The sequence below is a fragment of the Paenibacillus sp. FSL R5-0636 genome (genome assembly GCF_037974255.1).
GTDB lineage: Bacteria > Bacillota > Bacilli > Paenibacillales > Paenibacillaceae > Paenibacillus_AQ > Paenibacillus_AQ odorifer.
In genome coordinates this window covers 5,940,157-5,997,827 of the sequence record NZ_CP150232.1, presented here as the reverse complement: position 1 = coordinate 5,997,827, position 57,671 = coordinate 5,940,157, and the positions used below count along the sequence as shown (strand labels likewise).

The following is a 57,671-nucleotide window of genomic DNA, read 5'->3' as shown; positions in this document are numbered from 1 at the left end:
CTATGCTGCACATTGGAAATAGTCAGCTCGTATTTTAAAGGCGCAATTACACTTTCTATTCCACCGATGATGTTGTAGAAAAACTGGTTTAGAAATTCACTTTCCTTGGACATATCGACCAGGAGACCAATATTACAGCTGCTTTGTCTGGCTAATCCAGTAGCGATACTGCTTGGTGTATAGTTCATCTGCTTCATAATTTCGCGAACTTTGTGTTTCGTTTTCTGTGATATTTTTGGGGAATCGTTTAATACTTTGGATACGGTAGATTTAGCCACATTGGCTGCTTTGGCAATATCAGAAATGGTTACTTTCATTGTCTTCCCCTCATAATCCGGAACGGTATTTGTAACCATAATAACACAAATTTAGCAGTCTCTCTAATCACAAAGAGTCTCATAGATTTAAAGATAAAAGCATAAAAAAGGAGTTTAGAAGTTATGCCTCATACATGGTTTTTATATCATACAAGTGAAGATCCGTTTGCCTATCCTGTGGGTACGGGCATCTTGAAGCTCAGACTGTTCACGCAAGCTGGACAGCAATTATCCTGTACCGTCATCTACTCAGACCGTTATGATTCTCCGGGGCATGAAGTTCCTTTGCAGATGGAGCGGATTGGGTCGGCAGGTGTTTATGAGATACATGAAGCGGTCATTGAGAACCCTACGAAAAAATGCAGATATCTATTCCATGTAACTAATCCTGCGGGTGAATATGTCTGGTATGGAGAGAGAGGGGCGTCGGAGAACCGGGAACGTGCGGGTTCTTTTCAATATGCATATCTCCATCATTCTGAGGCGTTGAAGTTACCTTCATGGAGCATGGATGCAGTAACCTATCAAATCTATCCTAGCAGTTATAACGAAGGGACCTTACAAGGCATTTCTGACAAAATGCCCTACTTGCAACAGTTAGGAGTAAACGTTGTTTATATGACGCCTGTATTTGAGTCTCCTTCAGAGCATAAATATAATACCTCCGATTACTATAAGGTTGATCCAGTATTTGGGGATATGGAAGGATTGAAGGCGCTGGTCAGCCAGGCACACAGGCATGGAATCAAAGTGATTTTAGACGCTGTGTTTAATCATTCGGGAGACCGCTTTTTCGCGTTTAAAGATGTGTTGGCAAAAGGAGAGCTATCTCCGTATAAAGATTGGTTCTTCATTCATTCCTTTCCGGTTACGCAGATGCCTGTACCCAATTATGAAACGTTTGCCAAAGCTGAAGCGCATATGCCAAAGCTGAACATGGACAATCCGGATACGGCGAATTACATGATTGAGGTTGCGAAGTATTGGGTGCGCGAGACAGGGATTGACGGCTGGCGTCTGGATGTGGCCAATGAAGTTAATCCGCGTTTTTGGTCCCGGTTTCGGCAAGAGCTCAAATCTGAATATCCTGAAATCCTGCTGATCGGTGAGATTATGCATGCTTCTGGGCCATGGCTTAGAGGGGATCAGTTCGATGGAGGAATGAATTATGTGCTTCGTGATGCAGTGTTGGAATTTTTTGCGGAACAATCTACGGGGCCAGTTCGCTTTATGGAGCAATTGCTCCATCAGGAGGCATTGTATAATGACCAGGCGAATTCGGCAATGTTTCAGTTGCTTGGCAGCCATGATACCCTGCGGTTTCTTACGGCATGTAAAGAAGGTGGGCGTGGTTGGGACCACGTGAGTACCGCTGTTGAACGTATGATGCTGGCTGTTTTTTTCCAGATGACCTATATCGGTATTCCAATGATCTATTACGGGGATGAGGTTGGGATGGAAGGGGCGACAGACCCCCACTGTAGAAAAGCTATGATATGGCAAGAACAAGCTCAGAATGCAGTGCTGCATAAGTGGTATCAACAATTGATTTCTCTGAGAAAAAGCCATGAAGTTCTGCGCAAAGGTTCATTTCGTCCTTGGTTTACTGATGAAGTTCGTAATGTGCTTGGCTACATACGAGGTGTGGAGCACGAGAAGATAGGGCTGATTATCAATAATTCTCCAAACCCGTACCAACTAGAGCTTAGCCCATATCGGGCTGATAAGAACGAATTAACTGATTTATTGTCTGGAGCAACTTTTAAAAATAATAATAAGCTTACGGTCAGCATTGAACCTTTTGGCTGTTTGATGTTGTATTAAAAAAGAAAAGGCCCCTCTCTAAGGAAAGGGACCTTATTCTAATTTACAGCACTTTTTTTGCTTCTTTTGTTCTTTAAGTCTCTATATTCCTGTTTCTCCCATTGTTTCAGCAACGGAAACGGATCAAAAGCCCATTCGGTAATTCCGCGATCGCGGTAAATGCCAAAATGTAGATGTGGAGGAAATTTTCCTTGTGTTCCGGGATTGCCGTAACCCGAGCTGCCTACCCAGCCAATAATCTCACCGGGGGTGACTATATCTCCGCGAGAAATGGTTTTGTTATATCCAGATAGATGAGCGTAATAATGGTAACGGTTCTCGATATCGCGAATGCCAATTCTCCAGCCGCCGTACCGGTTCCAGCCTTTTGTCTCTACTAAGCCAAAGCAGGTGCTTCGTACTGGCACTCCTTGAGGTGCAAATAGATCTGTTCCTTCATGGATACGTGCTCCGCCCCAGCTTCTTCCAGTACCCCAAGTGCTACGATAAGAATAAAGGTTACTTAGGGGAAGCGGGAAGGCATTGCCGGATAGGTCCAGCCGTCCAAAATGTTCATATAACTTCGCGAACTGGGTAATGCGCTGCGAGGCGCGGCCATTGTGATAGTACTCCCAGACCCCGATACTGAAATCACTAGCGGATTGTCCATACTTCAATAAGTGTCTAGCCATACTATACAGAACGTCCGCATCATTCTCTGGATCAGCAATGCCGTCTCCTGAGCCATCACTGCCAAAACCATTAAAGAAGCTAATGGATTTAGGGGAAGTATCCCCCTGATCCGGATTAAGTGGACCAGCCCATACCGGTGCCGGGATTTTTATGGCTGTAAGGCGCGTGGAGACAGGCTGCCCTGAGGCTCCCTTTTTGGCGAGCGTGCGTTCATATTGATCAATGGCTGCGAACCTAAACCAAGGGATACCAGTAGCTGCGCTCATTTGCTCATAAATCTGTCTACGGCCAGACCATTGCGCTTCTTTGCTAGCACTAGCGGGATCCCCGCTGCTCATCACCGGTTGGATAGTAGGCCGCGCTACAGCTGCTGCAACGGGAAGGTTTAAACCACCCCAAAGGATAGCGGCCGCGGACAGGCATAACAGGGTTCTCCGGTTTTTAATATTTTTAAATAGGGCCAGCAAGATAACAGCCTCCTTTTGTCCGGGCATTAAATTGAATGTAGTCACTTCGGATGAAGCTTTTTTATAGATTGGTGCAAAATACTACTTTTTATCCGTTCTTGTCTAAAGGTACCAGAAAAATCTCGCTGGAAACTCCAGATGATACACCCTGCATATTTCACAAAAACAGGCAATTGTAAATCGCACATGTTATAATATGAGGCAGCAACTTTCATCTGCAGCATCACATTCAGGAGGAAGCGGGGTTTATCATTTTGTCTAATAAAACAGCAAAGCAACCTAAACCGGATTGGATTAAGATTAAGCTAACTACCGGTGACAACTATCAGGAAATCAAAAGCATGATGCGTTCCAAAACTTTACATACCGTATGTGAAGAAGCTAGGTGTCCGAATATTTATGAATGCTGGGCAAACCGTACGGCTACCTTCATGATTTTAGGTGATATTTGTACACGCGCATGCCGTTTTTGTGCAGTAAATACAGGGATGCCTACAGAACTGGACCTGCAGGAGCCTGAACGTGTAGCTGAAGCTGCAGAGAAAATGAATCTTCGTCACTGTGTGGTGACTAGTGTGGCCCGCGATGATCTTGCGGATGGTGGCGCTCAGATTTTTGCTGAGACGGTCGCGGCGATTCGTAAACGCCTTCCGTTATGTAGTGTTGAAGTGCTTATTCCAGACTTTTTAGGAGACCGGAATAGTCTTGAGATTGTCATGAACAGTAATCCAGACATTCTTAATCATAATATTGAGACCGTGGAACGGATGTCAGATCGTGTACGGGCTAAAGCGAAGTACCCTCGTTCCTTGGAATTGCTGCGCAGAGCCAAGGAAATGAAACCGAATATTCCAACCAAATCGAGCATCATGCTTGGTGTCGGTGAAGAGTGGAATGAGATTTTACAAGCAATGGATGATTTGCGAGCCGTAAATTGTGATATATTGACTTTAGGACAATATTTGCAACCCACTCCAAAACATTTAAATGTCGACAAATATTATCCACCGGAGGAATTTGCACTGTTGAAGGAAGAGGGAATGAAGCGTGGCTTCAGCCATGTGGAATCAGGCCCGCTAGTTCGCAGCTCTTATCATGCGCATGAGCAGGTGAAGTCTGCAGCTCAAGCTCGCGAGGAGCGTGCGGTTTCTTCTAGCTAATTATTGCTTTTCTGTGGTTTAATTCACGGAGAATGTTAGTAAGAGGAGGAAGAGCGACAGCGTTCTGAAATCTCTGCTCTTAGGTTACCCATAAAAATCGTTGATTTGCGTCATTGGAGGGGAATATTGGAGCTGTAGGAGCGGTTCGAGAACAGCGACCGAAAGCCCAATATTCCACATAGATGGTGGTATAATCAACGTCATGATTCCCAAAGAAAGGCAGGCGGCAAAAGGTTTGATCGTAATAGGCGGAAAAGGCTATGAACTTATGTTGGATCATAAGGATGGTTGGAATCCGGAGGCATTTCGCGGGAGATATAGCGAGGTGCTGGAAAGATACGACTATATTATCGGTGACTGGGGTTACAGTCAGTTGCGTTTGAAAGGTTTTTACCGGGACAACCATCCTAAGGTGAATCGGGATACAGCGATTTCGGGTATGGTTGATTATATTAATGAATACTGCAATTTTGGGTGCGCTTATTTTGTGCTGCATAAATTGAAAGAGGTACCACAAGAAGGCATGTTCAAGGATATTTTGATCAAAGAATTACCAGAGCCGAGTGATGAAGAGGCCTTGGAGCAAGAATCGGAAGCTAGTGATGAAGCGGCTGCAGATAAAGAGTTTTCTGCTAAAGAAACATCCTCTAAGCAAGGCTCGAATCACTCATTGGCATTTAAAGAGATGACTTCTTCTAAGGACAATATGGCGAAGGATAGACCTGTGAGAGAACATCAGAGCCGAAATCACCGGGGCAAGGATTCACAGGGCAAGAAATCCAAAAAGGATTTCCAAGGCAGACCGCCACAAGGTCAGTCTCAGAAGCCCCAAAACACACCAAAACCTCAAAGCGCTCAAAACAACCAGAACAATCAAAACAACCAGAACAATCAAAACAACCAGAACAATCAAAATAATCAAAACAACCAGAATAATCAAAACAATCAAAACAATCAAAACAATCAAAACAATCAAAACAATCAAAACAATCAAAACATAGAAAATTCGCAACCTTAATGATGAAAGCTGAACCATAAGTAGAGTCCTTCTACGAATGAGCCAGCTTTTTTTCTTATGAAAAATAGCAGAGCAGCGTTTCTCCCGGTACTTGGAGATCGCTGCTCAGTGTTGTGGTGTGTTGCTCAGTGTTGTGGTGTTGCTGTGTGTTGTTCAGTGTTGCTCTATGCTATTAGTCGTTGGCTGCTTGACTCAGCAGTTTCATCATCCCCCGAGGCTTAAGGACCCAGATGCCGTTATTTGCGAATTTTCAGCCTTTTGAGCAGGGTTTCGGACTCCAATGATGCTATTCGTTAGAAAGAGGAGTAATTATGGTGTTTTTTATACCAATAGCGACTATGGGGTCCGATAGCATAACAAATGTGGATTAATATTGCGATTAGGGTCATCCATGTCCGATAGGTGCTACAGATGTTTCGTAGGTGCAAATATTATCAAACTAAACAAAAAACAGGAGTTGTCCCAACGGCCATTTCATGGCTTATGTGACAACTCCTGTTTTTACTCATGGTTGCTTGATTCAGCAGCTTAATGATTAGCTAGATTAAGGATCTATTTTACAGATAATTTCAATTGTTTCTGTGTTGCATTGTAACTCCATACAAGCGCAGGGAACTTCTTCTTAAAGGCATTTAATTCAATGAAGGTCTCGCCGTTCTGAGAAAGCGCCTCTTTGGAGGACAACGTAAAGCCGGTCGCTTTACCTGTCCCGTTCGTTACGATGACTTTTTTGTTCTTGGCATCCCATGTGATGTCGCCTTCGATCAGTGCACCTAGTACGAGCGAAGAAGCATAAGTCTTATCTCCTTGCTTTATTAGACCCACATTACCAGCAAAGGCAACCCCGTTGACATTCAAGATATGATGATCACCGGAAACCTCAATGCTTTTCATTCCTGCAATCTGTAGAGCGGTAATCAGCTGCGCAGTTTTGCCTTTAACCTCAATATCCGGTGCAAGCCCGATGTGATTAAAGTCTTCTTTATTTGGAGTTAGATATTTCTGCGTAGTCAGCTTCAGCATGTCTCCATTGGACATTGGAAGCAGGCTCTGAATACGTGCTTTGCCGAAAGAACGAGTGCCTACGACGGTAGCGAGCTTATTGTCGCGTAATGCGCCAGTAAGCGCCTCAGAAGCGCTGGCAGTGTACTCATTCGTTAGAATAACGACGGGTACGCCTATTTTGCTGCCACTGGTAATCGTTACTGGAGTAAGTGCTCCGGTTTGATCGGAGGTATACATCATGATGCCTTTATCCATGAAATTGGAGACAATGTTGTATGCCGAATCCATATAGCCGCCTAAGTTGTCACGCAAATCAAGCACCATCGATTTCATACCTGCTGCACGCATCTTTTTCAGCATAGCGGCAAATTCTTCATCGGAATTCTGTGTGAAACCACTCAGTGTGATGTAGGCTATCTTCTGTCCAACAATAGTTCCGGTAACAGAAGTCGAGCTGATTTCATTTCGGGTTACACGAAATGATTTAGTCACTCCATTCCGGAGCACCTGCAGAGTGACCTTGGTGCCTGCGGCTCCGCTTAACTCGTCTCCTTCGGTCTCTTCAACGGGGATTCCGTTAATTTTGACTATCGTATCACCGCGTTTCAGACCTGCTTGTTCTGCAGGCGAACCGGGTGTTATGTCTTCGATGTATAGTTCTGTTGCGGTATATTGCAATCTAACACCAATACCAACGTATTCCAGATCAACATCATGTTCAAATTGTGCCGCTTCCTCGGTATTGAAGTATTGGCTATAAGGATCATCCAGGGTGTTCACCATGCCGTCAATGGCTCCACGAATCAAAGTATCCTTATCTACACCGGAGAGGTTATAGTTCTCCAGAATATTCATGACTTCATTGATAAGATCACGGTTATCTGTAGATGCCTGAGCGGGATCGGCAGCAGAAACTACTGGAGCAAAAGTTAGGGATAAAGCCAGACAGCTGCTTAGAAGTGCACTTATTACTTTATTGGATTTCATGGAATCATACGCCCTTTTTATATAATTTATAAGATAAGAAAGTATACACTGCACGAATTAACTTTCTGTGACGTATGGTTTTAGGATTTCACAAGTTTATAGTAAACGCTATAGGTGTTATCAGTAGTCCATACCCCGCTATCCGACTTGGATAAAATGAAGATAGTGCCTTGCTCAAAAGTTTCCTCTTCACTGGCATCTTTCTCTTTGTTTTCCACATAAATAGCTGCTTCTTTGGCGCTAAAATAGTAGATATTTGAAACGCTTGGAGTATAAGTGACGTCGTATGAAGTAAAGAAATCTTCCAGATCTTCCTTAAGGGAGGTATCATATTCTTCTCCGTATGAAGTCATGGTGGAAAGAACAGCCGCCGGATTTTGTTCATTCATAGCTTGATAATATTTGGTGATATTACCTTTGATGGCATCCGCATCATTTTGAGGAATGTTAGCTGCTGTTTTTAGAGCTTGTTCACGAGTCAGCAGTATCACGGAGCTTTGGGATTCCACAGATGATATTTTCCAGCTTCCATTCTTGCGGACAAGTGTATACATGTATTCGTCCTCTGTATCTGGCGTATAGGCCCCACCTGTCCGGCGAGAGCTTTCCAATGTATACACAGTAGCGTCATCGCCTGTAATATCAATGATTTCCAAACTTTCAATAGTATTTTTTATATCAAAAATCTCAAAGGATGCATTGAGATCCGCCACTGACTCCGCATTAGAGGATTCTGAATCCATAAGGGAATAGAAGCTAATTGCTTTTTCTTCATTAAAATACTTATTAGACAAACGGATTAATGCTGTAATCGCTGCTTCGTCCTTATCTTTGGATACTGGGGTGGTAATTTGCACGCTTCTGCTGGTTGAATTCCAGACGGCTGTGCCTCCGGTTGCCTCTGCGATAAAACGTAAAGGAATGTATGTAGTGCCAGCTGAGGAGACTGGTGCGGTGGTCAGTTTTTTCACGGTTCCGTTAACGGTTGCACGGTTGCTGCCAATTTTCAGGCTGATCGCCAGATTTGAACTTTTACCTGTTACTGTTCCAGTCTTGGCATCCCAAAGCACCTGCAGTCCAAGCTTTTCGAAGATGACCCGGAAAGGGACAAGTACAGAATTGTTCGCTAAGTAAGGGGTTCCTGCGGTAAAGGAAACCTTACTGCCGTTGATATAAACATCAATCGGTTTTGAAGCAGCAAAAGCCGGGACCGCCAGTATCAGGGCCAGAAGACTTATGCTCAAGAGGGATAATAATTTTTTCAACAGTACTCTCTCCTTTTATGTAACTCTTTGTAAAATAGCCTCATTATACCATTTGATTTCTCTCTATGTCTATCAATTGGTGTTAGTTTTGTCACACCAAAAAGAGCCGGAGATATTGAAATCTCCAGCTTTTTGATCCCCTGATCTCAGACTAAGAAAGCTTCACGGACACGGTTCCAGAACGGAAACGGACGATATCTTGCGAAGCTGACTTTTTTGTCTGAAACTTGACAGCGTACTGAAATCAGGTCATCAACAGGAATGTTGTTATGATCTACGGTGAGCAGCAAACGCTGGTCTTTACATGAAAAAATGTCACAATGATGATGCTTTGGCAGTAGTAGCGGCGAGCCCATTGTCCGGAATACACGGTTGTTAATAGACGCGATTTCGGCAATCTGCAGCGCTTCTATTGAAGGGTGAACCATAGCGCCCCCTAGGCTTTTGTTATAAGCTGTACTGCCAGAGGGAGTTGAAATACAAAGTCCATCGCCCCGGAACATTTCGAAGGTGACATCGTTGATGTCGATTTGGATCATTATAGTTCCATCCACCCCTTTAAGGGTAAATTCGTTGAGGGCAATGTGAGACGAAGATCCCGATTTTTTGTGAATCTCCAGCTCTATTAATGGATATTTCACAATACGCGGTTTCTGCGGCTCAGATTCACCGGTTCCGCACATATAATCGATTAAGGTGGGCAGCTCTTCTGCTTGCCAGTCCGCATAGAAGCCGAGGTGTCCTGTGTGCACACCTACAAAGGCTAAGTTGGGAATCTGGTCGATAAAGGTATGAAAAGCGTGCAGCATTGTGCCGTCTCCACCTATCGAGATGACGATTTCCGGAGACTCGGCATCCAGTTGCAAATCCCGCTCCGCCGCCAGCTTGTGAAATTGCTCGGCAAGTTTGATTGACAGCTCATCACCGCGGTCCAGAACATAATATCTCAAGATGTACAAGCTCCTTTATATAATTCCGTCATACACCGATCATAATCAATCTTGCCCCGGAACACAATATGTAATCAACTTCGGCGCATCAATCGGAGCATTGCCATAAAGGCAGGGATAAGCAGTGACACTAGAAGAGCAGCGGCTAGTATAAGACTCAGTAGAGCTAGACTGGCAGTGACACCTGAGGCTGATGGTGTAAAGGCAGTGGAGGCAGGCAGAGAGACCCATGCAGAAGACAATCCTGATCCCATCACAGGCTTCCATAGCAGCACCACGAGACCTGCTGCGAGTATGGCATGTATTAGTCGTGCAGTTAAGAACGGCAGATAACGCAGCCCGGTACCGTTCAAAATACTGGCGACTTGGGCATGTACAGATAATCCGCCCCAAGAGAGAATAAAGGCAGCTGCTGCGACCTTGAATTGAAGCGGGATGGAAGAAGCGGCTTCACCAGCAGAACGAGCACCTATGGTGACCTCGAACAATCCGCTGATCAAGGCCTGAGCTAATTCGGGAGGCCCTCCAACAAGGGAGACGAGAGATCCGGCCAGGCTAAATAGTGAGGGCAGGATTCCGGCACGGGCAAGCAGCTCCATTAGCACGTTGAAGAATACAACCAGACCCCCTACGACAATAATAAGCTGTAGCGAGGATTGGATCGCTCCTTTTAACAGTTCCCCGAAGCTCCGTCCATCCTTGCGCCGGGCTTCGGACATCGCAAGGAGTGCGGCATGTATTCTGCCGAATCCTTGTTTTGCTGGAGCAGAGGGGGCGTCAGAACTACTTTTTGTTGGGTCTTGGGTGGGAGTCTTTTGTTCCTTACGTCCATGAAATGACATTAGGAGACCAACCATTAAGCCACTTCCGTAGTGGGCTAGTGCCAATATTAGCCCCAAAGAAGCATCGCGAAAGAACCCAACGGATACCGCCCCTAGTAGAAAAATAGGATCGGAGGAGGTTGTAAATGCTACAAGGCGTTCACCTTCGATTCTGCTGATCAGCTTCTGCTCCCGCAGCTTAGCGGTTAATTTGGCTCCAACGGGATATCCTGATACATATCCCATGGCCGCGACAAAACCACCGCTGCCAGGTATACCGAAGAGGGGGCGCATCAGTGGATCAAGTAAAGCGCCGAAGAGATGGACAATGCCTAAGCCTAGCATGATTTCAGAAATGACGAAGAATGGAAACAGTGAAGGGAAGAGCACGTCCCACCAGATGGCCAGGCCACGTAAGGCTGCGGCAAGAGATGCTTCAGGATGAAGTAACATCAGCAGCATACAACCAGCCAATATGAATCCCAGCAGCGGGCCGCCAATCTTTTTAAAAGTCATAATTAACGCCTCCTGGTCTATGGTTAGATGTATGCAAAAAGAGGGACAAACAGCACAAAAAAATGGAGAAAGCGGTTACAATTATCTGTGCTTTTTCGCAGGAATTATGATATTATGTAATAAATAAATGCACCCTCTGTTACACGATTAAATGGGATGGAGTGATGGCGATGAGCGTTATAGCCGGAGTTCTCGTTTGTGCTTTTGTATATGTAATCCGGGTCTCTCTCGTCCCTCCTGGTGATGAGGAATTTAGGACCTACTAACCTTACTCTTCAGGCGCTGAACTATAGTTTAGCGTCTTTTTTCTGTACTTTAGAGAGCACTTTCGACGGATATCCGTGTTATGCTTATCTTTGGTATAATAAAATACGTAACGTTTCATTAATATGGAAGAAGGCTGGTAACCTCAATGAATCCAAATGAGAGTATATATGAAAATCTAGGGGGGGCTGAAGCACTACATCGGTTGGTGGAAGTGTTCTATGCCAAGGTACAGCTTCATCCGCAGCTGGGACCCTTGTTCCCTGAAGATATTACTCCAGTTCTGGAGAAGCAATATCAATTCCTGACACAGTTTTTTGGCGGGGGTCCACTTTATTCGGAATTACATGGACATCCCATGATGAGAGCAAGGCATATGCATATTCCTATTACTTCAGAACGTGCTGATGAGTGGCTACAATGTATGAAAGAGGCACTGGTGGAGACTGGAGTCGAAGAACCACTGCGTTCATTCGTGCTTAGCCGCCTTGCAGGTCCTGCACATCATTTTGTTAACATGCCCCAGGAATAACAAGGGACAGGTTGATCCTGAAAGGAATGAGAGTACTTGACAGAGTTAATACCCCTATATTCTATAAAGGTCAAGTGTTGCAACTGTGAAAATGAATTTTCAACCTCGCGGGTACGTCCTAGCCTAAAAAAGGCTGTTCGGCGTGATGCTGATTTCTGCGCATATTATAAAAATGAGAATCCGGATTATTATGTTGTACGGGTCTGCCCCAATTGCGGGTTTGCCTCCACAGAAAATTCGGCTGACAAGCTGACGGAACGTCAGCGTAAGGCATTTAATGAGCAGGTAGGGAAACGCTGGAAGAGCCGAGACTTTGGGGAGAAAAGAGACTGGGAAACTGCGCTCGAGACCTATAAGCTGGCGCTTTTATGTGCTCAGAGTATTAACGATAAAGATCGGATTATTGCAAGTCTGCTGCATCACATTGCTTGGCTCTATCGCTACCAAGGGGAGACTGAGCAGGAGAAGCGTTTTTTACGTTATTCTTTGGACGAGTATGTTAAGGTCTATGAAAAAGATGGCATTGCCGGCAATGATGCCCGGCTCATGTACCTGATCGGCGAACTTAATCGGCGCATCGGAGAATACTCAGTGGCTGTGATGTGGTTCTCCCGTCTGATTAATGATCAGAAGATTATGGATGCGGCGATGATTCGAGCGGCACGTGAGCAGTGGGTTATTTTACGGGAGCAAATGCGTGCTGAGGCTGTAGAGGTTGAGGTTGATGTCGAAGGCTTGTCTTCAAGTTCATAACGATTTGCGAACAACAAAAAGCGCAGAAGAGAATTTAATTCTCCTCTGCGCTTTGTAGAAAGAAAATGTTAGGATTTGCTTATCTGACAGCTCGATCGAACAAAAGGTAATCGCCGTCATTATCTATAACTGTAGGACTGGCGCTGCAGCAGGGGAAGACAAGCAGTTTTTTCTTGCCGTCACGAACGATTTGTAATTCTTTTGGCTTCATAGGCAGAAGCACATTCTCTGAGTTGCAGAATGGACAGTATTGCACATACATATCGCCTAGAATGATGTCATAAGGCCAGGTATGACTAAAAGGAATCATTGTGAGTCCTTCCCAGAAGGAGTCTCTTCATTTTCGCCCTCAGTTTGTGGGGGATTTTGTTTTTTGGATAGCTCCGCTATTTTTTGTAGTAAAATATGTTGGGGCATATGCATCAAGTGTTCCAAAGGAACGCCTAGTTGCTTGGATAACGTAATGGCTGTTTCCGGTGAAATTTGTAGTGGCTTCATATGAATGCCCTCCTAAAGTTTATCGGCTATAAATGTTCAGATATCGTTATTCACTTTACCATGGTGTTAAGACAATTACAAAGAAAGTCAAATGAAAGCAAAGGAATGGTGAGTACAAATGAAACAACCGTTATCACTGACTTGGGAACTGGATACTATTTTTCCGGGGGGGTCTTCGTCTGCAGAGCTAGAAGGTTTCTTGAGCAAGCTTGAAAAAGATATTTTATCCTTACAGGGCTTTGTGAAGGATGCTGTGGCACCAACGGATGTTGCGTCTACAAAAGCATTGGATGAGGTTATAGCATTGCTTCAGAGCTGTTCAGGAAGACTTGTGGAGGTCACTTCCTTCGCAGACTGTCTAGGCGCTCAGAATCAGATGGACAAGGGTGCGGTAAGACTGGCAGCCAAAGTGACAAGCATGCGCGCCGGATTCGAAGGGATCAGCTCGCAATTTAGCAATGTACTGCGTCAGACTACGGACAAGGTATGGGCTGAGTGGATGGCTCGTCCAGAGATTGCTCCTTTAACGTTCGTACTGAGCGAGAGCCGTGATTTGGCCCGTGAGAAGATGAGCCCTGAGCTGGAAAGCTTAGCGTTGGAATTAGCTGTTGACGGATATCATGGATGGAGCGGACACTATGATACGATTGTAAGCTCAATCAAGATCCCATTTGAGGATGAAGAAGGAGCAAAGCTGCTTTCTGCAGGTCAAGCTTTTAATAAGCTGGATGATCCAGATCCAAAAGTGCGTCAAGCGATGTTCCATAAATGGGAAGAGGCTTGGACTGAAGCGGCAGATAATTGCGCAGATACTTTAAATCACTTAGCAGGCTTCCGCCTGAAGCTCTATAAGGGCAGAGGCTGGGACGATGTTCTAAAAGATCCGCTCAGCATCAATCGTATGACACAGGACACCTTAAATACGATGTGGGACGTAATTACGAAGAGCAAACCTGTACTCGTGTCCTACCTTCAGCGCAAAGCCAAGCTGCTGGGGTTGGATTCCCTCTCATGGGTCGATGTCGAAGCTCCTGTAGGCAAATCCTCCGGCAAAATCCCTTATGATCAAGCTGCGAAGGATATCGTCACACAGTTCCGTAAATTTAGTCCTAAGATGGCTGAGTTTGCAGAGCGTGCCTTTGATAATAACTGGATCGAGGTTGAGGATCGTAATGGCAAACGTCCTGGTGGATTCTGTACTTCCTTCCCTGAGAGCAAAGAATCACGGATATTCATGACTTACAGCGGCACACCTTCCAATGTTTCAACATTGGCCCATGAGCTGGGACATGCCTATCATTCCTACTTGCTTGATGATCAACCTGTATTTAATCAGAATTATGCAATGAACGTTGCAGAGACCGCTTCAACCTTTGCAGAAGTGATTGTATCTGATGCTCAGGTTAAAGCTGCGGGCAATGCAGAGGAGAAGCTGGCACTGCTTGAAACGAAGATACAGAACAGTGTGGCATTCTTTATGAACATTCACGCTCGATTCTTGTTCGAGACTCGCTTTTATGAAAAACGTAAGGAAGGCCTTGTAAATGCTGAGGAACTGTCTGCTCTGATGGTGGAAGCACAGAAAGAAGCTTTCTGTGGTGTACTTTCTGAATACCATCCTCACTTCTGGGCGTCGAAGCTGCATTTCTATATCACAGATGTACCTTTCTATAATTTCCCGTACACTGTTGGTTATATGTTCAGTACAGGCTTATATCGTCTGGCATTACAAGAGGGAGCTTCCTTTGCAGACAAATATGATAGCTTGTTGCAGGATACCGGCGTGATGACATTGGAGGATTTGGTGCTCAAACATTTGGGTGTGGATCTGACTAAGCCAGATTTCTGGCAAGGGGCTACAGATTTGATCGTGGCTGATATCAACGAGTTCTTGGAGATGACTGAGCATTTAGCATGAAATGTCTAAAATAAGACAAATTTCAGTGCGCTAAAAATAACGGAATTTCAGTGTGAACACGCAAAGACCCCGGTTAAGGGGTCTTTTTTTAATGGTTAAATGTCGAAAACTCCCGTTTTATAAAAATTAATATACGAATGATCTATGAATTTTGCGCATTACTAGGGATAATAACCCAATTTTGTAGAATAATGTTGTTTGACGTATTTAAGGGGTCTATAATGAGCCTTGAGCCTTATATAAGGCTTGCAAGGAAGACTAATGAGCTTAGCTCAAAAAGCTTAAGTAAGCGCTTACTAAGCTGATTTGTACGAAGTAAACTCGAAGTAGCTAAGCTCACAAACAATATAAATCGAACCAGAAACTTGGGAAAAGGGGAAGGAGTGGCGGAGGGGAATTTTGGAACTGTAAGAGCGGGAGCGACCGCCTTTGTCTCCGAATTTCACCCGCTGTACGCGTAAGAATTCAAGAAATTTGGAGACAACAGCGGCTGGAAGTCCAAACATTCCCCGCAGTAGCGACGGATCCTTAGCCTAAATATTTAGGGTTCGATTTATAAAAGACGAAGTGAACTCGAAGAAGCTAAGCTCACAAAACTTTTAGGAGGAAAGATATGCTTAAGACAGAACAGCTATCATTAGCAAGACAGATGGATTTGGTGTTTAGGGAACTGCAAGAGGAATTATCGGGACTATCTTCCGGTACGGTATTTGTGCAAATACGAAATAATACCATTGGCAAATTCGGCATACGTCATCACCCTCTAGCCGGTCGGGGTGGTGGATTCACAGAAGTAAAGGAAGGAATAACGGAGAGTCAGCAGTCTTCTTTTCGTCTAATGGCACTGGAGAGTCTGAAATACAAACGGCGCTGGACTCATGGTGAGATCAGCTATGAATTCGCTATAAGACAGGGAAAGCTAATCGTAGATGCTACGCTGGAGTCCAATTATAATATGGCGAATCTGATGATTCGATCTCCCCGTAATGCTTACGCCGAGAGTGCTGATCAATTTTTAAGTTAAACGTTTTACATAAAGATTGCATGCAGCTCGGATTATAGGGTATAAATTAGAAAAACCTCCCACAGCTTCTGGAAGAAGTGTGAGAGGTTTGAAAGCTAGTCGGCAATGGGCTTTTTAAGACCTCAGCCGGATAAAACACTTAAGATAACGATGTTACTGACGACCGGACAGTTGTTGTTCTGCCAGTTGTACTAGACGTTTAGTGATGTAACCTCCCAAAGAACCAGTTTCGCGGGAAGTGTAGTTCCCGTAATAACCGTCAGCTGGGATCGTTACTCCAAGCTCTTGTGCTGCTTCATATTTCAATTGTTGCAACGCTGCATTTGCTTGAGGAACTACAAGGTTATTGGAACGGCTGCTACGACCTTGACCTGCTTGACCCATGTGTGTCACCTCCTTCGCCCGTTGTGAAGATAGTATGAGCGCTAAGAGGCTAATTCATGCATGCTATCGAAAGGTTTTAAGGATGGTAATTATTAGTCGATTAAAAGTAAGGGTAGGAAAGCCTAAATAACTAAGCTCGCACAAAAAATCGGCCTTCTCTTACGTAAACGCAAGGGAAGACCGATATAATGTATATCTGCTTTAATTCTCGGGATAGATCATTTCCAGCATAGTGGACAGCTCAAGGCTTTGACCTGGTTCTACCTTCAGCAAGCCAGTGAAGGAAGGATCGTCGGAAACGTTAGGAGCATCCGGGAGCCAGGTATAAGGTTCGATGCACAGAAATTGATCGGCTGGTCCTTTGGTATACAGGACCCAGTGGCGAAAAAGATTCTCGTCGGCCGTATAACGAAGACCATAACCATCATCGCGTAATAACAATGCTTCTACGGGCTGCTTGTCACCAATACGCAGAGCGGTATCAAAATTAGTTCCCTGTAGGTTAATTCCAGAATTTAGAGACTCTAGATCACCGAGTGGAATTAGATTGCCGCTAGGGAGCAATTCATCGTTTAGTTCATAAATGCTGTTTACGGGCAATTTGAGATTCCAGCGTTCAGGTTCTCCATCGATCATAAACCAGGTGTGATAACCGATCCCAAAGGGAATACGATGATCGCCGAGATTTGTAACCTTTAAAGTCTGGCTGAGCCGGGCATCCTGAAGCCTGAATGTCATTTCGAATTTGAGTGGAATGGGAAATTGCTCCATCCAGTGTGGATCATCTTCAGTAAGGAATTCAGTAGTGACTGCACAACCGTCCTCGTCTTCTTCAATATCGCTGACACACCAGGATTGAGTCCGGTGTAGACCATGGATATGATTGTCACCAGCGGTATTCTGGTCAAATTGATAACTTGTACCCTCGAATTGAAATTTTCCTTTACGAATTCTTCCGGGTGGAATTAAGAGCGGGATGCCAAAATGGTAAGGTTTTTGCATAAAGAAAGCTTGATCGCTTTCATCAGGCCGCCGCAGAATTTCCCGTTGTTCCTTTACATCAAACAATGAAATCACGTTGTTTCCTAGTCGCGGCAAAAGCGTGACTTCCAGTTCGCGGCTGTGCAAAATATAAGTATCATAACCGCCCCACTGCCCTTTGGTCACCTGTTTCATGAGATATGCTCCTTTATCGTAACTGTAATCGAATAGAACATGGATAACCTTATCATAACAGATTTATACGGAAGTGGTTAAGTGATTTGACAACTTCTCTTTATGGTTCTATGATGAAGGCATTAAATTATGATGAGAATGTGATGACGGGGACAAGTAGGCAGGAAGTGTACCTTCAGAAAGCCGGTGGTTGATGCGAACCGGTAGGACACTCTTGATGAATGGACCCCTGAGCGCCGCGCTTGAACGGGAGCAAGATACCCTAGTAGACCGGCCGGATCTTCCCCGTTAACGGAAGACTAAGGCTGTTTCCTTTTGACTATACAAAGGTTTAGCAGCGAATAAGGGTGGCACCACGGTCTCACGTCCCTTGCGGATGAGGCTTTTTTTGCGTTCTCGGAAATTGGAAATCACATCTAACGGAGGTCTATATTATGTTGAAAAAAGTAATGTCAGGCATACAACCGAGCGGTTCTCTAACTTTGGGTAACTATATCGGAGCGCTGAAAAATTTTGTGAAGCTGCAAGACGATCATCAATGTTTCTTTATGGTTGTCGATATGCATGCGATCACCGTTGCTCAAGATCCTGCGGCACTGCGTGAGCAGTCTGAAGCTGTAGCTGCACTCTTTATCGCGGCAGGAATTGATCCTGTGCGTTCGAATGTATATATGCAGTCCCATGTGCCTCAGCATGCGGAATTGGGTTGGATCATGACTACGCTAACGGCAATGGGCGAGCTTGAGCGTATGACACAGTTCAAAGATAAATCATCAGGTAAGGATTCGGTTGGCGCGGGCCTATTCGTATATCCTTCTTTAATGGCAGCAGATATTCTTGTTTATAATGCGGATCTTGTGCCAGTAGGTGAAGATCAGAAGCAGCACTTGGAGTTGACCCGTGATTTAGCTGGCCGATTTAATAACCGTTTTGGCGAATTCTTTACGATTCCTGAACCGTATATCCCTGAAGTGGGCGCACGCATTATGTCTCTGGATGATGGCACTAAAAAAATGAGCAAGAGCAGCCCAAATGCAGGCAGCTATATTGCCCTGTTGGATTCGCCGGATGTGATCCGTAAAAAAATCAGCCGTGCAACGACTGATTCTGGACGTGAAGTTATCTTTGATCCGGCTAATAAGCCAGAGATTAGTAACTTGATGAGTATTTACTCGGAATGTTCTGGAATGTCCCTCCAGCAAATTGCCGATCGTTATGAGGGACAAATGTATGGTGGCTTTAAGAAGGATCTTGGGGAAGTGGTTGTGTCCACACTTGAGCCTTTGCAACAAAGATATCATGAAATTCGCAGTTCAGGTGCGATCACTGATATTCTTGCCGAAGGTGCTGAACGCGCACGTATTGTTGCAGCTGAGACATTGAATGGCGTAAAAGAGCGGATGGGCTTTCTGCCAGCTCGTTAATCTAATCAGAGCTTAAACTTTCCTGTTTGCGTCTAATTCTGGCTTTGAGGATAAATCCCCAGCCAATATTCAATACGCAGAGAAAACCAAGCAGAAGTGCCAGCCAGAAGCTATAACTGATCGCGATTGAAGCGGCAGTGAGAATAAGAATAGAAGAACAAGCGAACCAAAGTGAGAGTCCTTTACCCATTAAGAGCCTTCCTTTCCGTGTCTGCTAAAATGAATCCCGGAGTATTATAAATACTCCGGGATTTTTTGTGATTATAGAATAGTTCTCTCAGTAAGTCTACAGTTTCATCGTAAAGAACCAGGGTCGATGGAAAATCGTTTGTCGAGCTTATCGCTGCTAAGCCAGCCTACATAAGTATTTAAAGGTTTATATTGGTTATCCATAACTAATACAGCCACAAAAGGGTATTGTTTGCGGTGTAAATAACGAACGTCTCCCCAGCGCACCATATATCCTGAAGGAAGCTCCTCCACTTCGGCCACCGCATAAGAGGTGAAATATAAAAAGGACTGAATATCTGGATGCGACTTGGATATTTCCACAGCGGGATGATTCGAGCAGACCGCATGTTTGAACCATTCCAGACGGTTGTTCAGTAGCTGCCCAACGTCATAACTGCCGTCTTTTTTCACTTTAACTACGTTCCAGCGTTTAAGTGAAATTGTAGGGATTACAATATAACGTTCGCCAGCAGTATGGTGTATATCTTTAAGCTTGATGTTTCGTGTAAGGCGGGCATGAACAATCGTTCTCCAAATATAATAAAGAATGGTACAGGCATAAAGCGTAATAAATAAAGGTCTAGGCGGAACAATCCCAGTGATCCAGAGCAGAATAGCTGCGATATGGCTGCCAAAAATAAATGGATCGAAAATGTGGATGATATTCCAGGCGATCCATTTCTCAGTGAATGGACGGGCCGCCTGAGTTCCATAGGTGTTAAACAGATCAGAGAAGACGTGCACGCCTACACCTATGAAACCCCAGAGTGCAACATGGCTTAAAGCTGCCAAATCAGTAAACCCAAACAGAGGCCCTAAGACTAGGGCAATCAGAGCGGGCCACAAAATTAGAAAAGGCAAGGAGTGTGTGATTCCACGGTGATTACGAATATATATTGCATTGTCCTTTAGTCGTAATGCGGTATCGGCATCAGGAGCCTGTGAGCCTAAAATCGTTGCCAGCATAACGGCCCCGGCCAGTTTAGGGTCAGAAGCAACGACGGGATCGACGAAAGAAAGTCCGGCTAACCCTATGCCCATAACTAAATGTGTAGCGGTGTCCATTGGTCAGTTCTCCTTTGTTGTTCGGAAGTACATTATTAATAATTACCCAAATACGGCTTAGGTTATTAAGGGGCTGAAAATAAATATTGTCACGTAATTGTCAAATTCATGAACATACTGTGCCATGACTGTCAAAGTCTCCTCGGGTTTGATATGATAAAGTTAACAGCGAAGTCTATTTAGTGCTTCGGCTAGAACGTTAGAAGTTTGTTTAGAAGGAGGATCATTTGGTGTGGATAATCATATAACATTTCAAGCTTCTTCCGATTCTGCAGCTATGTCTGCAAAATCTCCACCGGAAGGTGCAAGTTGGCGTGATTTCATTACCGTAACAAAACCCGGTATTATCCGATCTAACCTCATCGCTGCCTTTGCAGGATATTGGCTGGCTTCAGGTTGGGATGTTCAATACGGCAGATTAGTTCTGACTCTGCTCGGTACAATGCTGGTTATGGCTTCGGCCTGTGTTTTTAATAACTATTTCGACCGTGATCTGGATATGAAGATGGAAAGAACGCGCGATCGTGGGCTTCCTACAGGACGATTGAAACCCAAAACCGTATTGCTGTATGCTATTGGGCTTGGGATTGCGGGTTTGATTGTGCTGTTTGCTTTTTCCGGAGTTTTAGCCGGTCTGTTCGGGATTGTAGGGATGTTCGTTTACGTTGTAGTATACACCCTTTGGTTGAAACGGACATCAACATGGAGCACTTCAGTAGGTGCGATCTCTGGAGCTATGCCACCGGTAATTGGCTACGTTGCAGTTACGGGAACAGTTGATCTAGGGGCTTGGCTGATGTTTGCGATGTTGTTTCTGTGGCAACCTCCCCATTTCTGGGCGCTCGGGATTAGACGTAAAGAAGAATATAGAGCCGCAGGTTTCCCACTGCTGCCTGTAGTCAAAGGAACACGTCGTACGAAGTTTCAAATGATTCCTTATGTAGCACTGTTACTGCCTATTCCAGTGTTAATGTACGCCTACGATTATGCAGGCATTTTTTATCTGGTGATTTCAACAGCGCTGTCCCTGGCTTGGTTAATCATAACCTTGATGGGCTTTGCAGCAAAAGATGACGAAGTCTGGGCGAAGAAGAACTTCCTCTTCTCCATTAACTACCTAACGGTAAGTTTGATCGTACTTGTATTAAATACGATTCACGGTTAAGAAGAGGGAGGGTATTATTGTCCGTGCAGACCTTTAAGCGTTATAAATGGACCTGGATTCTACTATTGCTTGCTTTGGTAATGGCTGGTTATCTGGCAGTTAATTCTTTGAATTTAGGAAAAGAAAAACTGCCGGTAATCGGAGAAGTGCAGGACTTTTCACTTGAAAATGTGGATGGAGACCAGATTACTCTGGCTGATACACAAGGTAAGGCACGGCTGGTATACTTTTTTTTTACGCAATGTCCGGATGTATGTCCTATAACTACGTTCCTGTTATCCCAGACACAGAAGATTCTGGTCGACGAGGGCAGCTTTGGAAAAGATACGGCGTTCGTCTCCATTTCTTTTGATCCAGGGAATGATACACGTGAAGCCATTAAGACCTTTGCGGACCGTTTCCAGGCAGATTATAAGGGTTGGTACTTCTTACGGGGGGATCAGGAAGTGATTCGTAAACTGGCAACTGATTCTTTTAAAGTACTAATTGCAGGGAATAGTAAAGAAAATTTCGTACATGCGAATCGCATAGCATTGGTTGATCGGGACAATCGTCTCCGTGCATTGTATGACGCAGGAGATACGGATAACGTAACGCCTGAATTTCTTGCCGATAGGCTGAATGAATTGGCTCGTGAATAGAACATAACCGCATAACAGAAACGCCTTTTTCGAATCCCGTTTATTGAAGGGATAACGAAAAAGGCGTTTTTAATTTCTTAGGCAATATATCGCGAATCAAAAAGGGATGGGTTCAGGGTAAATGATGAACTCTTCCAGACCCGCTTTTTCAAGCTGATTAATATTGTATTCATCTGGAGTGCCCTCCACTCCGGCATAACCTCGGCGCGTATAGATGTGACCAGCATCGGGAAAGGCATCGCGGAGAATCCCGCGTATTTTTTTGCCTGAACTGTCGTTATCCATATAAAGATATACTTCTCCATCTCCTACTTTTTGTCGCAGGGACTCGAGTTTGAGCGTATTTAATGTACCAAAGGTACAGAGGATTTCGACTTCCGGTACCAGCACGCGTCGTAATCTGCTGCGATCGTTTTTGCCTTCGACAATAATCGTAATGGACATTTGCTGACAATCACCTCCGGAAATGAAGCCTGAACTTTCAGACTCATTATAGTTTACCGAAGGAGGAGCAGTTTTAACAACTGTTTCTACAGGAAAATCTTCATTCCCCGGGAAATGTCGTAAAAACAATAAATCATGCGGCCCGCCCATTCCATTTGGAAGAGTAGGTGGACAGCTTGGCTGAATTTTTTGGCGGAAGCAGTAATAGTGCAACCATCAGCAATAGAAAGGCAATGAAATAAGGCGAAACAACGTCTCTTAGTTGTCCTGCGGCCACAGGCCCTGCGAATGCACCTAGTGACATGGCTATCGACTGCATGGAGAAGGTGCGTCCCATACGTCCTGGTCCACCTAGACTAATAAAGAGCGAAGCCATTGCAGGAAATAATATTCCTTTGGCTGCACCCAGCATAAAGAGAATAACGGAAGCGGGAATGCTGTGAAGTGAGGCGAGCGCAAAAAAACAAAGGGCCATTCCTAGCAAGGCCACGGCTATTCTTCCTCCTGGGGAAAAGCGGTTCAGGAAGAACAAACTGAGTGTTACCAAAGCCCCTAAGCTAAGGAGCGATAAAAGAATACCTGTGGAAACAATGCTATTACTTCCGGTCTGAGATAGAGGAAGCTCAAAGAACAGAACCCCTTGTGAACAAGAAACGAAAAAAGGCAGCAGATAATAACGTTTGGAAACTGGATTGGGATCGGATATAGGGACCGAAGGAAGATCCTGATTTTTTAAAGGAGGTGCTGCTGAGTTTACAGGGCGTACTAAACGCCGGGCAGGCGCCGGTACACTGAAAAAAGCCATGATTCCTGTAGCGATAAGCAGCCATCCCAATGTGGTGAAGGTGCCGGAATAGCCAGCTTTAGCTACGATAAAGGCACCCGCTGCTGGGGATACCACTGAAGCTAAGGTATGAACGATACCATGTCCGGACATATATTTCCCCTGCTCAGTGGCATCAGATGATAATGAAGCCAGCAAGGTCATGCACGCCGGAGAGAGGAAGGCGAGCGCGAACCCGCTTGCTGCTCGTAGCATCAGCAAATGCCACGGAAGCTGAGCGTGAGCCTGCAGCAATAGAATGGCTCCCGCAGTAACAAGGCTAAAGACGATGTAGCGGCGGCTGCCATTACGATCGACGAGTACGCCTGCGAGCAAATTGCCAGGAAGATGGGTCAACGAATACATGCCCATCATCCAGCCAATAAAGGCGGGTCCCGCACCAAGAGAGATGGCAAAGGGCGTTAGAATAGGATACTGTGCATGTAAATCAAAAAACGCCAGAAAAAGAAACAGGTACAGCCATAGCGCAGTTTTCACAGGGAAACACCTCCGAGAGCCACCTACAATAAAGGTTAATGCAGGAAGGCGTATTTTAAGAAGATCAAATTTAAGCAACTACTTGTACTTTACGTGGGACAGAGAGGGCTTATACCGCTTTTTTAATTCCTGTAAGCAGGTATACCTTTCTCTGGCTGTGGAACCATGAATTATGATGGGCATTCATGTATAATAATTAATATTGGCGTCATGTCTATGGAGGAGATAATCCTTAGGACGAAACTAGGCGATAGGGGTGTTGTGAGGTTGATGGATCCAGAGGTGTGGTCACAGTTTATTAGAGAGAATTGGTTAGTTATTGTTATTGCGCTTGTTCTGTTGTTCGCGGTTGTTAATTTGGTCAAAACGATGTTGAAATGGGCGATTGTCATTATTATCGTTGTAGGTCTATTCATCTATAGTGGTGTGACAATGGACCAAATTGGTAACGCTGTGAATAAGGTGGCAGATGGAACGGTAAGCACGCTGAAGAAGGAAGCACAAGAGGTCATGCTTAAAGAGGCGCAGGATGCGAAGTACACTTCAAATGGTGACGGAACATTTACGATCACAACTCCGAATATTGAAGTGAAAGGTACTACTGGTGAAGATAAGGTAGAGGTTACTTTCCGCGGAGTTAGTCTTGGGAAGTGGAGTATTACTGATACCACACAAACATTTATCGAGGAAGCTCGGAAACATCAATAAACGGCCTCAGTTTAAATCATTATCAAAAACAAGCAAGCGGGCGGCTGAAAGGGGAGATTGGATATGATAAACGGTTGGTTGACTAGTCTGAGTGATGCAAATATCATCTCCATCGCCCTCCTGCTGGTAGTAGTCTTTTCACTATTGCAAGGCTGGAGCAGAGGGTTCTCAAGTGCTACCGGAAGATTATTCGGTCTGCTGGGAACAGGACTGTTTACAATAGCTTCTTTGGTGCTGGCCATTCCTGCTGCGGCGTATCTCAATCCTCATGTTCAGACTTGGGCAGCAGGAATAAGTCTGCCTGATAAACAGCTGACCCAGTGGCAGCAAATTTATTATACGGCTGTGTCTGTGCTGGCGGAATCGCCGCTGGTGCGGTTTCTATTGTTGTTACTGCTCTCTTATATCTTAATTCGCATGCTTCTGGGATTGTTGTCTATGCTGCTCCCGTTCCACCAGCTACGGCGCACCAAGGCATTTAAGGATAGAAAGATTACGCAAGTAAGCCGTATGGGTGGAGCTATCATAGGGTTAATTATAGGCTTGACTCGTGGTTTAATTATTGTGCTCGCTCTTTTCATTTGTGTTGGCCTAAATCCAGAAAGTCAATTTAGCCGTTATGTGGAATCTTCTCCGATCTACAGTCAAAGCGCTGCCGCTGTATTTGAACCCTTTGTTGGGGATACCGTGCAGAAAAAGCTGCCTATTCTGACGAAGACCGTTGCAGCTGAGATGAATGATATCCTGCGCAGAAAATATGAAGTTATCGATCATGACATTCCACAAGATATTGTGGGTGCGGCTGAAGATATTATTGGACAAGCGCAAGGAGACGAGAAGAAAGCCAGACTACTGTATGATTGGGTAGGAACACGAGTAACTTATGATTACGCCAAAGCGGAAAATTATGAAAAAAATAGAATTTGGCATGAACAGACCCCGCAGGATACCTTCGACACACGTATAGGGGTATGTATTGATTATGCCCGTCTTTACGCTGTAATGGCCCGCTCCCAAGGATTGCAGGTGCGCGTTGTAACGGGTCAAGGCTATGATGGTCGAGGCGGGTATGGCGCACATGCCTGGAATGAAGTTTATATAAGTGACCGGCAAGCTTGGATTCCATTGGATCCCACTTGGGCGAGCAGTGGAGATTGGTTTAATCCGAAGGATTTTGACGATACGCATATTAGGGAGAACGCACTCTGAGTGAGGGCGCCGCACTCCTTCCGTGTGGTACAATAAACTCATACCAACCGCTCTAACACAAATGCGAGTGCAATGCTCACAATCAGCTTCTTAGAAATCACCTTCATTATAGGAGCAATGTCGCTGGCTAAGGCAATTCAGACATTATTTTTATATAGAAGGGAAGAAAGCTGGTGAGCTTTGGGAAGCAGCTCCCGCCTGCGGACGGGAAATCTTCGAAACATTCTGTAGGTCTGCGATTGAATCTGTTTTTCTTTGGCACTTTTTTTATTTTTTGTATCATTATTGTGCGTCTTGCAGGTTTGCAGTTTACTGAGGGAGCTTTGCTGACAGAAGAAGAGATCAAACGGGATACGAAGTTTGTTCCGCTGGCAGCCATGCGAGGGATTATTTTTGCTGCCGGGGGTGAGCAGATAGCCTATTCTACACCTGTTGAGTCGCTCTATCTTACCCTAAATAAGGAATATACAGCTAAAACTACTGATAAAGTAACGGGTGAAACCTCACTAACGGAAAAGGCGAAAAATAAGTCCAATGACCTTGCAGCAAGATTAGTAGCGGAGTTTGAGAAATATGGAAGTGCAGATGCCCCTAAGTTAACGCAGCAGGACGTGCTGGATTTACTTGATCTGGACTTTAAAAAGTACCTAGGTTATGTACCGCGTCGTATAAAAGCAGGGCTAACTTCAGAAGAAATAGCTTATTTCATGGAACATAAGGATGAATATCCAGGTATTACCATTGTGGAAGAAAGTATACGCCACTACGATAAAGATACGGTAGCTGTGCAGACGGTGGGTTTTGGCAAACCTTTTAAATCAACCGAAGACATAGCGATGTACAAAAATATTCGTAGTGCAATGAAAGACAATTCTTCACCGGGACTTATGTATAAAACGGAAGAATATGTGGGGTTTGATGGTCTGGAAATGCAGTATCAACGCGAACTGCGCGGAGAAAATGGTTATCAGGTCATTTCGGTCACTCCTCAAAATATGGCGGAGAAGGTAGAACAGACCGTTCCCCCTGTAAAAGGCAATAACATTTGGATGACTATTAATAAGAATGTTCAGATGAAGACTGAACAGGCCATATTAGATCAGATTAAATGGCTGCACACCAATGCTGTGCAAGGCGAAACTCATCCAGATGCTTTAACAGGTTATGCAGTAGCAATGGAAGTAGAGACTGGTAATATTGTCGCTATGGCGAGTATGCCGGATTACGATTCGAATGTATGGACAAAGGACTCGTTGCCTACATCCGTCTGGAATAAAATTATGAACAATCATCTGAATGGTACAATTACCTCGAATTCTTCCGGGAGATCGGGTCATGATTTTAGCTCTCTTGTATTCATGGGATCGACCATCAAACCGTTAAGTGTATTAATTGGTCTAAATGAAGGTTTTTTTAGCACCTCGAGCACCTATCCAGATGTGGGGATTACCTATTTCGGTAAGGATGATAAATCATCGGTTAGAAATTCATCAGGTCACGTCTATGGAAAACTGTATCCGGCTGATGCTATCAAGCAATCCTCTAACGTATTTATGGTGGATATGGTCGGAAAGCAACTTTATAAGAAATACCTGGGGGATAAAGGCGTAGAGGTCTGGGACCAATATATGAAAAAGTTCGGACTGGGTGTGTCAACACAAAGTGGTCTTCCCGGTGAATCACCAGGTCAGATTAACTATACAGATTTCAAGGCTGCAGGGAGCTCGCAGGCCGCGCTCGTCTACGCATCTTTTGGCCAGCAAGGCAGTTATACTACGTTACAGCTTGCCCAGTATGCTACTACACTTGCAAATGAAGGTGTGCGAATTAAACCACAGCTTATAAGTAAGATTACGGATGCGCAAGGTAAGGTGGTTAAGGAATTTAAAAAAGAAGTGCTTAATAAAGTAACCTTTGATAAATCGTTCTGGAGAGAAATCAAACAGGGAATGAGCAGTAAAGTTAGTGCTTTTGACGATTTTCCTTATGATTTTGCCCGTAAGACAGGAACCTCTGAAAAAACGGACAGAAAAAATATAAACCGTGATAACGGGGTTTTTATTGCCTTTGCTCCACGTGAGAATCCGAAGCTGGCTGTAGCGGTTGTGATTCCGGAGGGCGGCTTTGGCTCAAATAGTGCAGCTCCGGTTGCCCGTAAGATTTTTGATGCTTATGATTGGGAATATGGGCTGGATGGGGTTCCAAAGAAGAATATTCCTCCTGTGGCAGATCCCGTTCAAGAACAATAAGCTTAAATTAGAGAAAAAGGAGAGACAAACTGTGAGTTTTTTCCGTAAGCAGGCCTCACCTCCTGACGAGACCAGCAGCAAAAGTTCCATCGGCCTGCGACTCAACGTGTTTTTCTTTAGCACGTTCGTTATATTTTGCGTAATCATCATCCGACTAGCTGTTCTGCAATTCGTGGAAGGTCCAACTTTAACTGAGGTAGAGACGAGTAGAGATACTAAAAATGTACCGTTAGCTTCCATGAGAGGGGTTATATACGCTGCAGGCGGTGAGAAGCTAGCTTATTCCACTCCTGTTCAATCGCTGTATATCACACTCAATAAAGAGTATACGGCTAAGGAAACAGATAAAGACACCGGTAAAACAACGCTGACCCCAGAGGCTAAGGTCAAGTCTGATGCCTTGGCAGCCAAGCTGGTAGCTGATTTCAATAAATATGGTGATCCAAATGCAGAGAAGATGACGGAGAAAGATGTAATTGATGCGTTGGATTTATATTTTCGTAAATCACTTGGCTTTATGGCACGGCGAATTAAGGCTGATCTGACTACTGAAGAAGTAGCTTATTTCATGGAACATAAAGGAGAATATCCGGGGCTTGAGATTGTCGAGGAGAGCATTCGTCATTACGATAAAGATACGGTTGCTGTACAGACGATTGGATATATCAAACCCTTCAAATCCGCGAACAGTCTTAATATTTATAAAAACATTCTTAGTGCTATGAAAAACAATCCGGAGCCAGGGCTAACGTATAAGGATGATGAATTTGTTGGATTCGATGGGCTGGAGCTGAAATATCAGCGTGAGCTTCGCGGGCAAAACGGATATCAGGAAATTTCCGTCAATCCACAGAATATGGCGGAGAAAATTGAGCGTGTCGTTCCGCCTGTCAAAGGAAATGACATCTGGACAACGATTAATAAGAATGTTCAGATGAAGACAGAACAGGCGATAACAGATCAGCTCAAATGGTTGCACTCTAATACCGTACAAGGCAGAACGCATCCGAATGCTTTAACGGGATATGCAGTAGCGATGGAAGTAGATACTGGTAATATTGTCGCTATGGCGAGTATGCCTGATTATGATACGAATGTTTGGACATCAGGTTCTTTGTCTTCAGATGTCTGGAACAGTATTATGGATAATTATCAGAACGGAACGATCACTCCTATTTCTTCGGGAACCTCAGGGAACGGACTAAGATCTGTACTGCTTCTAGGTTCAACGATTAAACCTTTGAGTGTACTCGTGGGTCTGAATGAAGGGTTGTTTTCAACTTCTTCTTATTATCAGGATAAAGGTTTTGCGACTTTTGGTAAGTCTGGGCATGAAACGAAGGTAAGAAACTCTTCTAACCACGTATATGGTTCTTTGGATCCTGCTAGAGCCATTGAGAAATCCTCGAATGCATTTATGGTCGATATGGTCGGTAAAAGATTGTATGACAAATATAAAAGCAAGGGGATAGACATCTGGGATGTCTATATGAAAGAGTTCGGCCTTGGTGTATCTACGGGAATTGACCTGCCTAATGAATTCTTGGGTCAAAGAAACTATACCAATATAGAAGCTGCTGGTAGTGCGCAGTCCGCACTGGTCTATGCCTCTTTCGGACAACAAGGAAGTTATACAGTAATGCAGCTTGCACAGTATGTTACTACACTTGCTAATGAAGGACAGCGGATTAAACCTCAACTGGTTAGCAAGATTACTGACGCAGATGGAAATATAATCAAAGAGTTTAAACGTGAGGTGCTTGATGAAGTAACAAACTTCGATAAGTCCTACTGGAATGAAATTAAGCAGGGGATGCGAAGTGAAGTTAGTGCTTTTTCTGATTTCCCTTATGACTTTGCACGTAAGACGGGAACCTCTCAGCAAGTAGCTAAGGGTGAAATTCGCGATAATGGGGTATTTATTGCATATGCTCCACGTAATAATCCTAAGTTGGCTGTGGCGGTTGTAATCCCTGAAGGTGGCTTTGGTTCACAAAGTGCGGCACCAGTCGCACGTAAAATATTTGATGCCTATGATTGGGAATATGGGCTTGATGGAGTTCCAAAGAAAAGTCTCCAGTCTGGCAATAATACTAATGATAATGCGAAGGAGGGAGAGACTACAGGTACCGAGTAACTCTGACCCTATGGCTAAGATTTAAAAAAATAAACAGCTTCTCAATAGAGAGCATACAAGAATGGAGGGGTGGCAAATGATTGCCAAATACCGCCTGCTTGCATTGGATATGGATGGAACCCTACTGAATGATGAACAGATAATTACACCCACAACGGTGGAATGGATTCAAAAGGCGGTCAACGCAGGCGTTCATGTCTGTCTGTCGACAGGCCGGGCATTTGTAAGTGCCTTACCCTATGCAGAGCAGCTAGGTTTAGAGACACCGATGATCACTGTGAACGGCAGTGAGGTGTGGAGAGCGCCACATGAAATATACCGGAGATCGCTAATGTATCCCAAGCTGGTACAAGAAATGTATGATCTTGCAAAAGCAGATGACATCTGGTTCTGGGCTTATTCTCTGGACGAAGTTCTCAAACAGGATAACTGGGATGGGGATGTAACGGGTAGAGAATGGCTTAAGTTCGGTTATCACACTGAAGATGATGAGCTTCGCCATAAGCTGTTGCTTCGTCTTCAAGATATGGGTGGACTGGAGATTACGAACTCTTCTCCGCACAATCTGGAGATTAATCCTCTAGGCGTGAATAAGGCAGCAGGAATAAAGGAAGTCTGCAAGCTGCTGGGAATAGAAATGTCGCAAGTTGTAGCTGTGGGCGACAGCCTTAACGATCTGGCGGCGATCCAGCAGGCTGGACTTGGGGTTGCCATGGGCAACGCGCAAAAGACGGTTAAACAAGAGGCTGATGTTGTGGTGGCGACCAATAATCAAGACGGGATTGCCGAGGTCATCCAAAAGTATATCTTTACCGAAGCTGCAGCCTCTGTAGGCAGCAAATAATAAAAGCAGTACTGCGAAGTGAATCCATGGAGCATTATGCTAGTAGGAGGTTAAGGAATTGACGATCCTGGGTTGGATTCTTATCATTGTTTTGTTTGCTGTAGGATTGGCAGGGGCTGTATATCCCATACTGCCGGGTGCGTTAGCGATCTATCTTGCCTTTTTTGTATACGGCTGGTTCTTTTCTTTTGAGCCCTTTGGGGTTTGGTTCTGGATTATTCAAACACTGATTGTTGTAGTTCTTTTTGTTGCTGATTATGTTGTAGGAGCGTGGGGTGTCAAAAAATTTGGCGGCTCACGTTCATCGATTATCGGGAGCACGATCGGGCTGATCTTGGGACCTTTTGTTATCCCGGCTTTTGGTCTTATCATTGGACCATTTCTAGGGGCTTTTATTGGAGAATTGATCGTGGGATCTTCACCTTCTAAAGCTGCTAAGGTAAGTGTTGGCTCCATACTCGGCTTATTTAGCAGCACCTTGGTCAAAATCGTGTTGCAGGTAATTATGGTCGTCCTCTTTTTTATATGGGTCGCCCGGTTTTAATTTAACAGTGAAGAAGGGGAAAGAGTTTGTCCAAGAAAGAGTCTTTTGTTAAAGGCACGCTTATCCTTGCTGCTGCAGCTTTGGTGGCAAGGGTACTCGGGCTTGTCCAGCGTGTGCCGCTGGACCATATCTTTGACGGTGTGGGGAGAGCATCGTTCGGAGTTTCTAACAATATCTATTTAATGCTTCTAACCGTAGCCACCGCTGGGATTCCAAGTACACTCAGCAAAATGGTCTCTGAACGATACGCCTTGAATCGTCCTGAAGAGGCGAGACAAGTGTATCATGCTGCACTGCTGTTTTCAGTGGCAGCAGGGGTGTTTATGACTGTCTTGCTGTACATAGGGGCTCCATTTTATGCAACTCATATTGCTGATGTCCCTGAATCGGCGATGGCGATAAAAGCTATTGCGCCTGCCCTGCTTCTTTTTCCGGCAATAGCGATGATGCGTGGATATTTTCAAGGCCGCAACAATATGATGGCAGGTGGGATTTCTCAGATCGTGGAGCAATTCGCTCGCGTACTGACCGCTATTTTGCTGGCTTATATTTTATTACATCAAGGTTATAGCAACACTACAATTGCTGCGGGAGCATCCTTTGGTAGCGTGATCGGTAGTATTGCGGCGTTTGGCGTAATGATTTATTTTGCAGTCAAACTTCGCCGTGAGGACAAGCAATTAGGATTGAATTATGATACTGCTCAAAAATTACCGATTTGGGGTATCTACAAGGATATTTTTACACTGTCTATTCCCATTGTGCTGTCTTCCCTTACGATTCCGGTTGTGAATGTAATTGACACTTCTCTTACGGTACGATTATTGATTGATCAGATAGGTAGGGATAGTGCCACTTCAGCGCTAGGTATTTTATCCAATCGTGCTCAGAGTGTAGCGGGCATTCCACCTGTTCTATCTATCGCACTTGGAACTTCATTGATTCCGATCATTTCGGCTGCCTATGCCCGCCGTGATGAGGGGCATTTGAAAAAGCAGATAACGCTTGCTCTGCGGATTTCTATTTTGACAGGGATGCCGATTGTATTGGCGCTTGTAGCAGCTGCTTATTCTGTAAATGGATTATTGTTCGCCAGTTTAGATGGCAGTGGTATCGTAGCCATGCTTACTTTAGGAACGATCTTTCAGATTACGATGATGACAACGAACTCTATTTTGTTAGGTATGGGCAAATCGCGAATTTCCATGTATTATGTGTTAGCGGGTATTATTGTAAAATTAGTGGCGAGCTTATTACTTAGTAAGGTATTTGGCATCTACGGAATCATCGGTGCAACAGCACTTTGTTTCGTGGTCATTACTTTGCTTAACTTACGCATGCTGAAATCGATCGTGCCTTTTGAAATTATGGGCAAACGTTGGGGCGGTTTCGCGATTGCGGTACTTGTGTCCGGCGGGATTGGTTATGGCTTGAATGAGGCTGGGATTCTGTTAACAGATCTGATGCCGGCACGTTTGGCGTTTCTGATCACTTGTCTTGTTGTAGGAGCAGCAGTTGTTGTTATTTATCTAGTACTGCTTATTGTGCTGGGCGTGCTGACTAAACAGGAAATCTCCAGTTATCCGCGGGCGCTGCAAAAATTATTGAATCCGCTGATGAAGTTACAGCCTGCACGTGTTCGTATGAGAGAATAGGTTTGACTTCTACCCTGCATTTTGCTTCACTTAAAGAGTAGAAAATAGACAGATATTGAAGAAGGGACTGAGTAAATCATGGACAAAATTAGTTCTCCTGCTGAATTTCAGGTAGCCATTCAATCACCTCGATTAACAGTGGCCATCTTCAAGGCTGACTGGTGCTCGGATTGCAAATTTATCGATCCTTTTATCCCAGAGGTAGAGCAGGCTTATGCAGATCGCCTTACACTGGTTGAGGTAGATGTTGATGCCGTGGGCGATGTTAGCCAAGAACAAAATATTATGGGTATTCCAAGCTTCGTCGCATATTCGGATGGACGGGAATTGGTTAGATTCGTTAATAAATTGCGCAAATCCCGTGAAGAGATTGAAAATTTCCTTGATAAAGCGGTCCAAGTGCATCAAAGCCTTCAAAAGTAATTCCTAAGGAACCACCGCTTTCGCCTGTTTGTGCAAAAGCGGTGGTTTTTTGAAATATAAGTCTGGCTGCTTCTTCATTACTAAAAACTGCGGGTGATATTTTTGACGACAAATCAGTTGAAATGGCTTAGTTATCTTACTTGCCTTATCATGTTCCTCGCTGTACTCGGAGGAGCGGTAGTGACGAAGACTGGATCGGGCTTGGAATGCGGAAATGAATGGCCGCTCTGTCATGGGAAATTAATTCCGGCTTATACTATAGGCTCGATGATTGAATACACCCATCGCTTGTTTAGCGGTTTGGCAGGGTTATTCTCACTTGCCTCGATGTTTGCTTTTTGGCGTTATGCCCGTACTCGGCGCGATTTGCTGGGCTATGCATTTATGACTTTATTATTCGTCATCGTTCAAGGTGGTATGGGAGCGCTTGCAGTAATTAAATCCCAATCCGCTGCTGTAATGGCGCTGCATATGGGTTTTTCTTTGATCGCCTTTTCGAGCGCTATGATGTTGGCTCTTGGAACCAAGAGATGGCATGAATCGCGCGAATATGATCATACGTTGGAGGCTCAAAAGAAGCCCGTAAGTAAGGCTTTTCGCAATTTAACTTGTTTTACTGCCATCTATTCTTATATTGTCGTGTATATTGGAGCCTTTGTAAGTCATACGGATTCACAGGGCGGGTGTTCGGGTTGGCCGCTTTGTAATGGAGAATGGGTTCCGGAGCTTTCCGGAGGTGTAGGTGTTGTTTTTACGCATCGGATTGCGGCTTTGCTCTTATTCATGCTTACTGCGCTGCTTGGGCATTTAGCATTTTGGAAACATAAGGATTATCCAGAGCTTAGAGCGCTAGGTGTAGCTGCAGTGCTGTTATGCTTGATGCAGGTGTTTAGTGGGGCGGCTGTGGTTTACACCCTAGATAATGAAAGATTGTACATATTTGCCGCTTTGGCTCATATTTTGCTGATTGCCAGTTTGTTTGGTGTCTTATGTTATATGAGTGTAAGAGTCTGGCAGCTAAATCGTGCGGGTAGTGTCGTGTCTGGAAAAAATGTAACGAACCCAATGATTCCACCGCCTTGGTAGAACATTCCCTCCGTGGATAGAGGCGCTTCACCCGCGGAATAATAAAGTGGAAATCGGTATATCGTGGAGCTGATTGGCCGATGCTTACGTCGCGAGTTTTGTACGAAGCAGTCCATGGAAGCAGACGCTGAACAAAACTTTAGGAGGACTGGGATATGCTGCGGGTATTACTTGGAGAGCCGCCTCGAAAGAACAGTGGTGTGTTGGCTGATGCGATGGAGAATATGGCCACTTTTGCAGCATTGCTGCGCAAGGAAATGAGTGCCCATGAGGATAATGACCATGAATACCGCAAGCTGGAGATTTGGACACGTGGGCTGATTTCCTCTCTGGATGAACTGGAGCAAAGTTGGTTCGCGGCCGCTTTTTACCGGAAATTAGTGATTGCGGGTTATATGGATGATATGACACCGGTGGAACAGGGCGATTATGCACGTTATGTTTATTTTTATAAAGATGGCTTTATCCGGGTTTTCTCTCTTCTGGACAAGCTTGGGACGGTACTGAATCATTTTTATGATCTCAAAACATCCAAATTAAAAACGCACTTTTCTTACTTTACAGTGCTGCGTCAGCTTCAATTATTGAATGTGCATCCTGCATTAGCGGATCAACTGGAACAGATCAAGAACTCCTACCGCGATCCATTGGAGAATTTACGCAAGCGCAGAAATGCTGAAATTCATTATATGAATTCTGAAATGCAGGATGATTTGTGGCAGCGGCACCAAGGTCTGCATGACAAAATTCAGCTCGAGGATCTGGATAGCCATCTTGAGGATTTAAAACAATCGCTCGAAATGAACTGTAAGACATTAATCGCGGCATTCAGCTACAGCAATGAACAGCTGCGTAAGGAAATAAGCAAGGCAAAGAGCATAAAATCGTAATCGTTCAATATATTTCCTTTTGACAAAAATCGATAAACTCACTATACTTATGCTTGCATTAAAGTATGTACGATTTCAGAAAAAATATAATTTCATAACTTTATCTTATCGAGAGCGGCGGAGGGATAGGCCCGATGAAGCCCGGCAACCGATTTGTATCCAGCGCGGGAAGCGTTGTACAAATGTCATGGTGCTAATTCCTACAATGGCGCAGGTTGCGGTCGTTGGCAGATGAGAAGGCATTGTCTTAATAAACCCACAGAGCCTCTTGCGATCTGCATCGATCGTTGGAGGTTTTTTTGTATAGAATAAGTGAAATATAAAGGGGGGGCGACGAGAGTTGATTAATCTAAAAGGGATAACAAAGGTTTATGGAAAAGGGAGTAATGCGGCAACAGCGCTTTCTGGATTGAATCTGTCCATCGAGAAAGGTGAAATATTCGGAGTCATCGGCCACTCTGGAGCGGGGAAAAGTACATTGATCCGTTGCATTAATCTGTTGGAACGTCCGACAGAAGGTGAGGTCTGGGTAGACGGTGTTGAACTAACTAGCCTTAACCAAGGTCAATTACAGGAACAGCGGCGCAAGATTGGGATGATTTTTCAACATTTCAATTTGCTTTCTTCGGCGACGGTGTATGATAATATTGCCTTTCCACTGCGACTTGCAGGTACATCTAGAACAGCTATTGATACAAAAGTGAAAGATCTGCTCGCTCTAGTTGGGCTTGAAGAACATACAGATAAGTATCCTTCTCAGTTATCTGGAGGACAAAAGCAGCGGGTCGGCATCGCCCGGGCACTAGCCAGTGACCCTGATGTGCTGTTGTGTGACGAGGCCACTTCTGCGCTTGATCCCCAGACAACGGATTCCATTCTTAAGCTGCTGCTTGATATTAATAAAAGATTCCATTTGACCATTGTGCTGATCACGCATGAAATGCATGTAATCCAGAGCATCTGCGACCGTGTCGCGGTCATACATGGTGGTGGGATTGTTGAACAAGGCAAAGTTACAGAGGTATTTCTCAAGCCGCAGCATGAGGTTACACGCGATTTCATCCGCAGTGAGACACAGAATGAAGGGCCTCTTCGAGTGGCGCTTGATGCTGCTGCCGGGGATAACTCTCAAGCTGTCAAAATTACTTTTTTCGGAGAAAAAACTTACGGCTCGGCACTATCCGATGTCGTGCGTGATACGGGTGTGAGCTTTGCAATCTTACATGGTACCATCTCAACGATTAAAGATGTGCCTTATGGACAGATGATTGTGCGGTTTGAAGGGCCAGCTGAGGCAATTGCTGTAACGATCTCCAGACTAATTGCTCAAGGCCTTGATGTGGAGGTGATTTCGTAATGAATTTTGCAGATCTAAATTGGCAAGAAATGATGGATGCTACGGTTGCTACTATAAAAATGATATTTTTTTCCGGATTGTTCACAATTATTCTTGGTTTACCACTCGGAATTCTATTGTATTTATGGGGGAAATCGAATAGTATAGTAATCAGAGTAACTTACTCGGTCTTATCATTACTTGTAAATATCCTACGTTCCGTACCCTTTATCATTTTGATGGTGGCTCTAATTCCTTTCAGCAAAGCCGTTGTTGGAACCTCCATTGGTGTACTCGGTACGATTCCACCTCTGGTGATTGGTGCAGCTCCGTTTTTTGCCCGCTTGGTAGAGACGTCGTTAAGAGAGGTAGACCGCGGAGTCATCGAAGCCGCACAAGGTATGGGAGCATCGACGAACCAAATCGTTATGCGTGTTCTTTTGCCAGAAGCTCGTCCAGGTCTGCTAGCTGGAGTTACGATCACACTGGTTACACTGGTCTCCTATACAGCAATGGCTGGTATGGTTGGGGGCGGCGGATTAGGTGACTTGGCGATTCGTTACGGCTACCACCGCTATGAGACGGAGATTATGATTGTTTCTATATTATTTATTGTCGTACTGGTGCAATTGCTACAAATGGCCGGTGACCGACTCGTAAAACATTACACACGGAAATAAGGTACATCCATATATATCCTTATTCAATACAAAATATAGATTAGAGGGGGATTTACAATGAAAAAAGTACTACTTACATTTTTTAGCCTGACACTGGTTGCGGTGCTTGCGGCTTGCGGTAACAACAATGCATCTAATAATGCTGGGAGCTCGGCTGCTACAACAGCACCAAATGCAGAAGCAACAAGTGAACCTACTAAAGATCCTGTGAAACTGGTTATTGGTGCCTCACCTGTGCCTCATGCTGAAATTTTGAAGGCTATTGCTCCATTGCTTGAAAAAGATGGAATTACACTTGAAATTAAAGAATTTACTGACTATATTCAACCTAACGTGCAGCTTGATGAGAAGGAGTTAGACGCTAACTTTTTCCAACACCAACCGTATCTGGATGACCAAAACAAAAATAATAAAACAGATCTGGTCTCCGTTGCATCCGTTCACGTTGAGCCTTTTGGAGCTTATTCCAAAAAAATCAAATCGATCGATGAGTTGGCTGATGGTGCAAAAGTTGCCATTCCGAACGATGCTACTAACGGTGGCCGTGCACTAATCCTACTTGCAAAAAATGGTCTGATTACCTTGAAAGATGATACAAACATTGCTGCAACGAAAGCAGATATCACTGAAAACAAGAAAAACCTCGACATTATTGAATTGGAAGCAGCTATGCTCCCACGTCAACTGGATGAGGTAGACCTTGCTTTGATCAACACGAACTTTGCACTAGACGCTGGTCTTGTTCCAACTAAAGATGCACTGTTCATCGAGGGTGTAGATTCCCCTTATGCTAACATTTTGGTAACCCGTCAAGACAATAAAGATTCCGAAGCCATCAAAAAGCTGGTTGCTGCCCTGAATTCTCCAGAAGCTAAAGCTTTCATTGAAGAAAAGTACGAAGGTGCGATCATTCCAGCGTTTTAAGGAATTAAGCTAAATTCGTCTATAGTCATAACAAGAACCCGCAGCCAAGTTGGCTTGCGGGTTTTGTGTTCTAAGGTTGTGAGAGAATGTTAAATCCTCTATAATAAGAAAATCCCGATCTCCTTTACAGGAGAATCGGGAGGGTTATTGAACGGGATTTAGAATACTTGAACTACTTCTTCAACGCCTTCTACTTCTTCAAGGAGGGCGCGTTCAATCCCGGCTTTCAAGGTGATCGTGGAGCTTGGGCAGCTGCCGCAGGCACCCATAAGTTTCAACTTAACGATGCCGTCTTCCACATCGACCAGTTCTACGTCACCGCCATCGCGCTGCAGGAACGGACGAAGCTTATCCAGCACTTCTAGTACTTCATCATACATCTCGGTGCTTTGTGCATTCTCACTCATTTCTCAATCACTCCTTTCGTAAGTTCATTATAGTACAAAAAGTTAAAAAATAAAATGGTTAGGCGGAATAGGGAGATCATCATGAGACCAATTATTGAATTTTGTTCCAGCAACATGGGTCACGGAACAGACAAGCTAATGCATAAGCTGGAGGAAAATCCGGATTATGATGTCATTGAATACGGATGTCTGAACAATTGTGGAGAGTGTTATTTAATGCCTTTCGCCATGGTTGAAGGTGACATTATTGCAGCAGACACTGTTGCAGAGCTAGAAGAGAAAATTGAGGCCAAGATCAAAGAGCTTGAGGCTTGGTTTAATATAGATCTTGACTAAATTTCTCGAGAAAAAAAGAGGGAGCACTTCATAATCTAAATTATGGAGTGCTCCCTCTTTTTGGAACCTTACTTGAACAAAATCCACCAATTTGATCGATTAGGCAACATATTGGAGAGTGCAGGTGCTACCGTGAAGGTGCCACCGGACTCAGGCGACCTTATATTGAGTATTTTCCTACATTTGGATTGCTATCGGACCCCATAGTCACTATTCACCTGAAAAACAGCATAAATGAACCTCATTATAAGCAATAACTTCACTGGAGTCCGAAACTCTCCTCCAAAGGCTAAAAATTTGCGAATAAGGATATCTGAGTCCGTAGAGTATACGCACCAATAACGTAAGAAAGCTACTCTCGTGTTTATCTGAGAGTAGCTTCGTTGAATACTTATGAACCAATCTTAGGCTTATCCTAAAGTGCGTTTCGACATCCAGAGCACTCCGCTCTTGAGGATGCGGGGAACCCGTCCTTTGACGGAGCGTTGTCCCATAAGTCCGAATCCTGCTTTTTTGCCTAGTGACCCTAAAGTACCCTTCAGGCGAATAGGATGAAGCTTAGGAGTCTCACCGCGCCAGGTGGCTTGAATAACCTGAGCTACCTGCTCACCCTGTGCTCCAGCGGCTTGTGCGCTTGGTGCGAATGGCAGACTGGCACAGTCACCAATCACATATACCTCAGGATAATCCGGTATACGATAATACTCATCCAGCATAATCCGTCCACCGCGGTCCTTCGACACATTCAAATCTTGAACTACTTTTACAGGTTGAATTCCTGCGGTCCATACTGTCACATCTGAAAGGATTTCCTCGGTACCGTTAAAAATCGAATCCTTCTCTACATGAGATACAGAGATTCGTCCCAGCGTTTGCACCTGATGGTGATGAAACCATTCCTCTACGTACTGTGACAGCTTTGCCGGAAAGGCAGACAAAACACGTTCACCGCGATCCAGAATAGCAATGTTAAGGTCTGGACGGCTCTCCCGAAGCTCTGCGGCTAATTCAACACCGCTTAATCCTCCACCTACGATGTTTATCGTTCCGTAAGGCTTCACATCATTTAAACGGCGGTAGGTTTCCCGAGTACCAGCAAAGGTCTGGATGCTGCAGGTATATTGATCAGCACCAGGGATGTTGTGGTAATTATCGGTACAGCCAAGAGCAATGGCTAGGAGATCATAAGATACAATCTCACCGGATTCCATACTGACTATTTTGCTCTCCAAATCAATGGAACTCACTTCACCGTACCGGACAGTAAGCCGGGGGTGAACCGGAAAATGAATGCGCAGGTGATAATCAGTTACGGTACCTGCGGCGAGCGCATAATATTCCGTTTTGATTCCTTGATAAGGCATTCGGTCAATTAAGATAATTTCAACATCATGAGGAAGATGATTATTGAGTAATTCTTGAATTAAGGCTAGGCCGCCGTAGCCACCGCCAAGAACGAGTATTGTTCTCATGCTGACCGAACTTCCTTTCCAATATGGGATAACAAATCTCAGGTAGTCTTCTTATTCGTATATCTTAACCTCATTATAGAAAGTGTCACGTTCGACAGGAATTCGTCCAGCACCTTTCACTAGCCAGATCAATTCGTCGCGAGTCAGACCTTCCGGTGTTAAGGCGCCAGCCGCGTGGCTGATCCGTTCTTTTAGAATTGTGCCATGCACGTCTGATGCACCGAAGTTCAGCGCAACTTGAGTAAGCTGAGGGCCAATGTTAATGAAGTACGCTTTGATGTGATCGAAATTGTCCAACATCAATCTGCTGATCGCAATGGTCTTCAGATCCTCATAAGCAGAGTTGCGGCGCATGATGCCAGCGTTTTTATTCTTAGGCTGCATGGACAATGGAATGAATACCATAAAGCCATTGGTTTCGTCCTGCAAATCACGGATTTGCATCATATGGCGGATACGGTCTTCGTGAGATTCAATGGAGCCGTACAGCATAGTGGTATGGGTCTTCATCCCAAGCTGATGTGCTGTCCGATGGACTTCCAGATATTCTTCCACATTAGCTTTGTCTACACGCATTTTTTTACGATATTGGTCGGATAATATCTCTGCGCCACCACCGGTGAGTGTTTTAAGTCCAGCAGCACGCAATTGTTCCAGTACCTCACGAATACTCAAACCGCTAATACGGGTAAAGAAATCAATCTCAGCGGCAGTGTAGGCTTTTAAGGTAACCTCAGGGAAACGTTCGTTCAAAGCCTTTAAAGAATCCACATAATATTGGAAGGGAACCTTGTCGTTATGGCCACCAACAATGTGGAATTCGCGTACGCCTGGGTGGATATGTTGTTCGACATATTGCACCATTTCCTGACCGGAAAGGGTATAGGCTCCCTCTTCTCCATCATCTTTGCGGAAATTGCAGAATGCACAGTGCGATTCGCAAACATTGGTGAAATATAGACTCATGTTTTCGATAAAATATACCCGGTTGTGATTCTTGGCGATATTGACTTCATTCGCTAGCTGGCCAATGGTAAGTAAATCGTTGCTTTGATATAAATAAACGCCATCTTCCAAATTCAATCTTTCGCCGCTGCGAACCTTATCAATAATGTTCGCCATTCGGGCATCCGTGTGGGGGGTAAAAAGAGTAGACATATTATGATTTCCTCCTGAAAGTTTACGAGCAGATTGCTCGAAGATAAATTCCAGACGTACCCAAGTGGTAGCTGTTCATTCTAAAAAAGAAAGAGGCGAGCTTGCCTCCGTGACAAATTTCCGAATTTTTACTTAGAGTGCCTTCCCTATTATAAACCTACTCTCCTAAGGGTATCAACAGCTTGATATTGATGGTGTTTTTTGCTGTGAAGGGTCATGCCTAAGGCAGTTGTGACTTGAGGGTAACGGAATAGTCGGTTATACTGAATTTATCAAGCATAAACGTCATTGGCATCCTTATAAAGGTGATAAGCGTTTGAGCGAGAAATATAAGACATAAAGAATAGGTGCAACACTTATACTTTCTTATATTTTTAAGAAATAACTTTTGGCCGGAAGGCCCCTTAAACATAAGTTTCCGCTTATGAAGTGAGACGAATTTGTAGGAGGATGAGATCATGATTAATATTAGTGAAAAAGCAGCAGAACAATTAAAGGCGATGCTTGCTGAACAAGAAGTACCGAACATGTTCCTCCGTATTGGAGTAATGCCCGGCGGTTGCAGTGGATTCTCGTACGCTATGGGCTTTGATGATAATGAAACCGATCAGGACGTATATATGGACATTCAAGACATGAAAGTGGTTGTGGAGAAGGAGAACCTTCGTTACCTGGATGGTCTCGAAATCGACTTTGAAGAATCCGGCATGACGGGTGGCTTCACCATCAACAACCCTAATGCTACTGCAACCTGTGGCTGCGGCTCAAGCTTCCGTACAGCTACGGATGCAGGGAAACCGAACGAAGAGCCTTGCTAATAGCAGCAATCACGGCTCCAAGCCCCGTGTTGGATTCTAACAACACAGGCTTGGAGTTTTTTTTATTCTCAATGACAAAAATCATCACAAGGAGTTCGGAAATGGAAATCAGAAAATTAAAAGCTGGTGAACAGCCTCCATTAGAATTACTTCTATTAGCAGATCCTTCGGAGAGCTTAGTTAACGGATATTTACGAAGAGGGTTATGTTGTGTGGCTGAGGTAGATAACAGCATCATCGGAGTCTACGTTGTGCTGCAGACAAGACCGGAGACTGTAGAGATTGTTAATATCGCCGTCGACGAAAATAAACACGGACAAGGTATAGGAAAACAGCTGCTGAACCATGCGATTCAGAATGCCAAGCTGCTTGGGGCAAAAACCATTGAAATTGGCACAGGAAATTCGAGCGTTGGACAATTGGCACTTTATCAGAAATGCGGATTCAGAATCACCGGAATTGATAGAGACTTTTTTATTAGGCATTACAGCGAAGAGATCTTTGAAAATGGGATTCAAGTCATAGATATGATACGCCTGTCGCTAGATTTATGAGTAAAAGGGGAGTTTCTCAGAAGCCATTTAATGTGCGCTGGGGTAGCTCTTTATTCTTTTACATAGGAAGCAAACCATGTATCGCGAACCTTGTATCGGACACAGATGACCCTAAACGCCGCATTTCCCCATATTTGTGGTGCCAACGGACCGCATTGCCGCTATTGCTATGAAAATCAGTAAATATGAAGCTCTTTTTAAGCAATAGTGTCACTGGAGTCCGAAACCACGCCTAAAAGGTTGAAAATCTGCAAATAGCGTCATCTGGGTCCGAAACGCTTATGGGTTAACGACACTGTTGAAGCAGATAGCTATTGATTAAAAACACAGAGCAGCGATTCTCCACATAACTGGAGAATCGCTGCTCTGTTGTTTTTTTGCGATGGTCGGACCGTCTGTTCATAGAAATAAGCTGCTTATAGGCAGTCCCTGCGTACATTAGGCTGGAATAATAAACTTGTAATTAATCATAAATACGATGAGCGCTGCAGCTCCAAGGGAGAAGGCGATACAGCCCGTACCCAGTGCTCTGCGTTTGTCTTTAATAAATTTAAAGCCGATGGCGCAGATCAGTATAGTCGTTCCAGCCAATACAATGGACATCCCAAGCATAGCCACCCAATATAAAACCTCAAAAAACTGTGCCATTCTGAGCCCTCCCCGCGCTGTGCTTTTTAGTGATTCTGTTAGTACTCACTATAATAGTAGAAATTGAAAATGTAACCGCTATTAATAATACAACGATTTTGAAGATTATTCTAGTTATAGTGAACTCATCCATTAAGATAATGATGTCGAATTTCTTGAGAACTGAATCTACAAAATCCGCGGTTGTACCCTGTCGCTGTCGACTGATGCTGTGCTAAACACTAAGCCCTTTTTGCTAAGAGCGGCATCTTACACGGACAATCATACAAGAGGGCGAGACCTTCTCTGAGTAATGTATAGGGTAGGCTGGATTGTGAAGGGAGGGAAAGGACGATGGCAGGAAGACAATTGGCCAGTAAGTGGCTGAAGACAGAGGCGTTGCTGACCGATGCTCGGGTTGCACCCTATATCCCAATGACGAGGGGGTACAGGGCAGAAACGCTCCTGGCAATGCTTCGTAAATATGGAAATGTTGTCATTAAACCTATTGTGGGTGGCGGAGGTTACGGTGTAATCAAAGTTTTTCGGGATAGTCGCGGTTATGGATTCACCTATATGGACAGAACTCGAATTTACAAGGATTTTGGATCCATGAGACGTGCGCTTAATACTGTGAAAGCAAGACGCAGATATTTGATTCAACAAGGGATTTCCCTGGCGAGAATCGGCGGGCGGCCTATTGATTATCGGGTCAAAGTAGTTAAAAATGGTGATGTTTGGGAATTTCGCTCCATGGTAGGTAGATTGGCTCGGCCAGGTCTGTTCGTGACCAATCTTTGTAAAGGGGGAACGATGCTATCATGTCGTGAAGGACTTCGTAGATCGTTGCCGCGGATTAAAGCTTCAGCGAAGAAAGCAGAAATGCGGAGACTAACCCATGTATGTATCGGAATTATGGAACGGCATTTTCCGGGAATAGGTGAGCTGGGCTTTGATTATGCTGTAGATTATTCGGGGAAAATATGGATTCTGGAGGTTAATACAAGACCTCAATAAATTAACAATTATTTTAAGAATTGACGATAATAGAGTAGTAAGATAAAATTGCGTTTAGTTGCGTTCTTTTGGGGTAAATAACATTGTAATTTATTTACAATAAAAATATATTTTTAGCTGTATACAAGTGGTTCAATCCTGTGTATAACTATTATCCCCATAGTCCACTGTGTAGCTAGTACCTTTATAACGCTTACACACATTTTATACACAGGATTTCCACATGTACTTGTGGATAACGCGAACGCTTGTTCGAAAAATGATAGTTTGATATGATAGATTCAGATCCAAATAAAGGAAAGGTAGATGAAGTTTATGGTTGAATTGTCGGATGAGATGCTGCTTGACTCTTACCATAGAGCAATAGAGCTGCAACTAGAGCATGATTTCATCGCTCTTCTACTCGTTGAAATTCGCAAACGAAACTTACACTCTCCAGTACATGCGGTTCTTCATTAAAAAGCGCAAAGGATAACTTTGTAGCAGGCTACATATATAAAACCGCGAGGCACAAACAAACATAAAAGGGTATCCTCACAGGCTGTTATCAACAGGCCTGTAAGAATACCCTTTTTTATTGTGTTAATAGATTTAGAGTTTCATATTACTGCTGTGACCCGGTGAAAGCTTGGCTTCTGGATCAATGTACACCTTAGCATTATTCACAGCCGTTGGAGCTTCGCCAAATCCTACAGCAATCAGCTTCAGCTTACCAGGATAAGTTGTGATATCGCCGGCAGCAAATATGCCTGGAATACTTGTTTCCATACGCGAGTCAACAACAATGGAGTTCCCCTCAATCTCAATACCCCATTCGGCAATAGGACCTAGGGAAGAGATGAATCCGAAGTTAACAATAACGCTGTCCACTTCAATTTCTTGAGTTTCTTTGGTCTTGATATTTGACAATGTAACCTTAGTAATGAACTCTTCACCATGCAGCTCTGTAATTTCAGTAGGGGTAACTACGTTAACCTTGGAAGCCATCAGGTTCTCAACGCTATGTTCATGCGCACGGAATTTATCCCGGCGGTGAATCAGGGTTACCTGTTCAGCGATGGGTTCCAGCATGAGTGCCCAGTCAACTGCAGAGTCACCGCCACCGCTGATCAGAACTTTTTTATCTTTAAAGGCATTTAGATCATTTACAAAATAATGGAGGTTTGCTTTTTCAAAACGTCCAGCGTTGGGTAATTCCAAACGACGAGGTTCAAATGCACCTACACCAGCTGTAATGATGATCGCCTTACTGTGGTATTCGGCTACATCGGTTGTAACCACAAAATGACGTTCGTCCCGTTTTTGAACAGAAATCACTTTCTCCTCCAGCCGGATATTGGATTGGAACATATCCATTTGCCGAGACAGGTTGTCGACCAATTCTTGTGCTGTTACTTTTGGAAAACCTGCCACATCATAAATGTATTTTTCTGGATAAAGGGCAGCAAGTTGTCCCCCCAATTGGGGCATACTTTCAATAAGGGTTACTGATGCCTGACGCATTCCGCCGTAAAATGCGGCAAACATGCCAGCTGGCCCGCCACCTATGATTAAAAGGTCGCTCATAGGAACGCTGGATTGCTCTTGGGTCACGGGATATTACACCTCCGAGTTGATATATTCATTTTGCCATACTTGTGTACCTACTTATTATAATCATTGTGACACATACCTGCAAAGAAAGACTTTAGAAGTCAATAAAAGTGTGACGTTTTTTAGTATTTTAATGTTTGATTAATGCTACACTAAGGTTTACAATGGATATGGTCAATTTAGAAATGCTTCAAGTTTGATTGGAATTTCTTCTAAATATAAGTGTATAAATTCACAAAAAGGACCGTACATTGTTTCAATAAAAAATACAAAGACAGATTTACCTCTTGGAAGGAGCCGGAACATGAGTAGTATTCCCAAAATCGTTATCTTAGGCGCGGGCTATGGGGGTATTTTGACCGCACAGCGCTTGCAGAAGGCTTTGAATTATAATGAAGCGGATGTCACGCTTGTAAACCGTCACGAGTACCACTATTTTACTACCCATCTACATATGCCTGCCGCGGGTACGGACAGTATTGAACACACTCGGGTGTCCATTTCGAAACTAATCGATGAATTCAAGATCGACCTCGTGAAGTCATCTGTTCAGGAAATTCGTACTCAGCAGAAAAAGATTATTTTGGAGGATGGTACCCTATCGTACGATTATCTTGTCATTGCTTTAGGTGGAGAGCCTGAAACATTTGGTATTCCTGGACTTGATAAATACGCACTGACAATCCGGAGCATCAATTCCGTTCGTTTAATTCGCGAGCATATTGAATATCAATTCGCTAAGTACAAGAACGAGAACAATGCTCAGGAGCATATTAATTTTGTTGTCGGTGGTGCCGGCTTTAGCGGTATCGAATTTGTAGCTGAATTAGCTGACCGTATCCCTGGACTGTGTAAAGAATATGACGTTGATCCAAGTATGGTTAATATATATAACGTAGAGGCTGCTCCGACAGCACTGCCTGGTTTTGCTCCTGAGCTTGTTGAGTATGCGATGGACTTGCTCACCAAAAAGGGAGTTACCTTCAAGATGGGGGTTGCGATCAAGGAGTGTCTGCCAAACGGGGTGATTCTGGCATCAGGCGAAGAAATCAAAGCCTCCACAATTATTTGGACAGGCGGAATCCGTGGCAATCGTCTTATTGAGGCTGCCGGATTTGAAGCTATGCGTGGGCGTGTGAAGGTAGATGAATATCTACGTGCACCGGGCCAAGAGAATATCTTCATTATTGGTGATGGCTCCCTTATGATTAATCCGGAAGGACGCCCTTACCCGCCAACCGCTCAAATTGCTATGCAGCAGGGTGAATGCTGTGCGCATAATTTGGTGGCAGCAATCCGCAATCAACAGCCGAAGAAATTCGCATTCAGCAATAAAGGAACCGTAGCTTCCCTAGGCAAAGGCCAAGGAATCGCTGTAGTAGGCAGTAAAACTTACAAGGGCTGGACTGCCGCTCAGTTGAAAAAAGTTGTAGATATGCGCTACTTGTTCATTATCGGCGGAATTCCGCTGGTTCTGAAAAAAGGAAGATTCTTATAAGATGCGCCATTGCAGCGTACAGGTACGCGGACTGCTGACTCGGGAAGAATTGGACCGTTATAACGGACTGATAGAGGTTGGATCTTATCTGGAGGATCAGAACCAGTATGATCTGGCTTATATCGTTCAGAAGGAAATTGATCTGCTCATTCTCCCTGGTATCGAACGCCTGAAGGATAAAGGGCGCGCTCGGGATCGGGCCACGGCTGAATATCTGGAAAGTTTACGTGAAGATGATGAGGATAACGAAGATGAGGATTCAGGAACTTCGGTGTCTTAATCTAATAATATGGTAGTAAAAAGGGTGTGTCTCCATACGAACTGGAGACACACCCTTTTTTGTTATTACAGCTTGAGCATTTCTTCAAAAGATTCTTCAGTCAGCAGATTGCCGACATAAAAAGGTCCGAATTCGCCGTAACGAGCACTTACTTCGTCAAAACGCATTTCGTATACCAGCTTTTTGAATTGCAGTGCATCTTCAGCGAACAGAGTCACGCCCCATTCCCAGTCATCAAAACCGACGGAGCCGGTGATAATTTGCTTCACTTTGCCTGCATATGAACGTCCAATTAACCCGTGTGAAGCCATGAGTTCCCGGCGTTTGTCCATATCAAGCATGTACCAGTTATCGGCAAGCTCGCGTTTTTTGTTCATAGGATAGAAACAGATGTGTTTCGCTTGCGGTAAAATAGGCTTTAGCCGTGCGGCAACATGCGGATTCTGCATTGGATCGCTGCCGTCGCTGCCACTGCCACCAGCAGCGTAGTTGCTTAATTCAACAATACTTACATATGAATAAGCTTTGGTTGTATATTGAGCAAAAGCGATTTTGTTAAAGGCGGTCTCAAGTTGGTTCAAAGCTTCTAGGCTTTCGCGCAAAAACATCATTACAAAATCGGCCTTTTGGCCCACTATGGAGTATACTGCGGTGCTGCCTTCTTTAGCTTCCTCAACAGGGCTCCATTCCTGCATAAAAGCATGTAGTTCTTCCAGGGCAACGGCACGTTCTTCATCATCTGCTGCCGTCCAAGCGGTCCAGTTCAGAGAGCGGAAGTCATGCAGTGCATACCAGCCTTCCAGTGTCAAAGCGGCTTCGATCATGATCTCACTCCTTAAAAGTTTTACGAAGCATAAGCCTCGTTGAAATAACATCGCGTAAAACTTGCTCCGAAAGCATACGCTTAGTTTTACGAAGCATAAGCCTCGCCCAAAATAACATCGCGTAAAACTCGCAATTGAAGCATAAACTTAGTCTTACGAAGCATCTGCTTCATAGGCTATGTATGATCTGATTAATCTACTTGCATTGTATCGCAATCAAGCCGCCAAGAGCAAACGGAGGCATCCTGTAAGTGTGCGAATTAGTGCGTGAATTTGAATAAAGTTCATTGCTTCGTGACATTTTTTCTAGTAAACTTACTACTAGCTTGTAAAAGATGTGCGCTTCTTTATAGAAAGGGGTGGAGACGGTAAGATGGGATTTATTCCAGTGTTTATCCTAGCCGTTTTATTCTTTGTGATGATGTTTGGTATCGGCTTTATTCTTAACATGTTAATGAAGACAACCTGGTTCCCCGCTTATCTATTCGTACTTATTATTCTACCCGTCGTAATCTATTCTATTTGGGATAGAAACGCGATGTCGCTCTGGGAGCATCTCTCCAGTTTCCACTTTGTTGATTATCTTACAGGTGTCGCTGGTCTTGCAGGTGCTATACTTAGTGGATGGACCATTCAAAAGCTGCGCTTTGGCGGTTACAAGATGTTTTAAAGATTCGAAAGAGCCTATGTTATGATTCAGTCTTATATTTCTGCGAGAAACGGGATACCTTCCTCTTTAGAGGACGGCGAAGCCGTTTCTTCTTGTTTAATAGAGGTAGATATTCGTAAGAAGAAGTTGATTATATTGCGAAAAGAGTCGGAATTGGGATTTTATTTACATTTTCGCTATGTTAATTTGTGATAGAATAGAATCCTGTATGAATTCGTGTAAACAAGGGGGTATCCGTAGATGCGGATGAGTAACTTACATCATTTCACCGAACATCATCGGTACTGCGTTTCCCGCGAATTTGGTCTTAGTGTTATAGATGGACGTATGCTTAGCTCTGTATATCAACCTATGGTGGGAGCCTTTGCAATCAGTTTCTATCGCTTGCTGGTTGAACATGTGCCAGCAGATAGCATTGGCTATTCTGGAGTGGAGCAACAGCGCAGGCTATTTATGACTTTGGGTGTTGAACCCAATGAGAAAGGCCGCAAATATTTAATTGATCAGGCTTCCCGGTTAGAAGCAGTGGGTCTGTTGCAGACCTGTCGAATCTATGTGCCGGAAACAGATGATTATTTATATGAATATGAGCTAATGCCGCCGCTATCGCCAGCCGACTTTTTTGCCACTCAGCATTTAACCTTGCTGTTACGTGATAAGATTGGCAAATTTGCTGTGCTGTCCTTACGGGAACAGTTCTGGAATCGCGAGCCGGAAGAGTGGAGTCGCAGATCTATAGGCAAAGAGAATATTTCCGTGCCTTTTTATGATATTTTTCAACTTAATACACATGTCATTGATTATGAGTTGGAGCAAGCTTTGGCGGAGGTAGCCTCTGTTCGACAGCCCGGCACGCTTGAATCCGGAGAGCAGGCAATCGGATATAGTGACATTATTTTGCGTTTTCCACGGGAGTCTGTGAATCGGGCTCATGTAGAAAAACTGCGCTTTGACCATACTCAAATGGGTGTAATTAACTATGTTGCTCATAAATACGAACTGAGTCCGCAGGATTTATGTCGTTTGCTGGATGAGGATGGAGTGTTCTCACCGGAGGGCGAGGTAATGCTGGATGCGTTGCAATATAAAGCGAGCCAACATTTCAGGCAAGATATGAAACGACAGGAAAAACGTGAAATTGCGGCTGCAAAAGTTGTTTCCATCCGGTCCAGTGCGACCGAAGAGAATGATGATTCTATAGCACCACCAGAGCAATCAGTTGAGATGGAGTATTATGTAGAAGTACCGCCACAATTTTTGTCCAAATGCGACATTCACCAATATAATATGATGCTGCGTAACGAACCTTATACAAGACTGCTACAAACCTTTTTCCCGGGTGCAGTGCCCAGCCATCTGATGGATATGTTCGAGAAAATAGATCTGAACTATAAGCTGAGCGGTGAAGTAATTAATGTACTCATTCATTATTTAATGACTATGGTAGCTTCGGGTGGAGAACAGCGGATGAACCGCAATTTTGTAGAGGCTATCGCCTCCAATATGCTGGTTAAACAAGTGAACACCTATGAGAAGGCTGTAAGATATATTAGAGATCAGTCCAAAGTGAAGGGCAAGGGGACAACGCCTAATACTGCTGGAGGAACACGATCACGTTCTTATGCCAAAAATACAGGCCGATCCAATAAACCGGAAATTCCGATTGTGCTGGATGATGGAAGTGCCGGAACAGTATCGGAAGAGGAATTCGCGGCGATGATGAAGAAAGCGGCAGAAATTAAGGCTAGTAAGAAAAAAGGCGTATCGCAAACGCCTTAATGAAAGAGAGGTGGAACAATGGAGTCTATGGGCGATGTACTTCGTTCGATCAACAATCCAACTCTACGGCAGCGTCAACGCGATCTTGAACAGGGGTTATTCAATCATCCACTTGTGAAGGCATTACAGTCCGAACATCCTGAGCTGGACGAATCACGACTGCGGCTTCATATGAGTCGCCTGTATCAATATGTAGAGGAAAGCCGAAACTGTGCGAACTGCCCAGGACTAGAGAAGTGTCCAAATGATTTTCCTGGCCATTATAGTAAACTAACGGTAGAAACTGTGAATGGTTCAGTGGATCTATATGAACGCAAGACGGCATGCCGACTTAAAGTGGCACAAGATAATCAGGATAATATCCGCAAACGTATTCGTAGCTTTTATGTGGACGAGCGTGTACTTAACGGCGGTTATGATGAGATAGATATTATGGGCAAAGACCCGCGCCGGGTCTCGGCTGTGAATAAAATATTTGATTATATCACCAGTGTTAAAGAGGAAGGCCTGACTTCACGCGGCATTTATTTACATGGCTCTTTCGGAACAGGCAAAACTTTTTTGATGTGTTATTTGCTGCATGAGCTTGCTGTTGCTGGATATACCGGAGTGATCGTATACATGCCAGACTTTATAGAGGACTTGAAATCGATCATGATGGATGGCCAGAAAATGAAGGAAACTGTCGATACGATGAAAAACTGTGATTTGCTTATTTTTGATGACATTGGTGCGGAAAATTTGAATCCTTGGGCTCGTGATCATGTACTTGGGGCGATCTTGAATTATCGGATGAACCGCAAACCAACCTTCTATACCTCGAATTATCCATTGGATGGCTTGGAGAAACATCTTAGCTTTACGAGCAAAGATGGTGAAGAGGTCTATAAAGGCCAACGACTAATGGATCGCATTGCTCCTTTTGTGGATGTGCTTCCACTGCATGGGGAGAATCAGCGAGGGGCCAATAGATAAGCTGGAATATTCATAATGTAAAATTCAAAAGAGCAGTGGTTCTCCTTTTATTGGAGGATGGCTGCTCTTCGTTTTTTTAGTTATTCGAACTCAAACGCCGCTTTTTCCATGCTGCGAAGCAGGATCGTCGGAAGTCTTGAGTGTACTTTAATTGTCCAAACACACTTTCCGGTTGCAACATCTGGCGGGCATACTCACTCTGATCGATAATTAGGGAATACCTCCCTAAAATTCAGAGGTTTCTGCTCATTAGACTACTAATTAGGGAATATCTCCCTAAAAATGAACTGATTCGTCAGCGAAAATAGATATTCTCCCGATTATTAGGGAGGAATTCCCTGATTCTGTTCATTTATAGCAATTATCGGCTATAATCAGGGAGTTTTTCCCTCATTATTCTCAAAAAAAGAAGCCGTCCCATAAGTAGCATTCACTACTTTTGAGACAGCTTCTTTTTATTGTGCGATGATTCCTTTACTCCGAGAGAATGAATTTAAGGATGACCATTCCGAAAAAGACAACCGTCATAAACGTGGTCATTCCGAAAAATCCGGTCATTAAATCCCCAAGATCATTGCGGGGTTCTTCGTTGATATGTTCTCGTGGGTCCCGTACTTGCGCGTTAACATCCATAGTTTCTGCCTCCTTACAGGGACAAGCCCTGTATTGTTAGATGCAAATTGACATTAGTTTTATGAAATAAGTCATTGACAATTAATGCGCTTTCTTTAAGTATACCGAAATGCTGGGGAGGTTGTAAAGAAAAGAGTACGCAAAAAAATACATTGAAGGCAATATAATTGCGAGTGATATTTCACATATCCCATAAAGATATGTTATACTTGTAATGTGTCGGTAAGTGGTAATTTGGTTATCATATTACATGAAACAATTTATTAACTCATATTTCGGAGCAGCTTCCATGAACTAAGCTTTGGCTTAAGATGTGCGTAATGCTTCGCAAAACTTAAAGGAGGAACAATATCATGGCTATCGTGAACGTGTCTGACCAATCCTTCAGTAACGAAGTGGAAGGTCAAGGTACTGTAGTAGTAGACTTCTGGGCTCCTTGGTGTGGTCCTTGTAAAATGCTCGCTCCAATCTTGGATGAATTGTCCACAGAGCTGGGAGACGACGTGAAAATTGCAAAATTGAATGTGGATGAGAATCCGGAAACGGCTTCCCGTTTTGGTGTTATGAGTATCCCAACTCTGATCTTCTTCAAAGATGGTCAACCGGTAGATAAAGTTGTGGGACTGAACTCCAAAGAATCCCTGAAAAATATCGTAGCAAAACATCAATAATTGATAGATGCTACTGTTCGGGCCTCGGCCCTGCCACTCAGCGCCTTCGGTTCATTCCGGAGGCGTTTTGTGTGCTGAATGCCAACTAATCATGGGTCCAATTTAGCTGGAGGGGATCATTTTGGACAATATCCGCAATAAACTGGCACTACTACCCGATCTGCCTGGCTGCTATCTGATGAAGAATCAGGAAGGCACTATTATTTATGTGGGCAAAGCGAAGGTACTCAAGAATCGGGTGCGGTCTTATTTTACAGGCAGTCATAATGGTAAAACGCAGCGGCTTGTCGCTAATATTGCTGATTTCGAATACATCGTTACGTCCAGTAACATGGAAGCGCTCATTCTAGAGTGTAATCTGATTAAGAAACATATGCCGCGTTATAATGTGCTTTTGAAAGACGACAAGACGTTTCCTTATATAAAAATAACGAATGAAACTCACCCGCGCCTTGAGGTTACACGCCGGGTGATTAAAGATAAAGCAAAATATTTTGGCCCTTATCCTAATGCTTATGCTGCTCAGCAGACAAAAAAGCTCCTAGATCGTATGTACCCGCTTCGTAAATGCGGTGTGATGCCAAAGGAGGTCTGTCTTTACTATCACATGGGCCAGTGTCTGGCACCGTGTGAGAAGGAGGTTCAGAAATCCGAGTATGAGCAGATTACGCAGGATATCGCTGCTTTTCTAGGCGGAGGTCATGAGGCGGTTAAAAAGGATTTACAGCAAAAAATGCAGGAAGCTGCTGAGGAGTTATATTTTGAGCGGGCGAAGGAACTGCGGGATCAGATTATCCATATCGATGCATTGATGGAGAAGCAGAAGATCAACACTACAGATACTAAGGACCGGGACGTATTTGGTTATGCTGTAGACAAGGGATGGATGTGTGTACAGATTCTGTACATGAGACAAGGGAAGATGATTCAGCGCCATTCCTCCGTGTTCCCGTTCTATGGTGAAGCCTACAGTGACTTTATGTCTTATGTGACGCAGTATTACAGTGATAATCCCGCTTTGCCGCAGGAGATTCTGCTGCCGGATGTGCTCGATGAGGAGTCTCTGGCTAATAAAGAGGCTAAACCTGAGATCACGATAGCTGCTCCAGCAGAAGCGGATTTACAACAGGGTGAAGATACTCCTGAATCGGCTGAAGAGGCTGAGGCACGTGCGACGGCGGCGGAGGAAGCTGCTGCAGCTGGGATCGTGGATGCCGCCGGCGGCGCCTCCATTCTGCAGGAGTGGCTGGGCATTAAGGTGCTTGTGCCACAACGCGGCCTTAAGAAGCAGATGGTTGGCATGGCCTGTCAAAATGCAAGAGTGGCTATCGACGAGAAATTCCGGCTGATTGAACGGGATGAAGAGCGTACCTCTGGAGCAGCGATCAGCTTAGGTGAGAGCTTGGGTCTTGAACGCTTGAGCCGCATTGAGGCGTTCGATAACTCGAACATTCAGGGGACTAACCCGGTCTCAGCGATGGTTGTCTTCATTGATGGCAAGCCTGCACGAAAAGAGTATCGTAAATATAAGGTTCGTACGGTAGTGGGTGCGGATGATTATGGAACGATGCGCGAGGTCATTCGGCGGCGATATGAACGGGTATTGAAGGAGAATCTTCCGATACCGGATCTTATCGTGGTCGATGGCGGGAAAGGGCAAATCTCCTCTGCTATTGATATTCTGGAGAATGAGCTGGGATTATTCATTCCGGTCTGCGGCCTTGTTAAGGATGATAAGCATAAGACGGCTCAGCTTTTGGTTGGAGATCCGCCAGAACCTGTCGCGCTAGCCCGGGACAGTCAGGAATTTTACCTTTTGCAACGGATTCAGGATGAGGTCCATAGGTTCGCGATCACCTTCCACCGTGAACAGCGCGGGAAGTCCATGGTTACCTCCAAGCTGGACTCTATACCTGGTATAGGTGAGAAGCGCCGTAAAGCGTTGCTTAAGCATTTCGGATCGCTTAAGAAAATTAAAGAAGCCTCCGTGGATGATTTCCGTACACTTTCTATTGGAGAAAAGCTGGCAAGACAAATTCTTGATGCGCTCAAGGACGAAGAGCCAACCTCATAGCAATGATGACAAAAGAAAAAGGGTATCACAGCAGCGACTAAAGCTGCTATGATGCCCTTTTTTTAATTTGGTTATAGGATGTACACTATTTTATTTTCTTAAATCAAAGAAGAAGGCTCCACCGGCTTAGGTTTCTGTGGTGGATTAAATCGATAGACGATGTAAGCGACTATGAACGGCATAATAATCGCGAAGATACCCGCGCCTACATTTACGCTCTCCTTCATAAAGATCAGCGTAGCGCCCATCAGGATGCTGTCAAACACGACGTGGCTGAACATGACAGCAATAAATCCGTAACGAAGGAAAATATAACTGAACAGCAGCCCGATTACGGTCAGCTCAATGGGACGGGAGCTGATGGGATAGATCGGATATAACGTATGGCCAAACGCCCAAACCAGCGTGGTGATCAAGCAAGCGACAAAAGTGTTCCGGAACACCTTTTTCAGCATAGGAATTCCGAAAAAGCGATAAATGGCTTCCTCAGATAAACCAGCGAGCCATGCGACGATAGGCAGAAGCCAAGCATATCTCATGTTATAAGGAGATTGGGTGGCGTCTGTAGTAGACCAATTGTGCAAGGTAAACGATAATATGATGAACATAACCGTCTGCACCCCTAGCAGAACGAAAGCCCAGATGTAACCAGCCCGGATACTGTCCAACACATATTGTCCATAGCCGGGCTCTTTGGCGCGGGGCCAAGGGTTCATGCCTTCCTCTTTTCGCCATAAGCCATTGCCGCCCACTAAAGAGAAGTAGAGCAAGGAGGACATCAGCAGGCTGTACAAAGCATAAATGATAAACATAATGACAGAGGTAATCTGTGCTTCTAGCCCTTCGCCCGTAGATTCAGGCAGCATATTATAGGTGCTGATCATCATGATTACAAAATAGGCTGAGCTTAGGAATACTCCACGTTTAAAGGAAGTATGCTCTCTTCTAAGAATACTGTAGACGAGTGCCAGAATTCCTAAAATCAGTGTGGGTATACCGTAACCGAATAATGTTAGCTTTTCCGCTAAAGAGGTCTGTCCTTGTACGTAGGAGGTATGCCAAGCTGGTGCAGTGAATCCGGCATTAAAGCTGGAGACCTGCTCTCCACTGAAATCAAAATAATAGTGCAATAAGGATTCGCCGACCTGAACAGTACTATCCGTATACACTAGCCCATGGCTTCCTGTATTCGATTCAATTTGTAGCTTGGCAGGATTTACTTCCCATTCCTGAAGCCAAGGACGAGCAAGATTCTCCTTCTGCGCTAGAGTGAGGTCAGCTCCCTTGTCCTCTTTTGCACCAACGGAAGCGATGCCTGACCCCTCTTCGGAGGCAACTTTTGCAGCCTTTGAGAAAGCGACAATCTTACCGTTATACATATTGAGGTCAACGATGATTTGCGGCTCTTGCTCCGCTGAAGGAGTAAGCGTTGCACGAAAGACATCAAAAGGATATTTTTGATCCAATTTTTTCTTGGTGTAGTCCTCCACAAGCTTCTCGCGAGACATATAACCATAAAAGGAAGAGTCCGTCTCGTAAAGTACATTCCATTGATCGTTTGGTGCTTCGGTGTAATTGAGCTTTTGTTCTGCGAATAATACGGCTTGGTCACGGGCTTCTGCCTTGCTAATGACGGTGGTATCTTCCCCTGTAGAGCTGCTTAGCAGCGAAGGGGAAATCTGAAACATAATAAATAGAATAAGACCGATAATGCCCGAGATGATGAGCCTCTTGGAGAGGGCACGTTGCTGTAGGGGC

The 57,671-nt window shown here is 44.4% G+C and carries 57 protein-coding genes, 1 riboswitch and 1 other annotated feature (2 of these 59 only partly in view); of the genes, 35 read left to right on the top strand and 22 right to left on the bottom strand.

The window, feature by feature from the left end; genetic code table 11:
- Positions 1-317: the beginning of a LacI family DNA-binding transcriptional regulator gene (locus MKX34_RS27460; protein WP_076296362.1), read on the bottom strand. Its footprint begins 712 nt before the window's first position; 317 of the gene's 1,029 nt are visible here — the first part of the coding sequence; it begins with the start codon at positions 315-317; its stop codon lies off the left edge, out of view.
- A 123-nt stretch (positions 318-440) separates the two neighbouring features.
- Between MKX34_RS27460 and MKX34_RS27455 the strand changes: the two genes are divergently transcribed.
- Positions 441-2,141, top strand: coding sequence for an alpha-glycosidase (locus MKX34_RS27455; protein WP_076296363.1), 1,701 nt, complete (start codon positions 441-443; stop codon positions 2,139-2,141).
- A gap of 38 nt (positions 2,142-2,179) precedes the next feature.
- On the opposite strand, the gene MKX34_RS27450 is transcribed toward MKX34_RS27455, so the two are convergent.
- A complete protein-coding gene (locus MKX34_RS27450; RefSeq protein WP_076296364.1) occupies positions 2,180-3,280 on the bottom strand; it encodes a M23 family metallopeptidase in 1,101 nt (366 codons plus the stop codon).
- Between the two features lie 254 nt (positions 3,281-3,534).
- Here MKX34_RS27450 and lipA point away from each other — a divergent pair, with 254 nt between their 5' ends.
- Together lipA and MKX34_RS27440 are read left to right on the top strand one after the other, a co-directional pair.
- The gene (lipA, locus tag MKX34_RS27445) at positions 3,535-4,440 is read left to right on the top strand and encodes a lipoyl synthase (RefSeq protein ID WP_076296365.1); all 906 of its coding nucleotides are present in this window, start codon (positions 3,535-3,537) and stop codon (positions 4,438-4,440) included.
- Positions 4,441-4,642: 202 nt separating this feature from the next.
- Positions 4,643-5,458, top strand: a complete 816-nt coding sequence (locus MKX34_RS27440; RefSeq protein ID WP_256717604.1) for a YutD family protein — start codon at positions 4,643-4,645, stop codon at positions 5,456-5,458.
- A gap of 552 nt (positions 5,459-6,010) precedes the next feature.
- Here MKX34_RS27440 and MKX34_RS27435 read toward each other — a convergent pair.
- The 4 genes from MKX34_RS27435 to ylbJ all read right to left on the bottom strand — a co-directional run bounded on the left by MKX34_RS27435 (position 6,011) and on the right by ylbJ (position 11,002).
- The gene (locus MKX34_RS27435; protein WP_081383867.1) at positions 6,011-7,450 is read right to left on the bottom strand and encodes a S41 family peptidase; all 1,440 of its coding nucleotides are present in this window, start codon (positions 7,448-7,450) and stop codon (positions 6,011-6,013) included.
- 80 nt (positions 7,451-7,530) lie between these two features.
- Entirely contained in the window at positions 7,531-8,715 is a 1,185-nt protein-coding gene (locus tag MKX34_RS27430; RefSeq protein WP_036685319.1) for a copper amine oxidase N-terminal domain-containing protein, read from the bottom strand.
- Between the two features lie 146 nt (positions 8,716-8,861).
- On the bottom strand, positions 8,862-9,665 hold the full coding sequence (locus MKX34_RS27425) for an NAD kinase (protein ID WP_076105311.1): 804 nt from the start codon (positions 9,663-9,665) through the stop codon (positions 8,862-8,864).
- A 74-nt stretch (positions 9,666-9,739) separates the two neighbouring features.
- On the bottom strand, positions 9,740-11,002 hold the full coding sequence (gene ylbJ, locus MKX34_RS27420) for a sporulation integral membrane protein YlbJ (protein ID WP_076141968.1): 1,263 nt from the start codon (positions 11,000-11,002) through the stop codon (positions 9,740-9,742).
- 412 nt (positions 11,003-11,414) lie between these two features.
- On the opposite strand from ylbJ, the gene MKX34_RS27415 reads away from it, so the two are divergent.
- Positions 11,415-11,798, top strand: a complete 384-nt coding sequence (locus tag MKX34_RS27415; RefSeq protein ID WP_076296367.1) for a globin — start codon at positions 11,415-11,417, stop codon at positions 11,796-11,798.
- A gap of 36 nt (positions 11,799-11,834) precedes the next feature.
- Positions 11,835-12,551, top strand: a complete 717-nt coding sequence (locus tag MKX34_RS27410; RefSeq protein WP_076274256.1) for a DUF2225 domain-containing protein — start codon at positions 11,835-11,837, stop codon at positions 12,549-12,551.
- A 79-nt stretch (positions 12,552-12,630) separates the two neighbouring features.
- Here the strand turns inward: MKX34_RS27410 and MKX34_RS27405 are convergent, their stop codons facing one another.
- The gene (locus MKX34_RS27405; RefSeq protein WP_036685307.1) at positions 12,631-12,861 is read right to left on the bottom strand and encodes a hypothetical protein; all 231 of its coding nucleotides are present in this window, start codon (positions 12,859-12,861) and stop codon (positions 12,631-12,633) included.
- Positions 12,858-13,049 carry a YycC family protein gene (locus MKX34_RS27400; protein WP_076105309.1) on the bottom strand — a complete coding sequence of 64 codons (192 nt, stop codon included), beginning with the start codon at positions 13,047-13,049 and terminating at the stop codon, positions 12,858-12,860. Before MKX34_RS27400 ends, MKX34_RS27405 begins: the two co-directional genes overlap by 4 nt.
- A 118-nt stretch (positions 13,050-13,167) precedes the next feature.
- Between MKX34_RS27400 and MKX34_RS27395 the strand changes: the two genes are divergently transcribed.
- Both MKX34_RS27395 and MKX34_RS27390 read left to right on the top strand, forming a co-directional pair.
- Positions 13,168-14,967, top strand: coding sequence for a M3 family oligoendopeptidase (locus MKX34_RS27395; RefSeq protein WP_076274257.1), 1,800 nt, complete (start codon positions 13,168-13,170; stop codon positions 14,965-14,967).
- A 613-nt stretch (positions 14,968-15,580) separates the two neighbouring features.
- On the top strand, positions 15,581-15,991 hold the full coding sequence (locus tag MKX34_RS27390) for a hypothetical protein (RefSeq protein WP_036685297.1): 411 nt from the start codon (positions 15,581-15,583) through the stop codon (positions 15,989-15,991).
- Between the two features lie 153 nt (positions 15,992-16,144).
- Here the strand turns inward: MKX34_RS27390 and MKX34_RS27385 are convergent, their stop codons facing one another.
- Both MKX34_RS27385 and MKX34_RS27380 read right to left on the bottom strand, forming a co-directional pair.
- Positions 16,145-16,375 (bottom strand): alpha/beta-type small acid-soluble spore protein, encoded by a 231-nt coding sequence (locus MKX34_RS27385; protein ID WP_036685295.1) that lies wholly within the window; start codon positions 16,373-16,375, stop codon positions 16,145-16,147.
- Between the two features lie 201 nt (positions 16,376-16,576).
- A complete protein-coding gene (locus MKX34_RS27380; RefSeq protein ID WP_076105307.1) occupies positions 16,577-17,551 on the bottom strand; it encodes an aldose 1-epimerase in 975 nt (324 codons plus the stop codon).
- Positions 17,552-17,685: 134 nt separating this feature from the next.
- Positions 17,686-17,925, top strand: a binding site (T-box leader).
- 63 nt (positions 17,926-17,988) lie between these two features.
- Here MKX34_RS27380 and trpS point away from each other — a divergent pair.
- On the top strand, positions 17,989-18,975 hold the full coding sequence (gene trpS, locus MKX34_RS27375; protein ID WP_036685592.1) for a tryptophan--tRNA ligase: 987 nt from the start codon (positions 17,989-17,991) through the stop codon (positions 18,973-18,975).
- 1 nt (position 18,976) lies between these two features.
- Here the strand turns inward: trpS and MKX34_RS27370 are convergent, their stop codons facing one another.
- Both MKX34_RS27370 and MKX34_RS27365 read right to left on the bottom strand, forming a co-directional pair.
- On the bottom strand, positions 18,977-19,165 hold the full coding sequence (locus MKX34_RS27370) for a hypothetical protein (RefSeq protein WP_038573198.1): 189 nt from the start codon (positions 19,163-19,165) through the stop codon (positions 18,977-18,979).
- A gap of 104 nt (positions 19,166-19,269) precedes the next feature.
- Positions 19,270-20,271, bottom strand: coding sequence for a metal-dependent hydrolase (locus tag MKX34_RS27365; RefSeq protein ID WP_076296368.1), 1,002 nt, complete (start codon positions 20,269-20,271; stop codon positions 19,270-19,272).
- 232 nt (positions 20,272-20,503) lie between these two features.
- Between MKX34_RS27365 and cyoE the strand changes: the two genes are divergently transcribed.
- Together cyoE and MKX34_RS27355 are read left to right on the top strand one after the other, a co-directional pair.
- Positions 20,504-21,436 (top strand): heme o synthase, encoded by a 933-nt coding sequence (gene cyoE / locus MKX34_RS27360; protein ID WP_036685285.1) that lies wholly within the window; start codon positions 20,504-20,506, stop codon positions 21,434-21,436.
- A gap of 23 nt (positions 21,437-21,459) precedes the next feature.
- Entirely contained in the window at positions 21,460-22,077 is a 618-nt protein-coding gene (locus MKX34_RS27355; RefSeq protein ID WP_038574827.1) for an SCO family protein, read from the top strand.
- 96 nt (positions 22,078-22,173) lie between these two features.
- Here MKX34_RS27355 and MKX34_RS27350 read toward each other — a convergent pair whose 3' ends face one another.
- Complete coding sequence (locus tag MKX34_RS27350) at positions 22,174-22,521, bottom strand: DNA primase (protein WP_036685586.1); 348 nt, start codon at positions 22,519-22,521, stop codon at positions 22,174-22,176.
- Between the two features lie 133 nt (positions 22,522-22,654).
- Positions 22,655-23,842, bottom strand: a complete 1,188-nt coding sequence (locus MKX34_RS27345; RefSeq protein ID WP_038573195.1) for an MFS transporter — start codon at positions 23,840-23,842, stop codon at positions 22,655-22,657.
- Between the two features lie 270 nt (positions 23,843-24,112).
- Here MKX34_RS27345 and MKX34_RS27340 point away from each other — a divergent pair, with 270 nt between their 5' ends.
- The 13 genes from MKX34_RS27340 (at position 24,113) to MKX34_RS27280 (ending at position 38,527) form a co-directional block, all read left to right on the top strand.
- Positions 24,113-24,550 (top strand): hypothetical protein, encoded by a 438-nt coding sequence (locus tag MKX34_RS27340; protein ID WP_036685280.1) that lies wholly within the window; start codon positions 24,113-24,115, stop codon positions 24,548-24,550.
- A gap of 63 nt (positions 24,551-24,613) precedes the next feature.
- Positions 24,614-25,759, top strand: a complete 1,146-nt coding sequence (locus MKX34_RS27335) for a transglutaminase-like domain-containing protein (protein ID WP_076296369.1) — start codon at positions 24,614-24,616, stop codon at positions 25,757-25,759.
- 173 nt (positions 25,760-25,932) lie between these two features.
- The gene (locus MKX34_RS27330; protein WP_254924579.1) at positions 25,933-28,008 is read left to right on the top strand and encodes a penicillin-binding protein 2; all 2,076 of its coding nucleotides are present in this window, start codon (positions 25,933-25,935) and stop codon (positions 28,006-28,008) included.
- Positions 28,009-28,039: 31 nt separating this feature from the next.
- The gene (locus MKX34_RS27325; protein WP_036685271.1) at positions 28,040-30,145 is read left to right on the top strand and encodes a penicillin-binding transpeptidase domain-containing protein; all 2,106 of its coding nucleotides are present in this window, start codon (positions 28,040-28,042) and stop codon (positions 30,143-30,145) included.
- A 76-nt stretch (positions 30,146-30,221) separates the two neighbouring features.
- A complete protein-coding gene (locus MKX34_RS27320; RefSeq protein WP_076296371.1) occupies positions 30,222-30,989 on the top strand; it encodes a Cof-type HAD-IIB family hydrolase in 768 nt (255 codons plus the stop codon).
- Between the two features lie 58 nt (positions 30,990-31,047).
- A complete protein-coding gene (locus MKX34_RS27315; RefSeq protein WP_038573189.1) occupies positions 31,048-31,533 on the top strand; it encodes a DUF456 family protein in 486 nt (161 codons plus the stop codon).
- A 26-nt stretch (positions 31,534-31,559) separates the two neighbouring features.
- Complete coding sequence (locus tag MKX34_RS27310) at positions 31,560-33,188, top strand: polysaccharide biosynthesis protein (protein WP_076296372.1); 1,629 nt, start codon at positions 31,560-31,562, stop codon at positions 33,186-33,188.
- Between the two features lie 78 nt (positions 33,189-33,266).
- Entirely contained in the window at positions 33,267-33,611 is a 345-nt protein-coding gene (locus MKX34_RS27305; RefSeq protein WP_036685265.1) for a thioredoxin family protein, read from the top strand.
- 102 nt (positions 33,612-33,713) lie between these two features.
- Positions 33,714-34,697: a COX15/CtaA family protein gene (locus MKX34_RS27300; RefSeq protein WP_076099376.1), complete on the top strand. Its 984-nt coding sequence runs from the start codon at positions 33,714-33,716 to the stop codon at positions 34,695-34,697.
- Between the two features lie 155 nt (positions 34,698-34,852).
- Positions 34,853-35,587: a Cthe_2314 family HEPN domain-containing protein gene (locus MKX34_RS27295; RefSeq protein WP_036685261.1), complete on the top strand. Its 735-nt coding sequence runs from the start codon at positions 34,853-34,855 to the stop codon at positions 35,585-35,587.
- A 102-nt stretch (positions 35,588-35,689) separates the two neighbouring features.
- Positions 35,690-35,825, top strand: a riboswitch (SAM riboswitch).
- A gap of 102 nt (positions 35,826-35,927) precedes the next feature.
- The gene (locus MKX34_RS27290; RefSeq protein ID WP_036685258.1) at positions 35,928-36,944 is read left to right on the top strand and encodes a methionine ABC transporter ATP-binding protein; all 1,017 of its coding nucleotides are present in this window, start codon (positions 35,928-35,930) and stop codon (positions 36,942-36,944) included.
- Positions 36,944-37,603, top strand: coding sequence for a methionine ABC transporter permease (locus MKX34_RS27285; RefSeq protein ID WP_036685255.1), 660 nt, complete (start codon positions 36,944-36,946; stop codon positions 37,601-37,603). Before MKX34_RS27290 ends, MKX34_RS27285 begins: the two co-directional genes overlap by 1 nt.
- Positions 37,604-37,660: 57 nt before the next feature.
- Positions 37,661-38,527 carry a MetQ/NlpA family ABC transporter substrate-binding protein gene (locus MKX34_RS27280; RefSeq protein WP_036685252.1) on the top strand — a complete coding sequence of 289 codons (867 nt, stop codon included), beginning with the start codon at positions 37,661-37,663 and terminating at the stop codon, positions 38,525-38,527.
- Between the two features lie 158 nt (positions 38,528-38,685).
- Here the strand turns inward: MKX34_RS27280 and MKX34_RS27275 are convergent, their stop codons facing one another.
- Positions 38,686-38,934, bottom strand: a complete 249-nt coding sequence (locus MKX34_RS27275; protein WP_036685249.1) for a NifU family protein — start codon at positions 38,932-38,934, stop codon at positions 38,686-38,688.
- Positions 38,935-39,015: 81 nt separating this feature from the next.
- On the opposite strand from MKX34_RS27275, the gene MKX34_RS27270 reads away from it, so the two are divergent.
- On the top strand, positions 39,016-39,270 hold the full coding sequence (locus tag MKX34_RS27270; RefSeq protein WP_036685247.1) for a YuzB family protein: 255 nt from the start codon (positions 39,016-39,018) through the stop codon (positions 39,268-39,270).
- A gap of 410 nt (positions 39,271-39,680) precedes the next feature.
- Here the strand turns inward: MKX34_RS27270 and MKX34_RS27265 are convergent, their stop codons facing one another.
- Both MKX34_RS27265 and mqnE read right to left on the bottom strand, forming a co-directional pair.
- A complete protein-coding gene (locus MKX34_RS27265) occupies positions 39,681-40,742 on the bottom strand; it encodes an NAD(P)/FAD-dependent oxidoreductase (protein WP_076099373.1) in 1,062 nt (353 codons plus the stop codon).
- A 51-nt stretch (positions 40,743-40,793) separates the two neighbouring features.
- Entirely contained in the window at positions 40,794-41,900 is a 1,107-nt protein-coding gene (gene mqnE, locus MKX34_RS27260) for an aminofutalosine synthase MqnE (protein WP_076296373.1), read from the bottom strand.
- Between the two features lie 458 nt (positions 41,901-42,358).
- Between mqnE and MKX34_RS27255 the strand changes: the two genes are divergently transcribed.
- A complete protein-coding gene (locus MKX34_RS27255; protein WP_076296374.1) occupies positions 42,359-42,718 on the top strand; it encodes an iron-sulfur cluster assembly accessory protein in 360 nt (119 codons plus the stop codon).
- Positions 42,719-42,819: 101 nt separating this feature from the next.
- Positions 42,820-43,272, top strand: a complete 453-nt coding sequence (locus tag MKX34_RS27250; protein ID WP_036685234.1) for a GNAT family N-acetyltransferase — start codon at positions 42,820-42,822, stop codon at positions 43,270-43,272.
- A gap of 438 nt (positions 43,273-43,710) precedes the next feature.
- Here MKX34_RS27250 and MKX34_RS27245 read toward each other — a convergent pair whose 3' ends face one another.
- Entirely contained in the window at positions 43,711-43,920 is a 210-nt protein-coding gene (locus tag MKX34_RS27245) for a hypothetical protein (RefSeq protein ID WP_036685233.1), read from the bottom strand.
- 333 nt (positions 43,921-44,253) lie between these two features.
- On the opposite strand from MKX34_RS27245, the gene MKX34_RS27240 reads away from it, so the two are divergent.
- Both MKX34_RS27240 and sda read left to right on the top strand, forming a co-directional pair.
- Entirely contained in the window at positions 44,254-44,916 is a 663-nt protein-coding gene (locus tag MKX34_RS27240) for a YheC/YheD family protein (protein ID WP_036685231.1), read from the top strand.
- Between the two features lie 315 nt (positions 44,917-45,231).
- The gene (gene sda, locus MKX34_RS27235; protein WP_036685584.1) at positions 45,232-45,375 is read left to right on the top strand and encodes a sporulation histidine kinase inhibitor Sda; all 144 of its coding nucleotides are present in this window, start codon (positions 45,232-45,234) and stop codon (positions 45,373-45,375) included.
- Between the two features lie 132 nt (positions 45,376-45,507).
- Here the strand turns inward: sda and MKX34_RS27230 are convergent, their stop codons facing one another.
- Positions 45,508-46,482, bottom strand: a complete 975-nt coding sequence (locus MKX34_RS27230; protein WP_036685581.1) for an NAD(P)/FAD-dependent oxidoreductase — start codon at positions 46,480-46,482, stop codon at positions 45,508-45,510.
- Positions 46,483-46,813: 331 nt separating this feature from the next.
- Between MKX34_RS27230 and MKX34_RS27225 the strand changes: the two genes are divergently transcribed.
- Positions 46,814-48,007, top strand: coding sequence for an NAD(P)/FAD-dependent oxidoreductase (locus MKX34_RS27225; RefSeq protein ID WP_036685230.1), 1,194 nt, complete (start codon positions 46,814-46,816; stop codon positions 48,005-48,007).
- Between the two features lies 1 nt (position 48,008).
- Positions 48,009-48,287 carry a hypothetical protein gene (locus MKX34_RS27220; RefSeq protein WP_036685228.1) on the top strand — a complete coding sequence of 93 codons (279 nt, stop codon included), beginning with the start codon at positions 48,009-48,011 and terminating at the stop codon, positions 48,285-48,287.
- A gap of 65 nt (positions 48,288-48,352) precedes the next feature.
- On the opposite strand, the gene hemQ is transcribed toward MKX34_RS27220, so the two are convergent.
- Positions 48,353-49,111: a hydrogen peroxide-dependent heme synthase gene (gene hemQ / locus MKX34_RS27215; protein WP_036685226.1), complete on the bottom strand. Its 759-nt coding sequence runs from the start codon at positions 49,109-49,111 to the stop codon at positions 48,353-48,355.
- Positions 49,112-49,484: 373 nt separating this feature from the next.
- Here hemQ and MKX34_RS27210 point away from each other — a divergent pair, with 373 nt between their 5' ends.
- The 3 genes from MKX34_RS27210 to dnaI all read left to right on the top strand — a co-directional run bounded on the left by MKX34_RS27210 (position 49,485) and on the right by dnaI (position 52,535).
- Positions 49,485-49,781, top strand: coding sequence for a YuiB family protein (locus MKX34_RS27210; protein ID WP_036685224.1), 297 nt, complete (start codon positions 49,485-49,487; stop codon positions 49,779-49,781).
- A gap of 240 nt (positions 49,782-50,021) precedes the next feature.
- Positions 50,022-51,560 (top strand): DnaD domain protein, encoded by a 1,539-nt coding sequence (locus tag MKX34_RS27205; RefSeq protein WP_038573182.1) that lies wholly within the window; start codon positions 50,022-50,024, stop codon positions 51,558-51,560.
- Positions 51,561-51,578: 18 nt separating this feature from the next.
- Positions 51,579-52,535, top strand: a complete 957-nt coding sequence (gene dnaI / locus MKX34_RS27200) for a primosomal protein DnaI (RefSeq protein WP_036685219.1) — start codon at positions 51,579-51,581, stop codon at positions 52,533-52,535.
- Between the two features lie 474 nt (positions 52,536-53,009).
- On the opposite strand, the gene MKX34_RS27195 is transcribed toward dnaI, so the two are convergent.
- Complete coding sequence (locus tag MKX34_RS27195; RefSeq protein WP_094902239.1) at positions 53,010-53,168, bottom strand: YqzM family protein; 159 nt, start codon at positions 53,166-53,168, stop codon at positions 53,010-53,012.
- Between the two features lie 353 nt (positions 53,169-53,521).
- Here MKX34_RS27195 and trxA point away from each other — a divergent pair, with 353 nt between their 5' ends.
- Both trxA and uvrC read left to right on the top strand, forming a co-directional pair.
- Positions 53,522-53,839, top strand: a complete 318-nt coding sequence (gene trxA / locus MKX34_RS27190; RefSeq protein ID WP_036679814.1) for a thioredoxin — start codon at positions 53,522-53,524, stop codon at positions 53,837-53,839.
- Positions 53,840-53,960: 121 nt separating this feature from the next.
- On the top strand, positions 53,961-55,913 hold the full coding sequence (uvrC, locus tag MKX34_RS27185; RefSeq protein WP_303396590.1) for an excinuclease ABC subunit UvrC: 1,953 nt from the start codon (positions 53,961-53,963) through the stop codon (positions 55,911-55,913).
- Positions 55,914-56,011: 98 nt separating this feature from the next.
- On the opposite strand, the gene MKX34_RS27180 is transcribed toward uvrC, so the two are convergent.
- A protein-coding gene (locus tag MKX34_RS27180; RefSeq protein WP_076296376.1) for a CPBP family intramembrane glutamic endopeptidase crosses the window boundary here: on the bottom strand, positions 56,012-57,671 show its 3' portion. It continues 17 nt past the right edge of the window; the window shows 1,660 of its 1,677 coding nt (coding positions 18-1,677); its start codon lies beyond the right edge, outside the window — the gene reads right to left on this strand; its stop codon occupies positions 56,012-56,014.

Bases quoted from the DNA above. Each gene is read 5' to 3' on its own strand.
- MKX34_RS27455 (WP_076296363.1), top strand. From the start codon at position 441: ATGCCTCATACATGGTTTTTATATCATACAAGTGAAGATCCGTTTGCC.
- MKX34_RS27440 (WP_256717604.1), top strand. From the start codon at position 4,643: ATGATTCCCAAAGAAAGGCAGGCGGCAAAAGGTTTGATCGTAATAGGC.
- MKX34_RS27435 (WP_081383867.1), bottom strand. From the start codon at position 7,450: ATGAAATCCAATAAAGTAATAAGTGCACTTCTAAGCAGCTGTCTGGCT.
- ylbJ (WP_076141968.1), bottom strand. From the start codon at position 11,002: ATGACTTTTAAAAAGATTGGCGGCCCGCTGCTGGGATTCATATTGGCT.
- MKX34_RS27415 (WP_076296367.1), top strand. From the start codon at position 11,415: ATGAATCCAAATGAGAGTATATATGAAAATCTAGGGGGGGCTGAAGCA.
- MKX34_RS27405 (WP_036685307.1), bottom strand. From the start codon at position 12,861: ATGATTCCTTTTAGTCATACCTGGCCTTATGACATCATTCTAGGCGAT.
- MKX34_RS27400 (WP_076105309.1), bottom strand. From the start codon at position 13,049: ATGAAGCCACTACAAATTTCACCGGAAACAGCCATTACGTTATCCAAG.
- MKX34_RS27395 (WP_076274257.1), top strand. From the start codon at position 13,168: ATGAAACAACCGTTATCACTGACTTGGGAACTGGATACTATTTTTCCG.
- MKX34_RS27390 (WP_036685297.1), top strand. From the start codon at position 15,581: ATGCTTAAGACAGAACAGCTATCATTAGCAAGACAGATGGATTTGGTG.
- MKX34_RS27385 (WP_036685295.1), bottom strand. From the start codon at position 16,375: ATGGGTCAAGCAGGTCAAGGTCGTAGCAGCCGTTCCAATAACCTTGTA.
- MKX34_RS27380 (WP_076105307.1), bottom strand. From the start codon at position 17,551: ATGAAACAGGTGACCAAAGGGCAGTGGGGCGGTTATGATACTTATATT.
- MKX34_RS27370 (WP_038573198.1), bottom strand. From the start codon at position 19,165: ATGGGTAAAGGACTCTCACTTTGGTTCGCTTGTTCTTCTATTCTTATT.
- MKX34_RS27365 (WP_076296368.1), bottom strand. From the start codon at position 20,271: ATGGACACCGCTACACATTTAGTTATGGGCATAGGGTTAGCCGGACTT.
- MKX34_RS27350 (WP_036685586.1), bottom strand. From the start codon at position 22,521: ATGTCCATTACGATTATTGTCGAAGGCAAAAACGATCGCAGCAGATTA.
- MKX34_RS27340 (WP_036685280.1), top strand. From the start codon at position 24,113: ATGGATCCAGAGGTGTGGTCACAGTTTATTAGAGAGAATTGGTTAGTT.
- MKX34_RS27335 (WP_076296369.1), top strand. From the start codon at position 24,614: ATGATAAACGGTTGGTTGACTAGTCTGAGTGATGCAAATATCATCTCC.
- MKX34_RS27320 (WP_076296371.1), top strand. From the start codon at position 30,222: ATGATTGCCAAATACCGCCTGCTTGCATTGGATATGGATGGAACCCTA.
- MKX34_RS27305 (WP_036685265.1), top strand. From the start codon at position 33,267: ATGGACAAAATTAGTTCTCCTGCTGAATTTCAGGTAGCCATTCAATCA.
- MKX34_RS27295 (WP_036685261.1), top strand. From the start codon at position 34,853: ATGCTGCGGGTATTACTTGGAGAGCCGCCTCGAAAGAACAGTGGTGTG.
- MKX34_RS27285 (WP_036685255.1), top strand. From the start codon at position 36,944: ATGAATTTTGCAGATCTAAATTGGCAAGAAATGATGGATGCTACGGTT.
- MKX34_RS27280 (WP_036685252.1), top strand. From the start codon at position 37,661: ATGAAAAAAGTACTACTTACATTTTTTAGCCTGACACTGGTTGCGGTG.
- MKX34_RS27275 (WP_036685249.1), bottom strand. From the start codon at position 38,934: ATGAGTGAGAATGCACAAAGCACCGAGATGTATGATGAAGTACTAGAA.
- MKX34_RS27270 (WP_036685247.1), top strand. From the start codon at position 39,016: ATGAGACCAATTATTGAATTTTGTTCCAGCAACATGGGTCACGGAACA.
- MKX34_RS27265 (WP_076099373.1), bottom strand. From the start codon at position 40,742: ATGAGAACAATACTCGTTCTTGGCGGTGGCTACGGCGGCCTAGCCTTA.
- mqnE (WP_076296373.1), bottom strand. From the start codon at position 41,900: ATGTCTACTCTTTTTACCCCCCACACGGATGCCCGAATGGCGAACATT.
- MKX34_RS27255 (WP_076296374.1), top strand. From the start codon at position 42,359: ATGATTAATATTAGTGAAAAAGCAGCAGAACAATTAAAGGCGATGCTT.
- MKX34_RS27250 (WP_036685234.1), top strand. From the start codon at position 42,820: ATGGAAATCAGAAAATTAAAAGCTGGTGAACAGCCTCCATTAGAATTA.
- MKX34_RS27245 (WP_036685233.1), bottom strand. From the start codon at position 43,920: ATGGCACAGTTTTTTGAGGTTTTATATTGGGTGGCTATGCTTGGGATG.
- MKX34_RS27240 (WP_036685231.1), top strand. From the start codon at position 44,254: ATGGCAGGAAGACAATTGGCCAGTAAGTGGCTGAAGACAGAGGCGTTG.
- sda (WP_036685584.1), top strand. From the start codon at position 45,232: ATGGTTGAATTGTCGGATGAGATGCTGCTTGACTCTTACCATAGAGCA.
- MKX34_RS27230 (WP_036685581.1), bottom strand. From the start codon at position 46,482: ATGAGCGACCTTTTAATCATAGGTGGCGGGCCAGCTGGCATGTTTGCC.
- MKX34_RS27225 (WP_036685230.1), top strand. From the start codon at position 46,814: ATGAGTAGTATTCCCAAAATCGTTATCTTAGGCGCGGGCTATGGGGGT.
- MKX34_RS27220 (WP_036685228.1), top strand. From the start codon at position 48,009: ATGCGCCATTGCAGCGTACAGGTACGCGGACTGCTGACTCGGGAAGAA.
- hemQ (WP_036685226.1), bottom strand. From the start codon at position 49,111: ATGATCGAAGCCGCTTTGACACTGGAAGGCTGGTATGCACTGCATGAC.
- MKX34_RS27210 (WP_036685224.1), top strand. From the start codon at position 49,485: ATGGGATTTATTCCAGTGTTTATCCTAGCCGTTTTATTCTTTGTGATG.
- MKX34_RS27205 (WP_038573182.1), top strand. From the start codon at position 50,022: ATGCGGATGAGTAACTTACATCATTTCACCGAACATCATCGGTACTGC.
- dnaI (WP_036685219.1), top strand. From the start codon at position 51,579: ATGGAGTCTATGGGCGATGTACTTCGTTCGATCAACAATCCAACTCTA.
- MKX34_RS27195 (WP_094902239.1), bottom strand. From the start codon at position 53,168: ATGGATGTTAACGCGCAAGTACGGGACCCACGAGAACATATCAACGAA.
- trxA (WP_036679814.1), top strand. From the start codon at position 53,522: ATGGCTATCGTGAACGTGTCTGACCAATCCTTCAGTAACGAAGTGGAA.